Below are 57,671 nucleotides of genomic sequence, written 5' to 3' on the forward strand. Positions count from 1 at the left end.
AGGCTGGGGTTGGGGTGTGAGGCTCGATCGCCCGCTTCACCATCACACAAGCAGGTGGTTGGTGAATCTCAGTTATATAGAATCTATTTGGGCTCTTGGATGAGGAGCTAGAATCGAGGACAAATGCCATACTCCAGCGATTTAACCGACAAAGAGTGGGAAATCATTCAGCCACTCCTGCCCCAAAAGAAAAGCACCAGACCGCCGGGAGCGGACAAAGCGACAAATCCTGAATGGCATCTTGTATCAACGGAAGAACGGTTGCAACTGGGGCGACCTGCCGAAAGACCTGCCGCCCTACTCCACCGTATTCTGACACTACAAGCAGTGGCGGTCAGCCGGAGTTCTGGAGCAAATCAGGGATGCTTTGCAGGCTCAGGTGCGAACACAAGTAAAAAAAACCAAGTGGACAACCTTGCTTCTGATTGACTCGCAAGTTGTGAAAAACACCTGTAATGCTGGGATAGAATCGAAAGGGTTTTGTTTCTACAAATCCACCAACGGCATCAAAAGGCATCTGGCTGTCGATAGTCTAGGATTCCCTTTCTTCATCCACTGCACCAAAGCTAATGTATCGGATGACCAGGGTTTAATTGAGATGCTGGCACACAACCTTGATTACTTCAAGGATAAACCGGACTCCAGTGCCTAAAATCACTATCCTGCTTGACAAAGGCTATCATCCAGTGGTGCTGACCACCGCGATCGAGCAGATATATCCCCCGATCGTGACTAAAATTCAGTTTGAATTAGCGCCCAAGCCCACCAAGTCTCAAAAGGAGGAGCAAGGGAAGACGGAATTTGTCGTCATCCCGACTCGCGATCGTGATTGAACGGTCGAATGCCTGGGTAGAACGGTATAAGAGTTGGGTCAAGAATTTTGAGCGGACGCTGGCTCATGCGACCGCTAAGCTCAATTTGCGTTTCCTCCGACTGATGCTTAAACGGTTGGCGAAGGAGCCTTTGGCGGAGCTATAGATCCCAAATGGGTTCTATATTTGCAAAACTCAGATGCTGCTTTTGAGCGCCGTCGCTCGGCGGTTAAAATAATCTAATTTCCGGTTGCATCGGTATTGTTCAATACTTGAGGCGGTGCGTGAGTGCAAACAGTCTCATCACCTAGATTCAAATATTTATCACTCTCACGCACCCTACAGCTTTTGAGAAATGAAAAAATTACATCCTCTCCAATACCTGAATCCCCAACAACTCCAAACCCAATTTCAGAGTCCTCGCCGTCAAATCGCACAAAATTAGCCGCGAACTCCGCAACGGTTCCTCAGCTTTCAAAACTGGACACTGCTCAAAAAATTGATTGAACTTTTGACTTAATTCAAACAAATACTGACAAATCCGATTCGGCAACAAATCGCAGCCAACAGAATTTATAACTTCATTCAACTGCAATAAATGCTTTGCCAATACCAACTCGGCATCGGATTGCAAAATTACTTTCGCACCAGCATCTAAATTGTCAAAATCAATCTCACCTCTGCGGCGAATTCCCTGCACGCGCGCGTAAGCATACAGCATATATAGAGCAGTATTTCCTTGCAAGGCGAGCATTTTGTCGTAACTAAATACATAGTTGCTGGCGCGGTTTTGACTTAAGTCGGCATACTTAACGGCACTCAAACCAACTGTTCGAGATACGTTAGCAATAAATTCCTCAGTTTCCTGTCTTCCCTCTGCTTTTAATATCCCTTCTAAAACTTGGCGCGCACGGACAATTGCTTCGTCTAACAAATCCTGCAACCGCACTGTTTCCCCAGAACGAGTTTTTAATCTTTTGCCGTCTTCTCCCAATACCAAACCGAAGGGAACGTGCACCATCTCGACATCTTCAGGAATCCAATTGGCTTTTTTCGCTACTGCAAATACTTGGGCGAAATGGTTGGATTGTCCGGAATCTGTGACGTATATTAAGCGCTTTGCATTGTCTTTTTGGATGCGGTAGCGCACTGCGGCTAAGTCGGTGGTGGCGTAGTTGTAGCCGCCGTCGGTTTTCTGGACGATTAGCGGCAGGGGTTCGCCTTCTTTGTTGGTAAAACCGTCTACAAAAACGCATTTCGCGCCGTCACTTTCTACTAGCAAACCTAGATGGGTTAAATCTTCGACTACGGCGGGCAATAATGGATTGTAAAACGATTCGCCGCGTTCGGTTAGTTTGATGTCTAGCAAGTCGTAGATTACTTGGAATGCGCGGCGGGATTGATCGCACAGCAATTTCCAAGCGCGGCGGGTGTCTTCAGCGCCTGCTTGCAGTTTTACTACTTCTTGGCGGGCGGTTTCTTTGAAGGTTTCGTCTGTGTCAAAGCGCTGTTTTGCTTGGCGGTAAAATGCGACTAAATCTCCTAAGTCTAGGGCGTCAGCGGTTGTGAGGGCTTGGGGGTGAACTTCGCGCAAGTATGCGATCAGCATTCCGAATTGGGTGCCCCAGTCGCCGATGTGGTTGATTCTGAGTATGTCGTGGCCTTGAAATTCGAGGATGCGGGCGATCGCATCTCCGATGATTGTCGATCGCAAGTGTCCGACGTGCATTTCTTTGGCTATATTCGGACTCGAAAAGTCGATCGCGATTGTCTGAGGCGTTTTGGCGGGTTCAATCCCCAAACGCGAGTCGGCCGCGATCTCGCTAATTTGCGCTTCCAAATAACTCGGTTTCAGCTTCAAATTGATAAAACCGGGTCCGGCGATTTCTGGGGTTTCGCAGATGTCACTAATATCTAGGTTTTCGATGATTGTCGAGGCGATCGTCCGTGGGGGCTTTCCTAACTTTTTCCCCAAACTCATCGCCGCGTTGCACTGAAAGTCCCCAAAGTTGGGATTGCTGGCGGCGGCTAGCATCGGATCTGCACCTGCATAACTTTCGCCGAATGCAGCGGTGAATGCTTTTTCAAATCTTGCTTTTAACTGGTGGGCGATCGAGTTCATCTTTTATATTTTGATTGGATGTTTATTTTAAACTCTAGATTAAGCACTTTGTGCCAATAATCCTCTAACAACTTAGATAATTTTCCTCTCCCCCTTTCCCTCTCTCCCCCCCTCCCACGATCCCCATCGGACCCTCTTCCGGAACCCCTTGGAAATTTTGTGTACTTAGCTTTTAGCTGCTGATGCGGTCGAAATCACTGGTCGCGTTAACACAGACTACATTTTATCACAGTTGCGATCGCTACACAACTCCAAAAATATCACATCTAGTCAACGATCGCGATCGCTAGATAATTTAGTTAAATCAGTTACATTAAGGTATGTTAATATTTTTTTAATGCTCCCCCAAATTCTACGGAAGGAAGTAGTTATGTTATCTCAACCTGTTTTTGGCGATCGTTCTCTGACCATCGCCTTTTATCAAGCTGTAATCGATCGCTTCGATGACCCTCTGAGTCTTTCGACTCAAGCACTATTACGAGAGTGTACCCTCGGCTTCGCCCCTTGTCCCGATGGAGTCAAAACCTTTTTCATTATCGCGCCGAGTCTGGATGCAGCAGAGCAACTTATTGGCAAAATCGACAGCATTTTAGAGCGAGTTGCCGAACTCATGGCTGGAGTCGGACAAGTTGCCCTGTGCATCGTTCCCCCCGGTAGCGAGGCTGACCAACCTGTCGATCTGCAAGACTTAGAAAAAGTTCCCGCCGATTGTCTCGCTTGCAAATTCTTTACAATTATGTGTGCTGATGCTGCGAGCGATCGCTAAAATTGACACTTAGCAACCAGCAACTCGCTGTGCTTGACTGAACCTGTGCCTCTGCCGGCGCGGGGTAGATTCCCTATTAGTAACAGTCGCTGGAATTAAGAGGGCAAAGCGTGCAGGTAATTCGATCGAAAGCAAGGTTGCACTCGCTATGTAAGAGTGTTAAACAAGCAGGCAAAATTAACGTACCTTCATGCCCGCTTGTCAGTCGATCTGATTTTTACCTGCCGGCTCAAACAGCGGTGCATCTACTTTTTACCTCCCCAATAAAGGCCGCCAAAAAGCCGCATCAACTCTTCTGGGTGTCTCGCTTTAAAAGACAGCAGCAGAAATTAGGCGGTAAGAAGAAGGAAGTTCGGCAACGGATGGTGTAACGGATGTAACGGATGTAACGGATCAGCAGATCCGCAACCGATCGCAATGGTTTTATAAACAAACACAACATTTATTGTGTAGCAATCTTTTGTCAAAATGGTATTATGTTGAGTCAGGTGGATTTACTTATTGCTGCAAAATAGAGTTTTGCTTGATATTCATTAAGTTTGCAGCGAGCAGAAATATGGGGAAAAATAGATAGTTAGTAGGGTGCGTCAGCCTGCAGTTTCGCTCCAGTTAAAACACATTGAAACTGGCACACCACAAAGTTAGGGTGCGTCAGTCCCAAGTTTTGACACAATTTAAACACATTGAAACTGACGCACCCTACGGGGATATATAGTGCGATCGCATCTCAGGCTCATAGAATTTGTTAAAAATTTCAGTTGAAAAATTGAATTATTAAATTTTATGCCTAACATTGGCGATAAAATCTAAGATTGCAATTCTAAAATCTCAAATCAAGCCATCATGGTAAAACTGACACCGAACCCTAGCTTTAGTTTAACGATTCGCGTTGCTCTGCCGAACCAGCCGGGAATGCTCGCTAGCGTCACCAGCGCGATCGGATCTGTGGGCGGCAACTTCGGCCAAATCGACTTGATCGAGCAAACCCGCGCCACTACAGTTCGCGATATCACCGTCGATGCTTCGAGCACTGAGCACAGCGAAGAAATAGTCCAAGCAGTGAAAGCGCTGCCGAATATCAAAGTGATCGACGTGTACGATCGCACTTTCAACTTGCACCGGGGCGGCAAAATCACCGTAGAAAGCAAAATTTCCCTCAAACGCCAGTCGGATTTGGCAATGGCCTACACCCCAGGAGTCGGCCGCATCTGTACTGCGATCGCCAATGACCCCCAACAAGTTTACAACCTGACAATCAAACAAAATACTGTTGCCATTGTTACCGACGGCAGCGCTGTTTTAGGACTGGGAAACCTGGGGCCGGAAGCCGCACTGCCAGTCATGGAAGGCAAAGCCATGCTATTTAAAGAATTTGCCGGAATAGACGCCTTTCCTATCTGTTTGAACACCCAAGATACAGACGAAATTATTCGCACAGTGCAGAATATCGCTCCGGTTTTTGGTGGCGTTAACCTCGAAGATATTTCTTCTCCCCGCTGCTTTGAAATTGAAGCAAGATTGCGGGAAACCTTAAATATTCCGATTTTTCACGACGACCAGCACGGCACTGCGATTGTCAGTTTGGCAGCATTAATTAATGCGTTGAAACTCGTGAAAAAATCAATCGCAGAAGTGTGTATGGTGATTAACGGAGCAGGTGCGGCCGGAGTCGCGATCGCCCGCTTGCTGCGCAAAGCCGGTGCCGAAAACATCATCATGTGCGACTCCAAAGGTGTCCTCTCCAAAGACCGCACGGATATGAACCCAGAAAAACTGGAATTTGCTGTGCCTTCGGGCGGTACTTTGGAAGATGCGATCGCCGGTGCGGATGTATTTTTAGGTGTCAGCGCCCCGGGAGTGCTCACTCGCTCGATGGTGCGTTCCATGGCCGAAAATCCGATTGTTTTTGCCATGGCAAATCCCATTCCCGAAATTCAGCCAGAATTAATTATGGAGGATGCGGCGATTATCGCCACCGGGCGCAGCGATTACCCGAATCAAATTAACAATGTTTTGGCATTTCCGGGGATATTTCGAGGTGCTTTGGACTGCAAAGCTAGCACGATTACCACAAGTATGTATTTGGGTGCAGCTTACGCGATCGCCTCTTTAGTCAGCCCTTCCCAGCTTGACAAAGAACACATTATACCGTCAGTTTTTGACGAAAGAGTTGCCATTGCTGTCGCCGGTGCCGTGCAGTTGGCCGCCCGATCCGAAGGTATCGCCCGCGATTAATAGAAGTTCGGCAACGGATTATTTAACCGATGTAACGGATGTAAAGGATGGAAGGAAGTTCGGCTCTTCCGAACAATGTACGGGATAGAGGGAAGTTCGGCAACGAGGACGAACTTCCTTACTGAGTGAGAAAAATCACAGCAATAAACAAGATAAAAAGATATAATTATATAACCCAAGCCCAGCTAGGTCAGATGCAAAGCCAGTTAGGAGAAGACCGGATCGATCGCTGCAACAGCAAATTGTTAGAAATGTGCCCGCTGGGGCTGGCATTGTGCCGGACAGACGGGACTTTTCTAGATGTAAATCCAGCTTTTGCAAGCATTATCGGCTACACAGTTGCAGAAACTCTCAAGCTCAATTACTGGGAAATTCTGCAAACAGAGTGCGCTGGCCCAGAAAAATATCTAAAAAGTCAAGCTAAAAATAGCTGCACGGGCCCGTGCGAAGCAGCATACAAACATAAAAGCAACCATCTCGTACCCGTGCGAGTTTCCGAAGTGGCAGTTGAAACAGAGGGAGAGTGCGCGATTTGGCTGAGTGCTGAAGAAATTTTTAATACTCGGGACAAAAATCTGGACTCAGCGCCGCCGCACAGCAATTCACAACTAGAAAAATTGCTGGCCAAGCAGACTGCTGAACTGGCAAAAACTCAGGAACTACTCCAAGAAAAAATCGCCGAACTCGAACTTGCAAAATCGCAACTGCAACTACAAAATCAGATAATAGACCAAATTGGCGAAGCCGTAATTTGTACGGATGCGAACGCCTCAATCATTAGTTGGAATAAAGCCGCTCAAAGGTTGTACGGCTACGATGAAAGTGAAGTTATAGGTCAACATATAGGTCTGATTTATCCGCCGCAACAGCGGGAATTAATATTAAAATTAGTGGCTCAACCGTTACAAGAAAAAGGCGAGTGCGAACTAGAAATTACAATGCAGCGCAAGTCAGGGGAAGACTTCGGCTCGCACTTGTCAATTTCTCTGATGAAAGACGTTAAGGGCAAAGTCTTTGGGAGTGTGGGGTGCATCAGGGACATTAGCGATCGCAAAGATTTAGAACAAGAATTAGCACGGAGACAAGCACTATTCGATGCTTTTTTGCAGGAGGCGCCGGCGGGAATTTGCATTTTGGACTCCCAACTGCGGTACGTGCAAATAAATCAATTTCTAGCAGAAATAAATTGCTTTAGTCCAGCCGAGCATATCGGCAAGACTATACGCGAAATATTGCCCGAGAGCGCTCCAATGGTAGAGCCTTTGTACGAAGAAATTTTGAGAACGAAAGCTCCCCTAATTAACATCGAGATGAGCGGTGACAATCCAAGAAAGCCGGGGTTTGTCCAACACCTGACGGGCTCTTATTTTCCCCTGCTCGACAAAGATGGCGAGGCGATCGGCATCGGTGCAGTTGTGATTGACATTAGCGATCGAAAACTTGCAGAAGCAGCACTGCAAAAAAGCGAACAGCTTTACCGCACGATGGCAAGCAACATTCCTAACGGTGCGGTGATGCTGTTCGATCGCGACCTGCGCTTCACCCTGGTAGAAGGTACAGAATTAGCAGCAGTGGGGCTTTCCAAAGAGTTGATGGAAGGCAAGACAATCTGGGAAGTATTCGAGCCGGATTTTTGCGGTGCTGTCGAGCCAAATTATCGGGCGGCACTGGCTGGAGAAACAGTTGTTACAGAATTTACTTACCGCGATCGCATTTACCTCGCTTATACTTTGCCAGTCAGAAACGAACGGCAAGAAATCACCGGCGGATTGCTGATGACTCAAAACATTACGGCTCGCCAATTAGCAGAAGAAGCGCTCAGGGAAAGCGAGGAAAAATACAGGTGTATTGTCGAGACAGCAGACGAAGGAATTTGGATCGTAGATACGGAGGGTAAAACTACTTTTGTCAACCAAAAAATGGCCAATATGCTCGGCTGCACTCCAGAGGAAACGATCGGACAACCGCTATTTGCTTTCATGGATGCAGAAGGCATGGCGATCGCCCAAGCCAATCTCAACCGCCGCAGTCAAGGAATTAGCGAACAGCACGATTTTAAGTTCCGCCGCCGAGACGGCAGCGACTTGTGGGCGATGGTTTCTACTAATCCCTTGCCTGACAAACAGGGACGCTATGCGGGCGCTTTGGCAATGGTGGCCGACATTACCGATCGCAAGCAAACAGAAGCCGCATTGCAGCAGTCGGAAGCCAAATTTCGATCGCTCTACGAATTAACCAGTTTGCCCGTTTTGATGTTATACGACAGTGGCATCTGCGATGCCAACACCGCCACCCTCAAACTATTTGGTTGCACCTCCCCGCAACAGTTGTACGGCAAACACCCCGGCCAGCTTTCGCCTGCTTTCCAACCCAACGGTAGAGATTCTTTGAGCATGGCCCAGGAAATGATGGATCTCGCCTTGAAACGCGGCAATAACCGTTTTGATTGGGTTCACCAGCGCTCAGACGGTACTGATTTTCCCGCAGAAGTCGTGCTGACAGTCATCGAAGTTGGAAATCAAAAAATTATCCAAGCCGTCGTCCAAGATTTAACCGAGCGCAAACTTGCAGAAGAAACATTAGTGCGATCGGAACAAGCCCTCAGACAGCAAGCTCAGAGAGAACAACTGCTCAATCAAATTGCCAACCAAATCCGCAATTCTTTAGATTTAGACACAATTTTAGCAACCGCAGTTCAAGAAATTCGCAATTTAATGCAGCTCGATTGGTGCATCTTCACTTGGTATCGCCCCAACAGCCATCCTCCGGTTTGGGAAATAGTTTATGAAGCCAAAAATGCAGCTTTACCAAGTTTGCTAGGTACTTATGTCGTAGAGGACACATCTAGTGCAGGAGTCAAGCAAATTTTACGCCGAGAAATTCTGCGAATAGATGATGTTAGCACTTTTGAAGATGCAGAATTGCGCGCTGCTTTCCAGGCAATAAAAGTTAAATCAGTGCTGTCGCTGCCAATTCATACTGCTGACGGCGATCTTGGCGCGATTACCTGCTATCAGGCTCTGTCGGCGCGAAATTGGAGCGATTCGGAAGTCGAACTGATGCAAGCGGTGATCGCTCAAATTGCGATCGCGATCGACCACGCCGAACTCTACGATCAAACCCGCACAGCAGCCCGATTAGCTCAAGCTCAAACTCAACAGCTAGAACAAACTTTGCACCAACTCCAACGAACCCAAACTCAATTAATTCAAAGTGAAAAAATGTCAAGTTTGGGACAGTTAGTCGCAGGTGTCGCCCACGAAATTAACAACCCAGTTAATTTTATCTACGGCAATCTCAGCTACACCAGCGAATACACTAAAAATTTGCTCAAACTCCTGCAACTTTACCAGCAGGAATACCCGCAGCCTAGCCCCACAATTTTAGATGCCAGAGAAGCCTTTGAAATTGATTATATTGTTGAAGATTTACCGAAAATTTTAGCATCTATGAAAGTCGGAGCCGATCGCATCCGCGACATAGTTTTGAGCCTGCGGACTTTCTCAAGACTTGACGAAGCCGAAATGAAACAAGTTGACATTCACGATGGCATTGAAAGCACGCTGATGATTTTGCAAAACCGCCTCAAAAATAAACCCGATCGCCCGCCAATCGATCTGATTAAAGAATATGGTAACTTGCCTTTAGTTGAATGTTATCCCGGTCAGTTAAATCAAGTATTTATGAATTTGTTGAGCAATGCGATCGACGCCTTGGAAATGGAGATGAATAAACCCGATCGCACTACCAAAAATCTCGCAATTACGATCCGCACCGAACTAACCGACAATAACTGCGTGGCGATGCGGATAGCTGACACCGGCCCCGGGATGAGCGAAAACGTGAAACGGCGCTTGTTTGACCCATTTTTCACCACAAAACCCATCGGCAAAGGCACAGGCTTAGGATTGGCGATTTCGCACTCTATTGTCGTAGAAAAACACGGCGGCGAGCTTACGTGCAATTCTGTATTGGGAGAAGGTTCCGAATTTGCGATCGAGATTCCTATGCGACAAAAAAGAAATTAAAACCCAATGCAAAATTAAGAGAAACCGGGTTTCTTCCGAGATATTTTGCCACCCAACCGAGATTTTCTCAGAAACCCGGTTTCTTAGACTTTACACTTTGCAAAATCCCCAGAAAACTTCCCAGAAACCGGGTTTCTTCCGAGATATTTTGCCACCAACCGAGATTTTCTCAGAAACCCGGTTTCTTAGACTTTGCTTCTAACCTAGAGATTTTACGTAAACCCGATCGCACCTTGGCGTCTCAACACCCGTTGTCGGCAGATATCCGCTAGTTTCGTACATTTTAACAGCTTCTTTGAGAACGCTAGCAGTTTCGATCCAGATTTCATCAAAGCCGCGAGCGATAATTTTACTTTCCAATTCTTGCAGTAAAAATTTCCCCAAACCTTGTCCCCTTGCTGCGGGCAAAATATACATTTTGCGAATTTCCACAGCATTCTTCCCGCGCTCGATGGGATAGTAAGCGGCTGTACCGACTATTCGATCGTGCTTTTCAACTACCCAAAATTCCCCGCCCTTCTTCTGATAGTGTAGTTCTACATCATAGACATCTCGATCTGCTCCGTGAGGTTCGCATTTTAAACCGTACTCTGCTAAAACATCCTTAATTAAATGGAACGCCTCAGCCCGATCGCGCGTTTCCCAGGAGCGAATTAAAAAATCGAGATGTTGGGTTTTCATCGGTTGTTGTGAAGTATACTTATTTTTTGACTTTAGCAACTGTAAATTTACTGATTTTTGGTATTGTACAGTCTTTAAATGCACCCAACTTTTAACTGTGAATTCTCGGTTCAGGATAAAGAGTTGCCAGCAACTCGCTCTCTACCAATGATAATTCCTCCAGTCGCTCCATCACAAGAGCGCGATCGAAATAAGTTGTGGCCAAAATCCAATATACCCCGTAATGGCGCGCTTCCGAAGCCATCAAACTGCGGTAAAACTTAGCCAATTGGGCGTCGGGGCAGCGCTCGCCCAGCAGACCCAGCCGTTCGTGACTCCGCGCTTCAATCAAACCAGAAACCAACAAAGAATCCAAAAGTCTCTCCGGTTCATGCTTGCGAATTTGGCCCGACAAGCCGGCACCGTAGGGAGGCGCGGCCAAAGGGCCCAAAGCGATGCCGCGCTGTTCTAACCGCTGGTTGACTTGCTCGAAATGCTCTAATTCTTCGCGGGCGATGGCTGTTAGCATCCTCACCAATTTTTCCCGCGCTGGGTAGCGAAACATTAAATTTAACGCTACTCCCGCTGCTTTCCGCTCGCAGTGAGAATGATCTAATAAGATTGTATCTAAATGGGCGATCGCCTGTTCGACCCAAGCTTCCGAAGTCGGCTGTTTCAAAAACTTAATAGTTGGGTGTGTCATGAGTCATTAGTCATGAGTCATTAGTCATTAGTCATTAGTGAGCAGTTAAATAGCCTTCGATCAAACCTATGTACTCGCGGTCGTTCCAGCGGACATCATACTATGTATTCAGATTTTACACAATTTTTCAAACACCGCATACATATCACCAGCAAACTTTTTCGGATTCCACAGCGGCGACAAATTAGCTGCGTCTTTAGACTTCACCAACTGTGATTGAATTGCCTTTCTCAATTCACCATCCTTACCCAACTTTACACCCAAATCCACATATTCCGCCCAAGACCAAGCCGCACCAGTTTCAATTCCCAAAGCCTGTAAAAACGAATAACCCATCCTCGACAAAAACTGCTCTCCGGTGCGAGTCACCACAGGCAAATTAAACCACAAAGCCTCTAAAGTGTGAGTACCTCCATTGTAAGGATAAGAATCTAACAAAACATCTGCCAGCAAATAGACAATTCTGTGCTCTTCCTCCGTAGCATACCTCGGCAAAAACTTAATTCGGTGCCGGCCGACTCCTTCAGCTTCGCAAGCTTGGTGATACGCAGCCTCAAACACCGCAGCATCGCCTAAACCTTTGTGAATTAAGATACTGTTCGGCACTTGTTTTAGAATCGCAATTTGTGCTTTTACTAAGTCGGCATTAAATTTTCTGCCGGGAGCGACGCACAGGTAAACTATCTGATCCAAACCGATCCGATGCGACTTTCTCAATGCCACCGGATCTACTCCATACCTCTGAAAACCTGACACCGCTACAAAAGAATCCGGCATCCTAATTAGCTGCTCGTCATAATATTTTTCGCGCCCGGTTGGGTGCGAGTGCCAGTCTGTAAGAAAGTAATTTTCCGAGGATATGTAAGGCGCATCAAATCCGAGCCAAGAAACACAAACAGGCGCGGGTTTTTGGTAGAGAATGTCAGCGTGAACTGGTACGCTGAGAGAATCTAAATCGACTAAAACGTTCAATTCATCTTGCTGAATTTGGGCGATAATTTCTGCGGAATTAGCAAGTCCGTTCGGGTAAGTTTGCGGAAAAGTCAGTTTTCCCAAACTTTCAAATTGCTGAGTGCGATCGTCCGGCACAATTCTTTCGGAAGCGTACAGATACAAATTGGGTGTGAAGTCGGACAATTCGCGAATGATGTCAGCGCTGCACCAACCTACAGAATGGCGGCTGAAGTGATTGGATAAAAATCCGATTTTTAATTTGCTGGCTGGGGCTTTTGGTTTTAAACTGTAATTTGCAGGTTGAGAAAAATTAGGTTTGATACATTTGTCGATGTACTTTTGGGCAATTAATCTGTAAAGTTGGGAGTTGGCTGCCAAGTCATCTCGCACATAGGGCGTGCTGAATAAGAAGTTTGCATAAAGCGATTTAATTTCCACGGAGCTAGCGGTTTCTAAGTTTTGCTCCAAGTACGATTCTAGTTCTAAAAATCGATCGCCCGCAATTTGATTCAATCCCGAGACTTGATAGGTGCTGACGAAGTAAATCGCCGTCATAATCGGATCGGTTTCGGCACACATTTGGCTGTATGTGTGAACGGCTTGCCGCGCTGCGGCTAAATCGCTAGTATCTCTGAGGATGGCGCACAAATGCTGGTGTGCCGAAATAAAATCGGGTTTAATTTCTAGGGCTTTTTGAAGGTTGGGTATGGCGTCTTTAAATTTGCCCTGGTGGCGCAAAACTCGGCCAATTTGACAGTATGCTTCGGGTAAATCGGGTTTGAAAGCGATCGCCCGCTGCCATGCAGCCACAGCCTCATCTAACTTCCCCTGCCGCGCTAATCGATCGCCTAAATTTATGTGAAAATCTACCTGAGCCAGATGGGGATTGAGTTCGAGAGCTTTTTGCTCGTATGCGGACGCTGCATCCGGTTGCCCCTGCTGCTTCAGTGCCCCTGCCAAATTCCAGTAAGCAGCAGCCAAAGTTGGTTTGAGTTCGATCGCCTTTTGGTAATTAACAATCGCCTCCACGAAATGCCCTTGTTTGTATAGCATACTGCCCAAATTAGCATACGCCTCAGCAAAATCGGGATTCAGGGCGATCGCCTCGGAATAAAAGCGCATCGCTTCCTCAATTTGCCCGCTTGCTTGCTGCACGTTACCCATTGTCACGTAAGCCGCCGCCCAATCCGGTTGCAATTCCAGAGCACGGCGACAAGCAGCGACGGCGGCTGCTAAATTGCCTTCAGAGTAATACATTTCTGCAACGACAGTCAGCGATGCAGCATCTTCTAATTGGGGTGTTTCGGATTGGTTGCGAAAATCGGAATTCATTTGGCGGCCTATCTGTGCTATCAAGTTAAAGGTTGAATCTAGATTAATTTGCAGAGTAGCAGTTTTAGCGGAATTACGGGCGATCGTCACAGAGAATTTATGAGCGACAAGCAAACGACACAGCGCCAACATCACATCAAGTGGAAACCAAACCTCCTGCTGGGGATACTCTTGTTAGCTTTAGCAATCCCCTTGCCCTTTGCCCAAAAGACTCTCGCACAAAAGCAGACAGCCGACTTTCGGCAGCGAGTATTTCAAACAGCGCTTTATTTCACCTTATATTTTGAGGGCGGATTCAGCAATCACCCCGCAGATAAGGGCGGCAGAACTTATCGGGGCATCCTGCAAACGGAATACAACTCCTACCGCTACAGTCGCGGGCTGCCGCCCCTCGACGTGACGCAGATGTCGGAAGCAGAGCTCCTAGAAATTTATAAATATTACTGGGATTCGAGCCTTTCGGACACGATGCAGCCTGCTTTGGCGATCGTCATGTTTGACACTGCTGTTAATTTTGGTATTAACAATTCTATTACATTTTTGCAGCAAGCCTTGGGATTGCCGCAAACTGGTGTTTTTGATGCGCGCACGAGGGATGCGCTGAAAGCTGCCAACAACAAAAATACGGCGCTGCAAATGATTAACGAACGGATTATTTACCGCTACAAACGAGTGCAGGAAGATCCGAGTCAAATGGCTTTTTTCCGGGGTTGGCTGAGCCGCGATTACAGTTTGTGGGGCTACGTGAACAAGATTAAAAATTAAGCGTTTTCTTGATACTCAAAATGCTGTAATTGTCATTGCTCGCTCGCGCAGCAATCTCAAAATCTGCGATCGCACCGATTCGCGGTTGGTTTTTACTGAGATTGCTGTAACTCTCATCGCAACCTGTTAGCGCAGCAATCTCAGAGCCGGCGCTGCGAGTGATTATCGGTTTGTTTTTACTGAGAATGCTGTAATAGTCTTGTTATAGACGCACAGATACCTAGAAACCGCGTTTTTTAACCCCAATATTTGCCCAACACCTTCAATCTCGATCGAAAACCCGGTTTGTGGACGCGGGCGGGTGAATCCTGTTGTCATTACTCGCTCGCTCGCGCAGCAATCCCACAGCGGGCGATCGACACTGCGATCGCTCCTCCCCATCTAATATTTATTTGCAACCACCACTTAAAATCGGTGAATTTGCACTCATATCTCAACCATTTGTCAAGTCAATCAAGTTCATAAAAGTCATAATTTTAGTTTCCTAAAAGTCATATTCATGAAGATATATTTCAATTTTTAAAACCTAGTAAAATTCAACCAAACCGTCTATAACATAAATACAAGAACAAAACCTGTAGTTGCTGGACAAGTAACTTAAGCCCTAAGACTATGACGGTAGAAAAAACTATGACGGTAGAAGAAGCAATCATTTGTTTGGACAATCTGGTATACGAACAAACCCAAAAACGCCTAAAGCCGTTGCAAAAGGCGATAATTCGAGGCGTTGTAGAGGGTTTGACCTACAAAGAAATTAAGGAAAACGATCCGATCGCCCGCTACTACGCAGTGGGCACCCTGGGGCGCGTTGTCGGCTACAACTTGTGGAAAGACCTCACCAAGGTACTGAAGCAAGCAGGAATTATTGAACTAGAAGAAAAAGTAGTCGGAGCAAATCTTTGGGACAGCATGATGAGATTACAAAAAGGCACAGAACCCCCTAAACCTCCTGTCTATCCGCCCTTGGAAAAGCTGCTGCGGATGCGTTACCGAATCCGAGAACACTTGGTGAGCACCGAGTACAGCGATACGTATCTGGCTGAAGATGAAAATTTGCCCGATCGACCTTTGTGCCTCGTCAAGCGCCTGAAAAGCCAATCAGAGAAAACCAGCAAGCTATTCGATATAGAAACGCGGGTGTTATATCGCTTGGGCCAAAACGATCGCATACCAGAATTGTTAGCTCGATTTGAAGAAGATGGATATTTTTATTTAGTCTATCAATTCATCGAAGGGCAACCCATTTATCAAGAACTCATCGAAGGTCAACCCTGGGAAGAACATCAAGTTATTGCCTTGTTGAAAGATATCTTAGAAGTGCTGGTTTTTGTTCACAAACAAAATGTAATTCACCGCGATTTGCACCCTCAAAACTTAATCATGCGCGCATCAGACGGCAAGATTGTATTAATTGACTTTGGGGCTGTTAAAGAAATCAACACCTCGCAAAACAGCAACAGCCAAACCCAATCGCGCGGCGGTGGCACCCAGCAAGAGTACATCCCCCCCGAACAAGCCATCGGTTCGCCGAAATTTTGCAGCGACATCTATTCTGTCGGGATCATCGGGATTCAAGCCTTGACAGGGATGCGCCCGAAACAACTCAAACTCGATAATTTAGGCAATCTCATCTGGCATAAAAATGCAACTGTTACCCCGGAGTTTGCTAGGGTTTTAGACCAGATGGTGCTGTACCATTTCCCCCAGCGTTACCCGTCAGCAACCGAAGCTTTGCAAGCACTTAAAAACTTGGAAGTCAGTAGTCATTAGTCAGTAGTCATTAGTCAGTAGTCATTGGTCATTGGTCATTAGTCATTGGTCATTGGTCATTGGTCATTGGTCATTGGTCATTGGTCATTGGTCATTGGTCATTGGTCATTGGTCATTAGTTGAGGAACTAAACCCAGCACCATTGATTTGAGATTTGATACCAAATCTGGCTTTAATACCCCCTCTTGAGTCTCGCGTTGCGCGGACGAAAGTTTGTGTAGTAGCGGTTGAAACCGCGCCCGTCTTATTTTTTGTGCCGTTACCGGAGCCCGCCCCTACGGGGGCTGCGCCAACGGAGACGATCGCACAATCCGCTACCGTTACCCCTCAAACGATCGAGTACAAACACTCAACCATGCGGATAAATCGGGCGATTCCCTACCCTTCACCGAACCCCGTAGGGGAACCCGATAGCTTCGCCCCGCGCACTCTTTCCCAGCTTGAACGCATCAGGAACAAGCAACAACAAACAAGGAATTTTTTGTTTTAACTAACAATCAAAAAAAAATCTTGAATTCTGACGAATGCCTTCTACATCTCTAGCCTTCTAAATTCTGTTGACGCTCTGTCTCAAGTTAGATACAATAATTAGTATTTTATAGTATGCAGGTTTAACAATATCTTAAGCAGCTTTGTATAGCTGGCAATAATATAAGTACAGTGTTTATTGTTACCTTCGATACGTAGAAACCCACATAATTTGAGAGAGCGAAAAATTGGAATTTTTTCAACGAGCACAACAAGTGCAGCCGCCCTCAACCCCAATTATTGCGCTTCAGTCTTTTTCCAAAAAAGCTGGTATTGCAGTAATCGCGATCGGCTGTACAGTCATTTTAGGTTGGATCTTCGACCTGCAACTATTAAAGAGCATTCTGCCCGGACTCGCGAGCATGAAAGCCAATACAGCAATCTGCTTTATTTTGGGCGGATTCTCTCTGTTGCTCCAACAGCGCAGGCGCGCCGAATTAACAACAATAAAGCATCAAAAAATAGATAAAATTTTAATTTTTAGCGTCTCATATTTAATTATATTAATTAGCCTCCTCACCCTATTTCAATATAGCTTTAATGTAGACTTAGGCATCGACCAATTGCTATTTAAAGACAGTTCCACCTTGACCGCCCTATCAGCACCGGGACGCATGGCGCCGAATACTGCTGCTGCTTTTTTATTGCTGGGTTCTGCCTTGCTGCTGCTGTCAGTACGCCGCCCCAAATACCTGCGGGTTCAAATCTTAAGCTGTTGTGCATTTTTAATTGCATTTCTGGGTTTTATAGGCTACATCTACGGCCAAGCTTTCTTTTACACAATTGGCACTCAGACAGGAATGGCTTTGCACACCGCCGCCGCATTTATGTTGCTGAGCCTCGGCATTTTATTTGCAAATCCAGAGCGAGGATTGATAGCAGTAATTGCGAGCGATCGCGCGGGCGGCATCATGGCGAGGCGCTTGTTGCCGCAGGCAATAATTATCCCGCCTTTAGTCGGTTATTTCATCATGTCTGGAGAGCGGTTGCAAGCCTACGCGCCGGAGGTAGGAATATCGCTGTTAAGCGTATTGAACGTAATTATTTTTACAGTTCTGATTTGGCAGAATGCGAAAACTCTCTGCACCGCAGACCGAAAGCGCTATCGAGCCGAACTGGGGCTAAGAAAAGCTAAATCCGACTTAGAAACTCAAGTCGATCGACGGACTCTCCAACTACAACTGGCCAACGAGCAATTGCAGCAGCAAATTCGCGACTCTCAAGCAACAGAGCAGGCGCTCCAAAAAAACTACAACCTGTTGCTCACAGTCATCAACAGTACGCCGACCGCCCTATTTGTCAAAGATATTCACGGCTGCTACATGATGCTCAACGCTGCGGGAACTACGATAATTGGCAAGTCTTTTGATGAAATTATCGGCAGAGATGACAGCGAGTTATTTCCGCCGGAAATTGCGGCCAATATTACCAAAACCGATCGCGAAATCGTGACAGCCGGAAAAACGCAAGTGATGGAAGAAGAACTTCCGGTTAAAGGAATATTGCGGACATTTCTTTCGACAAAAAACGCTTACCGAGACGGGCAAGGAAATATCAGCGGTATAGTTAGCATCGCGCGGGATATTACCGATCGCAAACAAGCCGAAATCGCCAAAAGCAATCTGGCAGCAATTCTGGAAGCAACGCCGGATTTTGTAGGTATCTGCGACCTCGAAGGACGCCCCATTTACATCAACAAAGCAGGTCGAAAAATGGTGGGTATAGACGAAAACGAAGATATATCCAACCGACAAGTTGCAGAATTCACGGCAGCGTCAGCCCGCAGCACTTTGAATCAAGCGATCGCCACCGCTATTTCCGGTGGCTTTTGGAGCGGAGAAACAGCCTTTGTGTCAAAATCGGGACTCGAAATTCCCGTCAGCCAAGTCATCATCTCCCACTCCGCACCGGACGGCAAACTCGCATACATTTCAACGATCGCCCGCAACATCAGCGATCGCAAACAAACTGAGCAAGCGCTGCAACTGTCTCAAGCTCGCTTCGCCGGCATCGTAGAAATTGCCGACGACGCAATTATTTCGGTAGATGCAAACCAAAAAATTATCATGTTCAACCAAGGTGCAGAACGGATTTTCGGGTGGACTGCTGCGGAGGCGATGGGGCAATCCCTGAGCCTGCTGTTACCCGAAGCTTTTGCCGCCTCTCACAGCCACCTCGTCAGCAATTTCGGCGGAGGCGTTAAACAAGCCCGAAAAATGAGCAACCGCAAAGAAATTTTCGCCCGCCGCCGAGACGGTACGGAATTTCCCGCCGAAGCTTCTATTTCCAAACTCGAAGTTGCAGGCGAAATCATATTCACAGCAATTTTGCGCGACGTGACAGCGAGCCGGCAAGCGGAAGAATTTGTGCGTCTGAGTGAGGAAAGATACCGATCGCTGGCAATCGCCACCGCGCAACTGGTATGGATGACAGACGCCCAGGGAAAGCCGATCGCGCCGATCGACTGGATGGCATATACAGGTCAAAGTTTGGAGGAAGCTACAGACAACTGGGTTTCGGCAATTCACCCAGACGATCGCCCGATAACGGCGCAAGCTTGGATGCGCGCCGTAGAAACAAAAAGTCTCTACGAAGTCGAGCACCGCTTGCGGGCCGCAGACGGCAGCTACAGACACTTCTGGGTGCGTGCCGTCCCCGTTTTGGCAGGCGACGGCAGCGTTCGCGAGTGGGTGGGCGCTCACATCGATATTAGCGATCGAGTGCAAGTTTTGGCAGCGATGGAACAGTCAGCCGCACAGTATCGCCAGCAAGCAGCCCAACTCGAAAAAGCTGTCCGCGAGTTGCACCAAGCTCAAGCTCAACTAATCCAAACCGAAAAAATCTCTTCTCTCGGGCAGCTAGTCGCCGGCGTCGCCCACGAAATTAACAATCCGATTAACTTCATCTACGGCAACATCACCCACGCCAGCCAATACGCCACAGACTTGCTCGGTTTGCTCCACCTTTACCAGGAAAAATACCCAAATCCCGTCCCGGAAATTGTAGAAGCAGCCGAAGATATTGAAATCGATTTTTTAATGGAAGACTTTACGAAGATTTTGGAATCAATGAAAGTAGGAGCCGATCGCATCCGCGACTTAGTTGTATCCTTGCGCAACTTTTCCCGACTCGACGAATCGCAGATGAAGCTCGTTGACATTCACGAAGGAATCGAAAGCACTTTGGTAATTTTGCAGCACAAGCTCAAAGCTAATGCAGTTCGTCCGGCGATCGAGATTATCAAAGAATACGGCAACTTCCCAAAAGTCGAGTGCTATGCAGGTCAGCTCAATCAAGTATTTATGAATCTGTTAGCAAATGCGATCGACGCCCTCGAAGAGTACAACAGCAATCATTCTTCAAATGAAATCTCTTTTCGCCGCAACACAATTCGGATTAGCACCAGTGCGAATTCAGACACATTAACAATTCGGATTGCCGACAACGGGAGGGGAATCAATCAAGAAGTTATTCACAAGTTGTTCGACCCATTTTTTACTACTAAACCCGTCGGCAAAGGAACAGGCTTGGGACTGTCAATCAGCTATCAGATTATAGTTGAAAAACACGGAGGTAAATTGCAGTGTGTTTCCGCGCCCGGGGAAGGTGCAGAGTTTGTCATAGAGATTCCTATTTCCCAGAAAATATCAGCGCTGGCTGCGGAAAACACAAAGGAAATGGTCAGCAGTCATTAGACAGTTGACAGTTGACAGTTGACAGTTGACAGTTGACAGTTGACAGTTGGCAGTTGGCAGTTGATAGTGGGGAGTTAGCAGTTGATAGTGGGCAGTTGATGGTTGATGGTTGTCATTAATCATAAATTTCTCAACGTCTCCCCATCTCCCCGTCTCCCCATCTCCCGTCTCCGTCGCTCGATCGCCCAAAATCGAAATAATTCTTTACAATAGGAGAGTAAATATTCTTACTGACTTAAATAAATCCCTTGAAAATGCCTGTAAACCAACTTTCTCCAACCGCAGCCTCCACGCAAACACCGACACTCGACTTTGACATAGCCATCGTCGGAGGCGGCATAGTCGGGGCCACCTTAGCCAGCGCTTTAAAAGATTCTGGATTGAAAATCGCTATAATTGAAACCCAACTCCCCGCCGCCGTCGCAGCCAAAAAACAAGCCTATGCAATCACCCTGCTATCGGGAATGATCTTAGAAGGTATCGGCGTGTGGCAGCAAATCTTGCCGCAAATCACCACCTTCGAGCAAATTAGCCTCTGCGACGGCGACTATCCAGGCGTCGTCGAATTCCACCGCCCGGATTTGGGAAATACTGGCAAATTGCCCGTACCAAAAGCAGCTTTAGGTTACGTTGGCGAGCACGGAGTCATGCTGTCAGCTTTGCAAGAATCTTTGGCAAAAAACCCGAATTTCAGTTGGGTTTGTCCGGCGGAAGTAGTCGAAGTAAAATATTTAACTAATTGCGCCGAAATAGAAGTTAAACAACACGGCGAAACTCGGACAATTCGCACCAAATTATTAGTCGCCGCCGACGGTTCGCGATCGCGCATCCGCACCGAAGCCAACATCAGCACTCGCGGCTGGAAATACTGGCAATCCTGCGTTGCTATCACCATTAAAGCAGAAAAACCGCACAACGATATCGCTTTTGAGCGCTTTTGGCCGAGCGGCCCGATGGGAGTCTTACCATTACCGGGGAACCGCTGTCAAGTAGTTTGGACAGCACCGCACGCGGAAGCAAAAGCTTTGCAACAAATGGATGAAACAGAGTTTTTGACTTTGTTGGAACAGCGCACGGGCGGGCTTTTGGGGCGTTTGGAATTGGAGAGCGATCGCTTTTTGTTTCCGGTGCAGTTAATGCAGAGCGATCGCTACGTTTTGCCCAGATTAGCACTAATTGGCGACGCCGCCCACTGCTGCCATCCCGTCGGCGGCCAGGGATTAAATATGGGCATTCGAGACGCTGGGGCGATCGCCCAAATCTTGCAGCAAGCGCACCAAAAAGGCGAAGACATCGGCGATTTGCGAGTATTAAAAAGGTATCACAACTGGCGCAAAAAAGAGAATTTAATCGTATTAGGATTTACCGATTTCCTAGACAGATTATTTTCCAATACTTGGCTGCCAATAGTCGCATTTCGCCGCTTTGGATTGTGGTGTTTGCGGACAATTACCCCAGTTAGGTTTTTAGCCTTGCGGCTGATGACAGGCTTGATGGGCCGGCCGCCAGAATTAGCGCAAAATTAGAAGAAGAAACCGGGTTTTTTCCTATGTTGCTTGCACTCTAGGGGTGTTGCCACATCCGCCAGGGGTTTCAACCCCTGGCTAATAGCGAAAGTCGGTTGAAACCGACTGAAAAGCTTAGATAAAAATCAAAAAATCTTTAGTCCTCTTAAGAGGACTTTTGCTATGAGACAGGGGTTTCAACCCCTGGCGGACTATGGGGCTAACCGAGGTTTCTGGCTACTCGCGCACAATCTTTAGAAACCGAGTTTTTTCCCATCTCTTCGCCTGTAACCAAATATTCTCGCAAAAACCCGGTTTCTGGCCACCTACTCGCGCACAATCTTTAGAAACCGGGTTTTTTCCCATCTCTTCGCCTGTAACGAAATATTCTCGAAAAAACCCGGTTTCTGGCCACTCATCGAATGATGGTAAAATAAACATCGGTGTTATTCACAACTCCCCACAATGGAAGAAACCCGCACCCAAGCTTATCAGCAATTGATTGAGACACTCCTGAATTGCCCCAACGGCGAAGAAAATCAAATCTTGAATGCAAACTTGGAATTGGTGGATGCTGAGTTAGTGCAGACGATGGTAGCTGTTGTAGCCCAATTCTCCGAAAATAATCAATAAAATGCCGCTACTTTTTTATTACAAACGGCAACTCAAATCGCTAATTTTTTGGGTACGAACGATGACGGAGAGCGCGATAACTCTGAAATTGAAAATTCACAAGAGTATGAAAACTTTATCCTAGAATTATTGCAAGCCGAACCTAGCAGTAGCAATATTAAAGTAATTTACTCCATTCTCCGTAAACGGCAACATCTCCTCAATGCTAATTTTGCCGAAATTTTACAGGAAGTGGCTGAGAATTTAATTGCCAAACATCCAGAAGCAATTGAGTTAATTCTCCGTGACAGCGGAAATTTAAGTATTCATATTAGTAACTTTCCCGGTGGGAAGAGAACAAATAATATTGAAATAGCAATTACTGGTTATCAAATAGTTTTAAATAATCGGGAACCGGGGAGCGAAAAGTGTGCTCAAACTCAAAATAACCTAGCTGCTGCGTATACTCACAGAATCAAAGGTTCGCGGGCGGATAATCTGGAACGGGCGATCGGCTTCTTTCAGGCTGCTTTAACAGTTCTTACCCGTGAGGATTTCCCTGAAAAATGGGCCGCGACTCAACATAACCTAGCTAATGCGTATAGAGACAGAATCAACGGTTCGCGGGCGGATAATCTGGAACGGGCGATCGAGTTTTATGAGGCTGCTTTAACAGTTTATACCTTTGCGGATTTTCGCGAAAAATGGGCAATGACTCCAAATAATCTAGGTAATGCCTACAGAAACAGAATCAACGGTTCGCGGGCGGATAATCTGGAGCGGGCGATCGGCTTCTTTCAGGCTACTTTAACAGTTTATAACCTGGAGGATTTCCCAGCAGATTGGGCAATAACTCAAAATAACCTAGGTAATGCCTACAGCGACAGAATCAAGGGTTCGCGGGCGGATAATCTGGAGCGGGCGATCGGCTTTTTTGAGGGTGCTTTAACAGTTCGTACCTTTGAGGATTTCCCTGAACAATGGGCCGATACTCAAAATAACTTAGCTATGACCTACAGTGACAGAATCAAGGGTTCGCGGGCGGATAATCTGGAACGGGCGATCGGCTTTTTTGAGGGTGCTTTAACAGTTCGTACCTTTGAGGATTTCCCTGAAAAATGGGCCGATACTCAAAACAACCTAGCTAATGCCTACAGTAACACAATCAAAGGTTCGCGGGCGGATAATCTGGAGAGGGCGATCGAGTTTTATGAGGCTGCTTTAACAGTTCGTACCCGTGAGGATTTCCCCGAAGATTGGGCAATGACTCAAAATAACTTAGCTATGACCTACAGTGACAGAATCAGCGGTTCCGATGCCGAAAATCTGGAACGGGCGATCCTTTGTTACCGAGATGCACTTTCAATTCGTACCCGCGAAGCTTTCCCACAAAATCATGCAAAAACTTTGTTTAATTTAGGTAATCTTTACCGAACCAACCAGCAGTGGCAACTAGCCTATGATACCTATGCCCCAGCGATTGAAACAGTAGAATTTTTACGGGGTGAGATTCAATCTGGGGATGAAACCAAACAGAAATTAGCCGAAGAATGGAATCAACTCTATCTGGGCATGGTAGAAGTTTGCATCGAACTGCAACGCTACACCGAAGCTGTGGAATATGCCGAACGCAGCAAAGCCCGCAACCTTGTAGAACTCTTTGCCAACCGTGACATCAAACCTAAAGGCGATATTCCCGAAACCGTTCTCAACGAACTCTCGCGGCTGCGTCGAGAAATTGAGGCCGAACAGCGACAACTGGAAATCGAACAGATAAACCGTAACAGTAATGGTGGCAGAATATTGGGAGAACGCAGCCTCCAAATCGACAGCCTAACCACTAGCCACGATTCTACTCATCTCACCAAATTGCGTAAACAACTCGATGAATTGATTGCTCATGAAATTACATCAATTGATCCTGATTTTAGCCTAACCCAAAAAGTTAAGCCCATCCTCTACAAAGACATTCAAACTCTGACAGGTGAAAACACCGCTATTGTTGAGTGGTACATCATAGGCGATAAATTTCTAACTTTCATCATCACCCCGCAATCCCCAACACCAATAATCTGGCAATCTTCAACAGCCGACTTTCAAGCCTTGGTAAATTGGGATAACGAGTATCGGAAAGAGTACAAAGAGATCAAACCCCAATGGAAGCAAAAACTAGCCTCCCGCCTCCAAAACCTAGCTGAGATTTTGCATCTTGATGAGATTTTAAAGAATATTCCGAAACCGTGCGATCGACTGATCTTAATTCCCCATCGCTTCCTGCATCTTTTCCCCCTTCATGCGTTGCCAATCTCCCACGAAAGGGATTTTGAAAGCGGATGCACCGATCAAATCGATTCTTCTATCACTGTATCCCTGTCCAAATCCGAATCGTGCCTTCTCGACTTATTCCCTGGTGGAGTCAGCTATGCCCCCAGTTGCCAACTACTGCAACAGGCGAAACAGCGACAACGCCCTAATTTTTCTCACCTATTTGCTATTGCTAATCCTACCAAAGACCGCTACTTACTTGAACTGCAAGCCGCTAACATCCGTGACAAATTCAAATCTAATGATTTCTTGGCAAAAGATGATGCTAATAAGAACGCCATTCTAAACGCGAAACTCAGCTTTGCCAACTGCGCCCATTTCGGTTGTCACGGCAAGTTCGAGCCTGACTCGCCTTTGGAATCATCCCTGGTATTCGCCAATAAAGAACGTTTGACACTGTTGGAAATCTTTAATCTTGACCTAAATCAATGTCGTCTTGTCACTCTCTCCGCCTGCGAAACGGGATTGACAGAATCCAGAACCAGCGATGAATATATTGGCTTACCTTTCGGATTTCTCTTAGCAGGTAGCCCTAGTATGGTCAGTACCCTTTGGAAAGTGGATGAACTCGCCAGCACTTTGTTACTGATTCGGTTCTATGAAAACCTAGAAACTCTATCAACGGTTACTGCTCTCAATGAGGCACAACAATGGCTGCGGAATCTGACCTCAGAGGGGCTTGAAGCATTATTAAAATGCCTCAAACCGCAAATCGATCGAACATTTAAACTGTTGCCCAAAAAAGAACGCACACGCTTTGTTAATGCTCCTCTGGATGGCGCACTGAACCGCAAGCCGTTTCCTTTTGCTGAACCTCATTACTGGGCTGGCTTCACTGCGATCGGCGTTGAGCAATCCTGACAAAAATTGTCCAAATTTTTCGTGCTTATGTAAATAAGTACCAGTGTTAATGGTACTCCTGGGTAAACGCCAGCAGTTATTAGCGAACCCAATGCAACAGCAAAACCTTGACTCAATACGTCTTTAAAGGCTTGCGTACAAATATGAGGACGTAATTTCTCGGCTGATTTTTCTAACCAGCTAGGCTCATTTCGGTCTTTTTCATCTAGCTCGTTTTCTAATTCTCCTGACTTAATTGCTAAGGTTTCGGCTGCATATTCTAACTCGCCTTCACACTCTTCAAGTACATCAAGAGCTTTTAGAGCATCGGGATATTCTTGTAATTGGGAGCGATACTGCTCAATTTCTGCTTGGGTAACGGTAGTCATTGGGATAATTGCGATCGATTAAATGAGTAATTATTATTTTGTCATAAAGTGTATTTGTTTGTGCACACAAGTTTCCCTACTTCCCAAAAAATCGGAAGTTCGATATCGGTAATTGTTTTCGCAGTCATATCCTCGCAACTTACTGATTAGTTAGTTCACTCTTTGACAACTTCCATTAATTCCTCAATCAAAACATCGAGGGTGCGAGCTATTTTTTGAATTGATGTGATATCAACCGTGGCCAGCCCTTCTGAACGAGCATAGTGCCTGACTGTGCTGTACGGAACCTCCGATCGATCGGCAACATCCTTTAGCGTCCATCCTTTTTCGTCAGCAAACTCTCGGATTCGGAACCTAACTAACCCCATTCTACTTGACAAACGATAAGTATCTATCGTTTAATATTTGTAATCACAAAGACGATCGCCCTCAGACCTGATAAATCAAGGGCAATCGCCTCTCTAACCATCCACTTGCGTGGAAAGGATTTTCCTATGATACCAAAAGAACTCACTTATCGCGATCGACTTAAACCTTGGTGTATAATTCGCCCACTCCCAAACTGTCAGCGGTTAACAGTCGCCCGTTTTAGTCGTCGCCCCGATGCCGAATCTTACTTGAATGCACTGCGTCGCTTAATGCCCGCAGTCCCACATACAATTGTTTTCGTAAATGCGCTGTGCGTAAATGAACTCAGCGTGCCCATACAAACACAATTGTCGATCGACAGTTAAACAGTATTTTGTATGGTGCGGAGCTGTCAGAAGTTCGATCGGACTTCAGGATATCTGATGGCGACGCACCCTACGGTACTCGATCGACTTTCTAGAAAAACCACTCAATACAAAACAACTGCCGACAGCCAAAACTGTCAACAGTTGTTTTATATATTCAATGCGGATGGCGAGACTCGAACTCGCAAGGACATAATGCCACACGCACCTCAAGCGTGCGCGTATACCAATTCCGCCACATCCGCTCTTTCTGGCAATTCTCGGGGAGTTTTGGGTTGCGAGTTAAAGATTCACGCCTGTGAAATCTTTGACCTTGAACTTGCGACTGTTCCCTTTTGCACCGCCGATTTACAACGATAGCACAACTACCAGCAAAATGTAAAATAAATTTTTGTGAACAATTTCTGCAAAACGATTATCCAGAACATACCGAAAGGCATTATTGTACAGAATATTGAGTGAATTAAGCAGCGAAGATGGGGTTCTCGAAAATTTTAATCGCTAATCGGGGAGAAATAGCTCTCCGCATACTGCGCACCTGCGAGGAAATGGGGATTGCCACGGTCGCCGTTCACTCCACCGTAGATAAACACGCCCTGCACGTCCAATTGGCAGACGAAGCCGTTTGCATCGGCCCCCCCACCAGCAGCAAAAGCTATTTAAATATCCCCAACATTATCTCGGCTGCCCTGACCCGCAACGCCGCAGCCATTCACCCGGGTTACGGCTTCCTCGCCGAAAACGCCCGATTTGCCGAAATTTGTGCCGACCATCAAATTACCTTCATCGGCCCGTCTCCGGCAGCGATGCGGGCGATGGGCGACAAATCCACTGCCAAAGAAACTATGCAGCGGGTGAAAGTCCCGACAGTTCCCGGTAGCGGCGGATTGCTGGCAGATGAACAGGAGGCTTTGTCAGTAGCGCGCGACATCGGCTATCCCGTGATGATCAAAGCCACCGCCGGCGGCGGAGGCCGCGGCATGAGGCTAGTCAGAGAACCATCGGAACTCCCCAAACTCTTCAGTGCTGCCCAAGGCGAAGCCGATGCAGCCTTCGGCAACCCCGGACTTTACCTCGAAAAATTCATCGAAAGACCCCGCCACATCGAAATCCAAATCCTCGCCGACAACTACGGTAATGTCATCTACCTAGGCGAGAGAGACTGTTCGATTCAGCGCCGGCACCAAAAACTCCTGGAAGAAGCCCCGAGTCCCGCCCTCACGCCCAAACTGCGAGAACAAATGGGTCACGCCGCCGTCGCCGCTGCCAAATCCATCAACTACACCGGTGCGGGCACTGTGGAATTTCTGCTTGACAAATCGGGCAAGTTCTACTTCATGGAAATGAACACCCGGATTCAAGTAGAACATCCCGTGACGGAGATGATTACAGGCCTCGATTTGATTGCCGAACAAATTCGGATCGCCCAAGGTGAAAAACTGCAAATCAAGCAAAATCAAGTAGTTCTCAGCGGCCACGCGATCGAGTGCCGGATCAATGCTGAAGACCCCGATCGCAATTTCCGACCCCACCCCGGCAGAATCAGCGGTTATTTGCCTCCCGGCGGCCCTGGCGTGCGGATGGACTCTCACGTTTACACCGATTACGAAATACCTGCTTACTACGATTCTTTAATCGGTAAGGTAATTGTATGGGGGCGCGATCGACCGACAGCCATCCGCAGGATGAAACGGGCATTGCGAGAATGCGCCATCACCGGCGTCCCCACCACCCTCAGCTTCCACCAAAAAATCCTCGATTCCCCCGAGTTTCTCAGCGGCGAGGTTTACACGAATTTCGTGGAACAGTTCATGAACCAAAATGGTTAGCAGTCATTAGTCAGTAGTCAGTAGGCATGGGGCAATAGGCAGTAGGCAGTTGGTGGCAACTAATCCATGCCCTGCGCGGGCCACGGAGCCCTGCGCAGACCTTCTTCCCCATGCCCGCGGAGCCCCATGCCCTGCGCGGGCCACGGAGCCCTGCGCGGGCCTTCTTCCCGATGCCCACGGAGCCCACGGAGCCCGATGCCCCATGACTTACATCATCATCGTCAGGATGCCTTGCTGGCCCAGAAGCATTTCGCGCAGCAAGCTACAGATGCCGACCCAAATAATCGGCGTAATGTCCACTCCGCCGATCGGCGGTACAATCTTTCTAGTTACGGCTAAAAAAGGTTCCGTCGGCCAAGCAATCAGACTCAACGGCAGCTTGCTCAGATTCACCTGGGGATACCAAGTCAGGACGATCCGAAAAATAAATAGCAAAGTCATCAGCACCAGGACAGAGCCCAGAATCCAACTTGCAACGGTAATACCAGTCATGGGTCTTATCTCGAAATCTTAAGTTTTGTTAAGTCACCTTTTCATAATTTTAACCGTTTCACAGGTGCGATCGAACGTATAAAATTAATAAAAATCAAATTGTTGTAACAAAGGTCTTGAATCTATGACTCCTTCACTCGCGAACTTTTTGTACAGCCTGCTGGTGGGCGTGGCGGTAGTAGTGATTCCAGCAACGATCGCCCTGATCTTCATCAGCCAAAAAGACAAAATCAAGCGCACCTAAAAAGTCTGCGGGGCTTGAAGTCAGGCGCTGCAAGTCAATTGTCGGCTGCACGTCGGGCATTTTCCTGCGAGCGAAACCTCGGCTACCAGCAACTGTGAAGGCAAAACCTTCGGTTGACGGCCAAGCTGAGGTTTTTTCCCGTTAAACTCATTATTATATGGTTCGCGAACCTCTTCTGAAAGCCTGACCGGACGCTGCCCCAGAAAGCACAGTCGGGATAACAGACTTAATGATAGATGTAAAATTTAACTCGCTAACATAGGACAGACATAGGAGATAGGCTAATGGTCAATTTAGGATTGAACTGGAGCAGCCTGTTAGGGATCATCCTAGCAGTGGCAGGGGCAGGACTGTACTTTCTGCGATCGTGGCGTCCCAAACTAGCCCGAGACCACGATATTTTCTTTGCAGCAGTGGGCCTGCTGTGCGGCGGTATTCTGTTATTTCAAGGATGGCGGCTCGATCCGATTCTGGCATTCGGTCAGTTTCTGCTGACCGGTGCAGCCATATTTTTTGCAGCCGAAAGCATTAAGCTGCGGGGAGCAACCACAGCCCAAGCTAAAAGTCGCGCCCAATACGTAGATGAAGAGCGACCCGTCAGCAATGCCTACGCTTACGACGGCTACGATAGCGACATCGACCAGATAGAACCAGAGGAAGACTACCCGCAGCGTCCCCGGATTAGAGGCAGCCAAGACAGCCGTTCCTCGCGGGAAGCCTACGATGATGAGCCCCGCCGCCGTCCTTCGTCGAATCGCAACGGTAGCGCGAACACATCTCGGGAGTCGATCGATCGACCGTCGCCCTCGCGCAAACGTCCCACCCGCCCAGAAGCCCCGCCCGCCCAGGGGTCTGACAACTGGGACGTTTCAGACAACCCCGAAGAAAGACCGACCCGCAGCCGCAACAGCCGCCCCCCAGCTTCGGAAAACCGCAGCTTTGATACGCCGCCGAGAACCAAAAAAACCCGTCCAGCAGAAGCATCGAGGTCTCGCCCCAGCAACCGCGACGTGGAAGCACCGCCGTCAGACTACGTGGAGTATCGACCAGTGGAATACCCGGAAGACCAACCGGATAGTTCCCCCAATTTCGACAAATAGGCAAATATAAGTAGGTGGGTGAAACTAAACATTTCTCGCGCCCGCAAGGCAAAAAATTAAGTTGCGTTGATTGATGCCCATCTACTTATTGTCAGACGTTGTGCGGTAACGCTCCGACAGCATCCGAAAAATTTTCACTTTTCCGATTGACCTCCTCCATGACAATGCGTTGAGTTACTTGCGGTACGGTTTCCCTGCCGTTGAACCGGAGATAAATCAGCCCATGGAAGGCTTTTGAGCAGGGGTCTGACTATTGTGAATTTTAGCAATCCGCTTTTTTCACAAAGATCCTTCGTTATGACCCACAGATTAAGTAAAAACCTGCTGTTTGAGCGTGGTTGTTGAGGGCGGTGGTTTCGACTGCGCGGTAGCGGAAGTTCAGTTACCGCGCGGGCAAAACCAAGCCGAAACCCGATTTCTCGATCGGGAGTGCGTAAATCCTGTTAGCTTAAAAAAGTATGAAATGATTGCTAGGCAATTATTTCAAGATTGCTTGCTAAATTTTAATTAGAGCAAACGTTCAGCTTAACAGGAATATCTTATACCACCAGAGTATTTATCAAGAACCAGATGCAATAAATTTTGCTTGAAACTCTGGGTACCATTGAAGCAGTTCATCCGGAGTTCGTTTGTAAATCTGCTTTAATTGTGAAAAGGCATACAACAAGCCTCTCGTTCGAGAGAAGTGAAAATTCTTCTGTGATAGATCTTTGAGAAAATATATGAGAACTCGTCGCCAGAGAATCTGACGCCACCTGCGATTTACCAACGCAGGATTTGGGCTGTAAAACTGCTGCAAAACAGATGGATTCAGTGCTGCTAACACCATCACCTGAAACTGAGATAACCTTCCTCCAGAGATCTCTAAGTGGCAGAGACGAGCATTAATTGCATTGACAAGAGCTCCATGCCGGGAAACCCTATAGCTAAGATCTTGATCTTCACCTGCCGCATATCGCTGTAGAACCTCACTAAAACGCTCTTTCATGAGAATTGCCTTACGGAAGGTCATCGTATAACCTGCCATTACTTGAATACGCCCTATATTAAGATTATGAAGATGTTCTGGAATTGGTCTATCCGGGTAATCCTCATCATAAGGTAAAAAGTAAGTCTGATCTGTAGCCAGCAAAGATTTGAAAAACTGTCGAAGTTTAGTCTGCTTTGGCTTCACCGCAATCATTCCCTCTTGAACAGCTTGTTTATCTATAAAGTCACTGGCATCTGGAGGATTCGGATCTGACATTGCACTAATGCCCTGAATAGTATTGTCTACATCTGCTTCGTAAATCTTCATTACCTCTTCAGCACAATCTGGGTACATCAAAGAATCATCATCAATCAGAAATAGAATATCTCCACTCGCTAAGTCAATTCCCTGATTGCGTTGAGTTGTCAAAGATGGAAAAGTTGCTTTAACGTAAATTAATGGAATCAGAGGGTAATGGTCGGTAAACTCCTGAATCATAATTTCTCTAGTCTTCTCCCAGCCCGGGCTGGCATCTACTACCACTATTTCTTTAGGAATGCGGGTTTGCTTTGCTGCCAGTTTCAAACAACGAGGCAGAATATGTTCACGTTTATACGTCGCAATTACCAGAGACCAAGTTAGGGGTTTCACAAACATAACTAATCTATTTCTGAGAGGTGAGATATCATACTTGCCATTATACTCGCCGCATATAGCAATACGTATGACACGATCGAAACATTTGTTGAAAAGTTCTGGAACCAATATCAAATGGGGCTGGCTGACGATCTCTTTCTGGATGATTTTGTGGCCGATCCAAGCTCGTACCAATCCCTCCATGGCAGCCTATGCCTTACTCACATCTTTCTTAACAAAACTCATATGGCTGTATCAATAAGGGTTAGAGGGTCGATGGTGAAAAGTGGTATCTTGACAAAATGAACCTCTTCGAGTCGGCTTTAAATTAGGATCGGATCGTCAAGGCGAAGCGAACACTCCCGAGGAACTATGACGGCTCTTCGGGGCTGTAGCAGATAAAATTTGCAAAGCTTGGCGCGAGGCGTCGCCAAAAAAGACTCGTGCCGATGGTCTGTGACGAGTGCCTCACAACCTCGAGCAAGTGTGCCACAAGCATCAGGAGACGCTTGCTGCCACTCTTGCTGCCATAGACGAATGGGCATCTCTACGAATTAAACAGAGGCGATTCGCGATCGCCCACCAAAGAAGTACCGGGGAACGAGTCAAACCACACCCATTGGTAACAAGTTATACCAATTTAAAAAAAGAATGCAACAGTATTCTTGTTCCCCCCGCAATACAGCGGGGGGGCTAGGGGGGGTCGAAGAGTGTTGCACGATTTTAGAAAAATGGTATTAGCAAGGAGTAGCTTTTGTCAATACCTATTTGTAGAGAAATAAATTAACTAATAATGATAATAAAAAAAAGGGTAAGGGTGGAAAAGTCTACATTATGTAGACTATTCCACAGACGGCGATTATCATTATCAACACTGTCGGGCGATCGACACCGTTGCGGGCGATCGACAATATTTACTTGTTTACCAATTGTCAAGGGATCTGTATTGATTGAAGTTGGCGACAGTTTTTCTGCCAACTTAAACCCCAGGAGGTTCGGTTGTTTGAAGGACGATCGGCGAGTGAAGTTTCGGCCCCATCATCTGACGGGGAATAACGTTCCCTAGATTTGGTACTGCCCAGATATAATTGACGAGTAATTGAGCGATTGTGTAGGTCAGTAAATATGGGGAAGAGTCGCATGGGCCAACCGATCCCACGCCAAAAAAACGACTCCTCCGATGGTAAAAGAGGAGACAATCGCCTCACAACTAGAAGCATTACTCACACCAGCTATCACCTCACAAGAAAATTACTACCGCTTGCCTTGGTTTATTCGCTTAGAATTCTCAACTTACCGTTGAGGGTAGCAGCGGTATTAACTTTGCTGTGGCGAGATGTGGCAGGAGTCACAGAACTCACAAAAATGCTAGCAAGATCGGGTTTTTTGTGGTGCAGACCCACGACTGTTACTCAACAAGCCATGTCGAGTGAGATTTTTAATTTTTCCCGCACAATTATTTGAGGGAGTCTTCAAAAATTTATTGCCAAGTTTAAGAGCATCTTGGCACCCGAGAAATCAACGACCTCTGGCAGAAAGCGTTCAATTTGCCTCTGATAAATTTTCACTCGTTTGGATAGTAGATAGCTCAACTCTTGAAGCATTATTTTTAAAACTGAAAAGTCTGGAAGATATACCAACAGGGCAGTTAGCAGGAAAAATGGCAACGCAGTGATAGATTTAATGAATCGGCTAAGAGTCGAAATTTGGTTTTGGGAAAATCAAGCGAGCTTAGTCATGTGAAGCTGGAAGAAAATATCCTGCAATTGGTTGAAGGCAAAACTTGGCTCTTACTGGAATTAGGCTTCTATTATTTGAGCTTTTGGCGGAAATTAATCGAAGGAGATATTCACGCTCATTACTCGCTTAAAAAAAGGAACATCAATTCAAACTTAGCAAGTATTTACCAATAGCTATGCTGTCCGATATCGTCGAATACGTTTGGGTTCGGGAACTGCCAAAACTCCATTTATAACCTTACGTCTGATTGAGGTTCGTTCTGGTAACACCGGGCTTTTTTATTTAACAAGTGTACTCTAAGCTGTTACGCATTTAAATTGGAAATTCGGCCCAGCGTCGAAGCCCGTCCCACTCATGGTTTTATTGATTTTTGACACACAATTTAAATGTAGAACAGCTTATCCTCACGTATGGCCACCCTACGTCGTGGCAGATTTATATCGCAGGCGTTGGCGAATAGAAGAGGCTTTTAATACCGTTAAAAGACTTTTGGGTTTAAGTTATTTGTGGACGGGTTCTCTCCACGGTGTTCAGTTACAAATTTGGGGAACTTGGCTGTTTTATGCTATTTTTGTCGATTTAGGTGATAGCGTTGCCTATCGACTCTCGCTCACCCATAGATGCCATCTCATTAGAAATGATTTACCGCGGTCTTTACCATTTTTACGTAGCTCATCAACAAGGTAAGGCAACTGACCCGCTCTCATATTTCACTTAAGCGAGAAAATCAAGATTTAGGTATTGTTAAACGACAACGAAAACCAAATATTAAGTTAATTATTGCACCTTTTACCGAGCGACAGCGAGGCTCCGATCTCTTTTTCTTTAAGGCTGCTGCTGAAATCCCCTTGACAACTACTATCCAGCCTTAACTTGTTACCAATGGGTTCGATCGCACAAAATACAACCTGCGGAACCAACCAAAAGTACAATAGTCTAAAATCTAAAATCTAAAATCTAACATCAGCAATATGCCATTACTAGAAATAGGAGATCCGGCGCCTTGGTTTTCGATTGCTGCCAGCAATAACCCCTTATTTCATTTCTCGATGGCTGGCGGCCGGCGAGTCGTGCTGTTTTTCTTTGCCAGCGCAGCTTTTGAACAAATCCAAGCTATCCTCAAAAGCTTTCAAGAGCTTTCAGCAGAATTTAAGACTTTGCAAGTACCGCTGTTCGGAGCGAGCATAGATGCAGCAGACAAAGAACAAAACAGAGCGACACTAATTGCTCCGTCATTCATCTTTTTCTGGGACTTCGACAAAAAAGTCAGCCAGCAGTACGGTGTTTGCCGAGATGTCGAACAAAATGGAGTTACCGGAGTTCACTATGCACCCCAAACTTTTGTTCTCAACGAAAACCTTCAGGTAATTAACATTTTACCGATGGGTGAAAGCGACCAACACGCCCAGCAAGTATTGGATTTTATCAAAACTTTGCCCCAAATTGAGGAACCGCGACCAATTACAACTCCTCACGCCCCGGTGTTGGTAATTCCTAACGTTTTGGACAAAGAATTTTGCCGCAGTTTGATCGATATGTACAAGGCTGACGGCGGCAGTCGCTCAGGTTTTATGAGGCAAATAGACGGGAAAACTGTTGGCCTTCACGACGAGAATTTCAAGAAACGTCGAGATTTCTTTATTGAAGACCCGAATTTGCAGCGACAATTGAGTGCGATGATTCTGCGCAGGGTGGTGCCGGAAGTAGAAAAGGCTTTCCAGTTTACAATCACCAGGTTTGAACGGTATTTGATAGCTTGTTACGATGCCGAAAGCGGCGGTTATTTTCAGGCGCACCGCGACAATACGAGCAAAGGTACGCTGCACCGCAGGTTTGCGATGACTTTGAACTTGAATGTGGGGGAGTACAGGGGGGGATTTTTGCGGTTCCCTGAGTACGCGCCGCACGGTTATAAAGGGGATTCTGGCACGGCGATTATTTTTTCGTGTTCTCTGCTGCACGAAGCGACGGCGATGATTAGCGGGCAGCGTTTTGCTTTGCTGTCGTTTTTCTACGGCGATGGGGATGCTTTGGTGCGGCAGGCTAATGTTAAGTATATCGATCGCCCGCAGGATTCTAGAATTGCCGAAACTGCTGGATCGTCGTAGTTTACAAACAAAACTCTGGCGTTCGAGTTCGACTAATTCCCTCAAAACTCAGCCGATCGCTCATCTCGAAGCAATCTCAAGCTTAAATTTTTCATTACCTTTCCGCAAGTCCTAAAATAATTACAGGCCGTAGTTAGCAGTGAGTCCGAAAACCGAACTGCTACCTGCCGACAGTTAAAAAATACTAATTCACGAGCATGAATTTCAAATTTCTAAGTTTAGCGGTATCAGGAATTTTAACAGTTGGGGTTGCAGCCAGCGCTGCTGCGGTTGTTAAGGCGCCTCTGGGACGGCCGGAGGCAAATTTAACGGAATTTAACTCGGTGCGTTCCCCAGGCGCGATCGCCCAAAATGCCGAAGAACAAACGAATATTCGAGTCTACGAAAAAGCCAGTCCGGCGGTTGTTACCGTCGATACAGCTAAATCTAACGGCAGCGGCACAATTATCAGCCCCGACGGCATGGTGTTAACCAACGCCCACGTTGTTTCGGCCGGCGGTACAGTGAATATAATTCTGTCAGACGGCAGAAAACTTGTCGCCGATGTCGTCGGATTCGGCGAAGAAGGTTTAGACTTAGCCGTGGTGAAGATTCGCGGTCAAAACAACTTGCCCACAATTCCTTTAGCCCGTCCCGGTTCGGTGAAAGTCGGACAACAAGCATTTGCGATCGGCAATCCTTTCGGTCGATTTCAAGGTACTTTTACAGTCGGAATCGTCAGCCGCATCGACCAGGAACGGAGCTTAATTCAAACCGACGCCGCCATCAATCCCGGCAATTCAGGAGGCCCGCTGCTCAACAGTTCTGGAGAATTAATCGGTGTCAATACTTCTATTTTTACTCGCGGTCAGGGCGGAGGCAATATCGGTATCGGTTTTGCAATTTCTGTGGACAAAGTGCCCGCTTTCCTGACAGCGGTGCGAGAAGGGCGAGCACCCCGCGTTGCTCAGAGGCGATCGCCCTTTGGCAACAAATCACCTCAAAAAGTTGCGTTAAACGGGCCCGCCGTCACGGGCAAACTCACCGACAAGTCTGGCGTTCTGCCCGCAGACAACAGCTTTTTTGACCTCTACTCCTTTGAGGGAAAAGCGGGCCAGCAAATCACCATAGAAATGAAAAGTCAAGAGATTGACCCTTATTTAATTTTGCTCGGGCCCAACCAGCGCGAAATCGCGCAAGATGATAACGGAGCGGGCAATAAAAACGCCAGAATTACAGTCAGGCTGCCAGCAGATGGCACTTACACGTTGCTGGCAAATTCCAACGAAGCTAGGCAGTCGGGGGCTTATACGTTAGAACTAAAAGCGAGTGCTCCTACCGCGCCTTCTCGGGCGATTTTGCAAGAAGAAGGCGCTTTAGTCGCAGGCGGTCCGGTATTGCCGTCTGATAACAGTCTGTATCGCGAGTATACTTTTGAAGGTCGATCGGGTCAGTCTGTAACAATTTCCCTCGAAAGTACAGATTTCGATCCCTATGTGGCTATCTTTGCCCCTAACGGCCGATTACTGGCAGAAAATGACGATGCGAGCGATTCGACTAAAAATGCGTTTCTGAGCGTTACTTTGCCAGCTACTGGTCGCTACCGCGTGATTGTCAATGCTTATGATGCTTCAGGTCGGGGTCGTTACAGTCTAAATGTCCGTTGAAAATTGGTAATGGGTAATTGGTAATTGGGAATGGTTAATTGGGAATTGGTAATTGGTAATTGGTAATTGGGAATGAATCGATTTTTTTCTTTCTTCTTTACCACAAAGAATTGGTTTAAAGCCTCTCCCTTTTAGGGAGAAATTAAAAGAAGACTATTCATTGCTCCACTCCTCTTCCTTCCAGGTAGAGGTCGCCCTTAACTGTCACAGGTCAACTGTCAACTGAATGAAGATTTATTCTTTCTGATTTCTTATTCCCTATTTCTTCTGTCACAGGTCAACTGTCACAGGTCAACTGTCACAGGTCAACTGTCAACTCTTCCTGCGTTGCAAATCGAGGTAATTCATGCGTCAAGTTAGATTTTGGGCGATCGCGCCAATTGCTCTACTAGCTACTTTTTCTGGCAAGCCGACTCTCTCCGTGCCAGTGTCAAATTCAGGTGCAGTTACTAATAGCAGTTTCACGATCGTTTCTGCAGAATTTCCTCAAAATTCACATGATGCGAGTCATGCTGGCAAGGCTGTTTTAGCTCAAGCAAGCCCCAATCCGTCGCCATCTCCGTCGCCATCTCCAAAGCCCTCGCCAACTCCGACCCCAAATGTACAACCTACGCCGAGTCCTCCTGGGGGTTCATCTAAGGTCATTTTAGAGCAAAACGGAGAACTCACCCCTGCTAAGTCTTCTGTACTGCCCTCGGACAGCAGTTTGTACGACGAGTATACCTTTGAAGGCACTCTGGGTCAGAAAGTGGTTATTACCCTAGAAAGTACCGATTTTGATACTTATCTCGCTATTTTCAACTCCCAGGGCGAGCTACTTGCTGAAAATGATGATGTCACGCAGCAAAATGCCAATTCAGAGCTTACTGTTACCTTGTCTGCGAGCGGTCGCTACCGCGTTATTGTCAATGCTTACGATCCGCCTCCAAAAGGTAGAGGCAAGTACACTTTGACCGTCCGCGAAACAACGGGAAATTAATTGGCTTGAAATTGAGGATCTATGTCAATAATTCCTCAAGCTGCGGGTTGCTTGCCTTGCCTGACAAGTACAGGTTAAATTATCTGCAACAACTTAACTCGATTTCCGCTTGTGACAAGCTGGGATGCTGGTTAAAAATGGATAATTATCTATTTTTTAACCAGATTTTTTTATGAAGAGGATTGATATAGCAGTGGACAGTTGACAGTTGCACAGTACGGAAATCAAACCGTTTATGCTATGGGCTATAGGCTCTATTCATGAGGTTATTTATGTCCTCACCGCGGTGGCGATTGCTATATAATTTGCGGTAAATTACCTGGATCGAGGTGTTTGTAGTGAGGACTTTTGTTTTGATAATCAGAGGACTAAAGTCCTCACTACCAACCAATTTTATTGTGTCGTTTGAGGGGACATGATATTACGCATCAGTGGCTGTACACCGAGTTATTCTGAATTTAACGCAGGCCCAGCCAGGTGAAAAAATCCTGGCGGGTAAAAAATTCTAGCAGCAAAAGTCCCACGAATCCCACCATCGCAAATCGTCCGTTGATTTGTTCGGCGTAGGCATTCCAGCCAAAGGCGGGTTCTGCTGGTGTTGGGGTATTTGGGGTTGTCGGTTTTGGGGATGGAGGAGTTTTAGCAGTCATTTAAAAGTTTTGAGTTGCGAGTTTTGAGTAAGGATTTTGGGGAAGCTTTGCGACGATCGCACAACTTCTAATTTACAAGGAAAATGACAGCCGATCGCTAATCTGCCGACTTTTCTAAACTTTGCACCGATTCGATCAGATTTCGCACGGTTTCGGTACCTTCAGAAGGCTCAAAGAACAGCGGGAATTTGCCGCGAGCGATCATTCTCAAACCCAGCGGGCCCAGACTCAGCAAACCTTTAACGTCGCGGAAGTAATTTCCTACTACTTCGATGCCAAATTTGCGCTCATCTATCCAGCCGCCTTCTTTGACGAGCTCGATTAAGACTTTGCGGTGGCGGATCGATCGACTGGCTTGGTCGTCTTTGCGATCGAGAATCTCCTGTTTAATCTTACCAATTTGATCCATCGGCGCAACTTCCATCGGACAAACCGAGTTGCAGTAGTAACAGCGGGTGCATCCCCAGACGCCTGCGGTGCCTTCGTTGTATTTTTCCAGCCGATTTTCGGTTTCGCTGTCGCGGGAATCGGCGATCGTGCGGTAAGCTTTGGCGAGGGCGTGGGGGCCGACAAATTCCGGGTTGACTTCGCGGGCGTTGCACTCAGAATAGCACGCGCCGCAGAGGATGCAGTTGCCAGTTTGGTCGAGTTTCGATCGCTCTTCGGGAGTTTGCAGAAATTCCCGTTCGGGAATTGCTCGCGAGGCGGTGCTGACATAGGGTTCGACTGCTTCGAGGTTGTCCCAAAAACTGGTCGTATCAACAACCAAATCTTTAATTACCGGCATATTTCCCATGGGGGCGACGGTAATTTCTGGGATGAAACCTGCAGGCTGTTCTGCTAAACTCGAATGGGCTATTTTTTGCAGTCTGCCGAGTTCGCTGCCGACATTTTCTTTGCAAGCTAATGCCGATCGACCGTTAATTCGCATACAACAACTGCCACAAATTGTATTGCGGCAATTTTTGCGAAAAGCTAAAGTGCCGTCGTGTTCCCACTTGATGCTGTTGAGGCAGTCTAGAATGGTATTGCTCTCATCCACGTCTAGGGTGTAAGTATGAACGCGGGGAGCCTCGTTTTGATTTTGGCGGACTACGTTAAAGCGGACTTGCATATTTTGACTGAGGAATTTATCATTTATTTTAAGCTGGATTTTTCGGGTTATATAAAAGACTATTATTTTTTAACAACTACCTAAAGTAAGAGATTTAAGCAGTTTTATTATTGTTTGATAAACAGCAATAATCCTCAAGTTATAAATCCTAAATCCCAACTTTTTTAAGCGGATTTTTGAGGTGATAATTGGAGAGACAAGTAATTGCTCGGTGCAGTTCGCGAGTCGGAGGTGCCTGATGTCCAGCTTGTTTGTTTTAACTTTCATGTTTTCAACGCCAGCGTTTTGTCTGGGTTTGGTAAATCCTCAATGGGTGGGACTGGGAACTCGCAAGCTATCTGTCGCTGTTTACGGCGTCTTGATGGTGGCTTCGTTTGTATTGGTTGGCATCGCAGCACCTAAACCGCCGCAGCCTATTACCTCGGGGCTGCTGGCCTCAACAGAACGGCCAGAATTTAGGGTGCGCCAACTTTTACGCTGAATGTAGCTGCGTATGCACCTCACTTTTCTGGCAGCGTTACGAGAAATTTTACCAGGACTTACGCCCGGTTGGGGCGAGAAACCGAGTTTTTTAAGGAAAATACTTGGTTCTAGTCATTTACTGCCATTAAAAACTCCGGTTTCTCGGGGTCGGAGTGCGATCGCGAACTGTAGGAAAAAATCGTGGGTTTAGTAAGAAGAAATACAATCAGAAACCAGGTTTCCTATCGTCTGGTGTCCAGCGTCCTATTTATTTCGTAAATCATAGGGATTGGTGAGTTGGCCTGCCGCTAAATAAGGAAGTTAAGTTCTCAGGACTTGGGCACAGGAATTAAAGAAACGGGCTTTTTTAATTTTTTTAAACAGATACCCCTCGCCATCCACCTCGTATCTGGGTAAAAAAAACCGTTTCTGCGTCCTGGACTACTTCTATTTTTTACGGGCCAAAGTCGCTATGTTTAATTTTTTCGTCTTAAGCTTTCTATTGTCGATCCCTGCCTTCTTTCTGGGCATTGTTAATCCGAAATGGGTGGCCGCACCAACCCGCAAGCGATCGGCCGCGATGTACGGTGGGTTGATGGCGGCTTCGTTTGTACTTGTTGGCGTCACCGCACCCAATCCGCTAAGCCAAGTTTCGGTGGCGCCTCCTGCCCCGACAGATCGGCTAGTATCATCTCAAACCCCTAAGCCGTCACCGCTTTCGGCAGCGCCGACACCCAAGCCGGAGACTGTGAAAACGCTATTACCAACACCGAAAGCTGCAATTTCTGCGGAGGTACCTCACTTGCTTTCGACAGGGCCCGATCGCAAATTGCCATCTTCAGTCAAATCTGTTGAACGAACCGCAGAGATTGCTCTTGATGCAAAGCAGCCACAGGAAGATACCAAGAAAGCGATCTACGAGTCTTCTAAACCCAAGGTTAAAAGTGTCGATTTTCCGAGTTGCGTTAACTCGGATTGCGACTGTTCAGACTTTGCGACTCAAGCCCTAGCGCAGCGAGTTTTAGAGGCATATCCGGGCGATCCGTTTAAGCTCGATCGAGATCGAGACTCGATCGCTTGCGAAACCCTGCGTTAGATGTGCGATCGCCAACAGCCTCGGTTAATACCTTGGCTTTTTTGGGTGATTGTACTGATTTGAAGATGGAAATCGATCGGCTAACATTATGTAATTGTTGAGCTTGCGGTGCTGGTGCAGCTATGACTTACAGCTTGAGAATTGTCGATTTGCCGACTAGCGAACGGCCGCGGGAGCGGCTGATGGCGGGCGGCCCGAAAAGTTTGGCGACTGCGGAATTGATTGCGATTTTGCTCGGTACCGGTCAGGGAAAGGGCAAACTTTCGGCAGTGGGGTTGGGACAATATATTCTAAATCAGTTGAGCCAGCACCAGCGCGACCCTCTGGCAGTGCTGCGGAATATTAGCGTGCAGGAGTTGACGCAGATTCACGGGATCGGGCCTGCTAAGGCGACTGGGATTTTGGCTGCGGTGGAGTTGGGGAAGCGGGTGTTTCAGTCCCGGCCGCCGGACATGGCGGTGGTTGACTCTCCGCAAGCGGCGGCGGATGCGCTGAGTCAGGATTTGATGTGGCAGTCTCAGGAACGTTTTGCTGTGGTGCTGTTGGATGTGAAAAATCGCCTGCTGGGTACTCAGGTAATTACGATCGGCACAGCTACGGAAACTTTAGCTCACCCGAGGGATATTTTTCGGGAGATCATCCGTCAAGGGGCGACGCGGGCGATTATCTCGCACAATCACCCATCGGGGAGTGTGGAGCCGAGCCCGGAGGATATTGCTTTGACGCGGCAGTTGCTGGCGGGAGCGCAGTTTTTGTCGGTTCCGCTGCTGGATCACTTGATTTTGGGAAATGGCAATTTTCGGAGCTTGCGGCAGACGACGACGCTTTGGGACGAGTATCCCCAGGGCGATTGAACTCTTATACTTAACTAACTCTATTGCTATCATTAGTTATTTGTATCTTTGGGCTGTCCGACGCCTGAATCAGCCGTGACAGCAGGGGAATTTTTCGCCTGGAGTCCCGGGCGACAGCGTGTTTTGGCTGAATGTCGCTGCTGATACTTAGTTTCGATCGCAACTCGGTTAATCTAGTAAAGGTAGGCTGAAGAGGTCGCTAATCCGATTTTTTTTGAGCATACTAAACGTATACTGAACCAGCACCTAAATGCCCAATACTTAAGAAATTATTAAATTGGGTCTAAAATACACGGTGTGGTGATAGGAGGAAAACTGTGTTTCTGAGACTTGCAGAACAACACCGTAAATTCGTCCAAGATTTGGTAATGAACCTCCAAGCTTTGGCGATCGTGCTAGAGCATCGGGGTTATCTGGCATCCTGCTACACTTGCGGGGGTCAGATGAACAGTGCCTCATTTATGGTCAGTTTGACGGACAACCATCTGATTCGATTTTTAGTGTCAGATTACGGTATCACTTGGACTGAGATGCGGGACGACCGCGAACTGATGAAACTAGAAGGTGCAGAAGCTATTAGTCAGTTACAAGAACTGGCAAATCTCGTAAAGTACCAGATCCAACCTTCGGAAGCTACTTTAGCGACGGCGCAGCGAGTTTAGCGATTGCACGGTTCCGAGGAAGGCGACTTTCAGAAAGTCGGTGCTCAGATGCTACAACCGAATCCCCAGCGAGTTAGTTGAGAGGGTTCACGCGTCGTTGCACAGCCCTGGCTGCTCAACAGACAAGGGTGCTTTCAGAGTGCCTTGGGACGCTCAGTTTAGCGCTGAGTCGATCGAAGTGGGCCCTCCTGGGACTGCATACTTTATGCAAGAAGTCTCCAACTTGGAACCTCTAGTTTTTTTCGCAGCAGTTGATTCTCCCTTGAGAGCGATTAGCAAAATGTAGACGTGCGACTGCTCGTCGGCTGCGATGTTAATTTCTCACTAAGGCATTCAAAAGTCAAGGAATTGAAATTAACTTTGAGCAGGCAGGTAGAATTTAACATCCAAAGTGAGGATGAGGCTGTGAAGATTGGGTGAAGCGCAGACCGGGGGCTATGGCCTAGGGGCAATTCAGCAGTCAACTGCAAAGCCGGTAAGGCTTAATTCGAGCCATTAGTCTGTGCTTGATTGAAAACATCTTCATTTGTCTCAAATTCCTTGTTTGGATAGTCGCGAATTCCATGAGAGTGTTGGCGAATCAATACTTTGTTTCCTTGGGGGGGTTTAATAATGAACTGCCAAGATGCCAAGTACGCCAAGAAGGAAGAAGAAAGAGAAAGAAGGATAGAAAAATTAATTGCGGGCAATTACCGGAAATGATCTAACAGGGGTGCGACGAGAGCAAATGTGGGGTGTCACCCTTGACGGATTCGCCAACAGCATCATGACCTTCGCCCGGAGCTTAAATTGACACCAATGCCCTTGTGGTGCCCCACCAAAGTGTTACGCACCCCCTACACTCGTCCTAATTCCGGTTGCATCCGCAGTTGGGCCCCCACCGGGAGATGCTCTGAACCAATTGCCGGTAAAACCTTGGCTGATGTTGCCCCCCAGTGCTGAGAATACCAAACATAGTCAAGCCTCACCAGGGGAAAAGTTAATTTCCAGTTTAACTGTTTAACCAGTAAATTCAGATCCCACCCGTGAGGAAAAGTAAAGCCAAAACCCAGTCCTGCTGTTCGGAAAGCATCTTGCATAACCGCTCTCAAATAATAGTAGTCTTGAGACTGGTCAGTCAGATTAAAGTCTCCGGCGGCAATAGTCGGCAGCGTTTCTTTCTGGAGTCGCCGCACTAAATCTTGAATTTGTGCCGGTCGGTCGCCGTACTCGTAAACTGGGATTTTGAGGAAAGGCAAAATTTTATGCTGGCGAAACCACGGTGGGGTTGTTGAAATGTTATAAAGAACTACATCTTGCTGGTTCATTTCGATAATAGCTCGTTCCTGTGGTTCGTTCCCACCCGCTAGCTGTAAGCTTTGGAAAGAGCGAATGGGGTATCTGCTGAGAATCACATGGTATCCGCGCCCCCGGTGGTGCGGGTATAATGTGGCCAACTTCGAGAATACTTCGTCGGCGTAATCCTCCTTAATTTCTTGCAAACAAATGAGGTCTGGTTTTTCTTCCTGAATTAGGTTAACCAAAGCTTGTGGGGATTTGTGATGCCAGCCGAGGTTGAGAGAAAAAACCTTGAGGGTTGGCTGGGAGTCACTGATGTTCGCCGGCTGGGGAGAAAAGTAGGTGACGTGCAGCCAACCCAGCAGGCAGATGCAAGCCACAGATGAAACAATCGCGAACCAGCGTTTCTTTATGAGAAAAAACCCTAGAATTGGCAGCAGGAAGATTGGCAAGAAAATCCAAGGAACAAAATCCCCCATCAAGGCAATCGGCCACAGCCTGTCCCAAAAGATCGGTCTCACAATCAGATAGCCGACAATCAGTGCTGAGTAGGCGTAGGCGAGCAGTTGAGCAATTCGCTGCAAAAATCGGTAAGGCTTAATCATAGCGCCGTCTGCAATAGCATCCTCTTACTGGTGTGGGGACAAAAAACAGGATACTGCTGAGTTCAAATGAGCTGAAATGGCAGATCCCCTGCTGAGGCTAGGCAATACACTTCTCCTGTGTCCGGCTCTTTTATTTTATACAGTTCTGGCTGGAAACAGCGATTAAAAACAGTTGCCTAATTGACACTCCCCGAGCCTGTGTGATTCCGATCGCAAGGGTGCGTGATAGCCACTCTCACGCACCCTACTCCTAATGTTAAGCCTGTGGACTGGTAGGAGCCGACTCCCCAGAGTGAAGCAGTTCGAGAACATCAGCTTACAACTGGTGAAGTTCTCATCAAGTTTTAGAGAACGGTTTAAACTCTACCTTCTACTTTCTACCTTCCCATGACTCTCCCTTGAGAGTGGCTGCCCAAATGTGGAACTACGAGAGTCGGCCCAATAACGTAAATTGCTGTTAAAGGTATTCAGAAGTCAACAGACTTGAAATTAACTTTGAGTAGGGTAGTAAAATTAAACATCGAGAGTGAGGATGGGGCTGTGAAGATGGGGCAAAGGGCAACCCCAGGGTTTGGCATACGGGTGATTTACGTTGATTTTGCCCTTAGATTTAGCCGAGAAGGCTAACAATTAACTTGAAGTAGCATCACTGCTGTAAAAATCTCACAGTCGGCTAAAACCGGCTAAGTTTGGCGTATATCTAGGCTTCTGGGCAATGTTTGGCCCTCAGGTTAAACGGCTCAAAGAAGTGGGCGAGCGCAGTTGCTACACTAAACATTTTATAATATTTTAATAATTAGTCCAAAAATATTTATCGCCAAGCTTGGAGTCAGCATCAAATGGTAAATTTAAGCGAACTACTAGAACCCATCGCCAGTCAATTTCGCAGTCTGGGAATTCCCGAACCGATTACCCATTGGGGACATCCTGTAATGATGGGGATCGTGGTGGCGGCGATGGGCAGTTTTGTCGGGTATACGGGATGGCAGGGCCGTTTGGCCGCCGATAAGGATGTCGCCCTCAAAAGTCGATCGGATCACCGCAAGCTAGCACCGTGGATGTTTCTGTTTCTAGCTTTAGGCTACACAGGCGGCTTACTGTCGCTGGTAATGCAGCACAAGCCTGTCATGGAAAGCCCGCACTTTTGGACGGGTTCGGGAGTGCTGGTTTTGCTGGCTGTTGGCTGCTTGATTTCGCTGACGGGTTTTGGAGGCAATAAGCTAGCACTGCGCGCGGTTCACGCTTATTTGGGCACGACTGCTTTAGCACTTATGGTGCTGCACGCGGCTTTCGGTTTAAAATTGGGTTTGTCTATTTAACCTAGTACCAGTTTTTTGTCGTTCAGATTAGCTGCGATCCCCCCGGCGCCCCCCGAATCAAGGGGGGAATAAGAGAATCAAAGTATTTCTTAAAAAGGGGGGGACAAGAGAATCAAAGTATCTCTTAAAAGGGGGTGGACAAGAGAGGCAAAGTATCTCTCTCTTGAAAAAAGGGAAGGACTGGAGCGCTCTTGCGTCAACCCTTACTCCCCTTTTGTAGGGGATGCGAGGGGGATGGAGACGAAGAATCAAAGCGAAATTAGTCGGGTTTTAAGCTGAAGTTGTGCCGTTTTGAAAAGTAAAACAAACTATATTTGTGACAGCCAAAAGTGCTAATTTTACAACTACCAAGACGGTGAGGACGTTATTAGTTGCGGGAACCATTGCTTTTCTTCCTTCTGCCTGATGACTCTTGACTGATGACTCTTGACTCTTGACTGATGACTGATGACTCTTGACTCTTGACTGATGACTTATTTCTTCTTCCATACTTGCTAATTAATGAATCAAGCAACGGGTGTCATTTTCTGTCTGGCCTACATTGTAGGATTGATTTCTACAGGGGTTTCCTGGGGTAGATACGGGATACTTGCTTTGGGAATAGCGATCGCAGTCGCCATGCCTAAATTGTTGTTAAAGTATACTAGGAATTCTCTCAAAAAAACTAAGAAAAGACGCAGCAGAACCAAAAAAGATTCTATTGAAGAACCCTTAGAGACGAGGGAAGAATTGAGGTGGTGGGAGAGGCTGCCGAGAGCAAAATGGGTGTGGGCAGTTGCGGGTTTGGTGGCATTTCTAGCTAGCGTTTATTTTGCAGTTCGATCGCCCCAACCGGCAATTAATGACATCAGCAAATTGATTCCCGCTGGCGGAAATACTCAAGAAGTGGCGGTGACAGTTCGCGGTAGACTTGCCAGTACGCCCCGATTGACTCGAAGTGGCCGATCGCAATTTTGGCTAGACACAGATGTAGTTAGCGAAATCAACGGCGGCGAAGGAGGAGTAGTCGTCAACCGCCCAGTATCCGGCAAACTCTACGTTACAGTGCCCCTGCTGCAAGCAACGGGCTTGTACGCCGACAATACGATCGCAGTTGTGGGATCGCTGTACAAACCGCAGCCGCCGTCTAATCCGGGGGCTTTTGATTTTCGAGCATATTTAGCTAGAGAAGGGGCTTTTGCAGGGCTCAAAGGGCGTCAGATTGACTGGAGGAGAGAAAATGCGATCGCGGATGTAAATCGACTTAACAGCAAAACGGCTGCTTTCTGGGAGTCAACCGGGATGCGGCCATCGCAAATTCAAGCGATGCGGATGCGGATCGTGCGATCGCAACTATCGCAGTTGAATGTTCCCTCTGGCCCGCTGATAAGTGCGATCGCTCTGGGCAAACAAGCTGTTGATTTACCTTACAACATCCGCGACTCTTTTGTGCAAGCTGGATTGGCCCACGCGATCGCAGCTTCGGGTACTCAAGTTTCGATGGTTTTGGGTTTAGTTCTAGCTTTAACCAGGCGTTTTTCCAAACAGTTACAATTTTGTTTTGGCGTCGGTGCTTTATTTTTGCTCGTGGGATTAACTGGCTTTGAAGCTTCAGTATGCCGCGCCGCTTTGATGGGATTTGGCACAGTATTTGCTTTGCTGCTAAGTCGCGAAGTTAAGCCGTTGGGATTGCTGTTAATCGCTGCTACTATTTTACTGCTGGTTAACCCTTTGTGGATTTGGGATTTAGGTTTTCAACTGAGTTTTTTGGCGACTTTGGGGTTAGTGGTGACAGCGCCGCCACTGATGGAAAAGTTGGACTGGATGCCGCCCGCGATCGCTTCGATTGTTGTGGTTCCGATCGCCGCTTCAGTTTGGGTGCTGCCGCTGCTACTTTACGTTTTTAGTGTAGTATCACCTTACAGCATTTTAGTCAATATTATTGCGGCTCCTTTGCTGTGGATTTTGAGTATTGGGGGGATGGTTAGCGCTTTAGCGGGATTGATTTTTCCGCCCGCTGGCAGTGTGTTAGCCCAACTGCTAGACTATCCGGCAAAAGGGTTAATTGCGATCGCCCAATATTTCTCGCAATTACCCGGTAATTCGGTAGCTGTCGGTCAAGTATCGGTGTTTCAGCTAATCGCGCTTTATGGTTTAATTTGCTGGGTTTGGCTGGGGGGAAGTTCGGCAACGGATTCTGTAACGGATGTAACGGATGTAACGGATAGAAGGAAAAAGTCCGAGGGAAAAGGGAAACAGGAAGTAGTCCGAGGGAAAAATCAGGGAAAGGGCAGAGGGAAGAAAGGGAAAAGCCGAGTTTTTGCGCTGCGGATTTCTTCGGCTTGGATTTTACCGCTGGCGCTGATGGGGGGAATTGGTATCATAGTTTTACCAGCTTGGCACGTTCAAACATCTTTGTTTCAAGTTACTTTGCTGGCAACATCTGGCGAACCAGTTTTGGTAATTCAAGATCGGGGAAAAGTGGCGCTAATTAATAGCGGTGATGAAAATACTGTGAGGTTTACAGTGTTGCCTTTTTTGCAGCAGCAAGGAGTTAATTCTGTGAATTTTGCGATCGCCACTCACGGTCATTTAGGTTTGAGCGGCGGTTGGGGAAAATTACTAGAACGCTTGCCAATTAAAACGTTTTATGATAATAACGCTCCCAAACAAATTCACCGCGGCAGCGATCGGGAATTTATGACGGCTGTGCAATCTCGCCAAGGCGTTTACTTTCCTTTAGAAACTAACAGCAAAATTGATCTGGGTTCGGCGCGGTTGCAGTTCGTGGATGCGGAAATCCCGGTGGTAGAATTGCTGGTGGGCGATTCCCTACCCTTCGGGAACCCCTACGGGGAACGGGATAGCTTCGCCGCGCGTACTTGGTTGCTTGTCGGTGAAATGACACCGGAAGCGCAAAAAAAATTAGCAGCCACGGGAACATTGAAGCCGGCTCAAGTGCTGTGGTGGTCGGGAAAAACCCTGACAGCCGAGTTATTGGGCGCAGTTGGGCCGCAAGTGGCGATCGCATCTGCTGACGAAATCGACCCTGAAACCGCAGCCCAACTGCGCCAAAGCAAAACCCAGATTTTCTGGACGGGGCGCGACGGGGCCCTCCAGTGGACACCAGCGGGGGGATTTAAGACGACTCTGGAATCTGAAGAAAATCAAACTTCTTTTCTGTAAGGATTTACAATGTGCCGCACTGTGCGGTAAAATACTTTTAGCTCGCATCTCAAGTCAATTGGAGAGGTGGCAGAGCGGTTGAATGCGGTAGACTCGAAATCTACTTTAGGGGTGACTCTAACGTGGGTTCAAATCCCACCCTCTCCGTACATCTAAACGTCAAGTGCACCACAAGCACCTTATTAACCTAGGGTGCTTGTGGCGTATCTAACCCAACTTTCAACTCTAGGTGTCCACTGCGCACCTTATTTATGCTGGGAAAGATCGATCGGCCAACTGCTGTATTTTCACACAGACAGTATTGCGTAAGTAATATATCATGCCCGAAGAGAACGGCAATAAAATTGGTTTTATTAAGGTAATGCAACGGGCATGATATTAGTTATTGAAACTAATCTGCACAAATATGACTTTTATGAATTCAATAATATGAGTTTTATGATTTACTCTAATGAATTTATGAATTGACTTTTAAAAAGCTTTTATTGATAATCAATACATCAACTGATAGCAGCACAGAGCAACTGTCACAAAAGTCGAGCAGCTAATATCCTGCTCCCTCGAAATCAAATATATCTAGATATTTCTACAGATTGCAAGCCGGAGCATTCCCCACCACTCTGGCATTGATTCGACTGTGCTAGGGAATGCTTACCCGAAATAAAAGCATCTAAAGAAAATCGAACTCAGGAGAATCAATCATTATGTATCAAGACCCTAAAAAAAGAAAAGGCCCGCCGCCAATTGTTTTTATGGCATTTGCTTTAATTGCCTTGGGCGCATTCAAGTTTATTCCCAACTTGTTCAAGGGCAAAATTTCCGATACACCTACATCTGGTTCTAGCGAGACTCGCCTCAGCTTGGGAGATAAAATATTGGTGCAATCGCAAACAACAGCAGGAAAACAAGCAGGCGTCAAAGCTTTTGCTGAGGGCGATTACAAAACAGCAGTGAAAAATTTTCAGGCATCGCTGCAACAAAATCGCAACGATCCAGAGACGGTAATTTATTTGAACAATGCCAAAGTAAACAATGACAATCCTCTGAAAATTGCCGTCAGCGTTCCCATTGGCCGCAACCCGAATGTAGCGCAAGAAATTCTCCGAGGAGTAGCCCAAGCTCAAGAGGAAGTTAACGCTAGAGGAGGAATTAATGGTGCGGGTTTGCAAGTTTTGATTGCGAATGATGACAACAGTCCAGATGTTGCAAAAGAAGTTGCAACCGGATTCGCAAATGACCCGAAAATTTTAGCAGTCGTCGGACACAATGCTAGCAATGCTTCTCTAGCTGCTGCTCCTACCTATCAAGAAAAACAACTGGTGATGGTGACGCCAACTAGCTTTGCCAACAATTTATCAGGTTTTGGGAGCTACATTTTTCGGACAGTCCCCGCGATTCAATCGATGGCGGCTCCTTTAGCAGAATATATGGTTAAGAAAGCTGGCAAAACTAATGTTGCTATCTGCTATGACTCTCAAGCTCCCGATAACGTTTCGTTTAAGGATGAATTTGTGGCGTCGTTTTCGGCTTTAGGCGGCAAGTTGGTGCCTGTAGTTTGTGACTTTTCAACGCCGACTTTTAATTCCAGCGCTAGCGTTGCTGATGCTGTTAGCAAAGGTGCACAAGCGTTAATGATAGCGCCCCACATCGATCGCATCGATCGCGCGATCGACCTAGCCCGCGCCAACCAAGGCAAATTAGCGCTCTACGGCAGCACTACGCTGTACACCTTTCAAACGGTAAAAGACGGGCAAAAAGACGTTGACGGGCTGATTTTGACCGTTCCGTGGCATCCTGACACCAATCCCAACAACCCATTTTCTAAGAATGCGAGCCAGCGGTGGGGAGGCATGGTGAATTGGCGCACCGCAACAAGTTTTGATGCGGCTCAAACTGTTATCGCCGGTTTGCTCAAAAGCAATACGCGGTTTGGATTGCAGCAAGCACTGAGGAATCCGAGTTTCTCGGCTATCGGTGCGAGTGATGATGTGAGGTTTTTGCCAACGGGCGATCGATCGGGCAAACCAATTTTAGTACAAGTTCAGCGCCAAGGAAACGATTACAAGTTTGTGGCGCTGCCGTGATTGGGTGACATTGTGCGAGTCTATAGCAATTGTCGCAGTCATCAGTCATCAGTTATATCGTGTCCGATCCATTAACCGCAATTAGATTCGATCGCGCGTGCCCCCTTCAGTCCGCTCCATTTTGCGGACTGAAGGGGGCACGCGCGAACTGTTTTTGTTATGGTAATCGACCGGACATGATATTATTACTTATTGGGACTAATATTTTTTGGAGCGCAGTGCGAGCATCCCGTTGGTGAGGACAGCCCTCGCTAGGGGGACGATCGCACGCTCGACATAATTCCGTAGTTACAGATTTGATATTACCGATTAGCTTTTTCCCGATTAGCTTTTTCCCGATTAGCTTTTTCCCGATTAGCTTTTTCCCGATTAGCCCTTGTTTTTTTTCACTTCTTCCCATACCTGCGCCAGTAAAACAAATTCTCCCATAAATTCTGCAAAAAAGTATTGCTGCGGAAGCGCTGCGACTCCCAAACAGCAGCCGTTTGACCGTTAATTGCGGAAAAACTCGACCAAATATAAGGAAGTTCGGCGATCGCCTCAACCTTCATCCCGCGGGGCACAGCAAAGGCGATCGCGTGAATCAACTCAGCAGCTTGCGGGCCAACAATACTCGCTCCCAAAATCTCCCCGTTGCGGCGCCCAACAATCTTACAAAAACCCGTTGTCTCCCCGCACATTTGAGCTCTTTCAACATTCTTGAAATATTCGCGAGCCACAATCAGATCGTCTCCAAAACGGCGCCTTGCTTGCGCTTCTGTCAAGCCAACCCTCGCCAACTGCGGATCGGAAAAAATCGCCCAAGGAATCCCGCGATAATCAATTTGAAACATCGGCAAAAACAAAGCATTTTTCACAGCCACCGCAGCTTCGCAATTAGCGATGTGAGGGAAGGAATAACCGCCAGCAACATCGCCGATCGCATAAATGCGCGAATTAGTTGTTTGCAGCTTTTCATTTAAACTCAACCCGCGATCGCTAAATTTAACCCCAACCGCTTCGAGATTTAACGATGCAAAATTATGGTGGCGGCCCGCAGCTAGAAAAATCTCCTCAGCTTCGATCGCCCTTGGCCCAGCTTGAATCCACTTTTTACCATCAATCACCCTAGCTTGAGTCACCTCAGTAGCAGTCAGAATCCGCACTCCTTCAGCTTCCATTCCAGCTTGCACCAAACCAGCCGCCTCGCGGTCTTCTTTAGCCAAAATGTGCGAACTTTTCACCGCCAAAGTGACAGCAACCCCCAGCCGAGCAAGAGTTTGAGCCACTTCGACACCGCTGGGATCTGCACCGATTACAGCCAAACTTTTCGGCAACTGTGGAAGTTTTGCTAATTCCCCGACAGTTTCGGAAGTAAAAAAGCCTGCAGACGAAAGTCCTTCAATATTGGGAATTGCAGGCATTGTTGGACAAGCTAGCAAATAACAGCGCGATCGCAATTTCCTGCCGCCCGCCACAAAAGCCAAATCCGGTTTTGCAACAAACTCGCCGCCACCCAAAATAATATCAACCCCGCGAGCAGCCAAAACGCCGAGAGCATCAATTTCTTCTAAATTAGAAACAACACCGTCAGCCCACTTCAGAACCCCATCAAACCGCAATTCGATCGGCACAGACGAATTAGCCGCTCCCCAGCGAACCCCCAATTGCTGGCGGCCGATCTGGTGGGCAAAACGAGCAGCCTCCCTCAAAGTTTGGCTGTATCTCAAACCAAAGTCGATCGACTCTTTCCTCCCAGCCGGCAAATCTTGCGAGTCACTTAGCGGTTCCACCAAAGCAACGCGAGCCGGGAAATTAGTTGCAGTCAAAGCAGCATAACGTCCGGCCGCCGTTCCACCAATAATTACTAAATCGTAGTCAAGCATAAATAGTCAGTTGTCAGTTGTCAGTTGTCAGTAGTCTTTAGTCCTTAGTCCTTAGTCAGCAGTCATAGCAAGTTTAAAAATACCAGCGAACCTTTATATTTGTATTTCTTTATTTTCTTTCTTCTCTTTCTTCTCCTTCTTAGTGACAAGAGCGCTGACGCGCGGCGCAAGCCTAACGCTACGAGAGCGGTTCGTTCAAAAAATCAATCAACAGCGCGAGCGAGAATATATTACTTCCCAATAATTTATAAGAGTGCGAGCATCTCCCTCGCAATGCAAGCAAAATCCTCGCACTCCCAACAACATCAGGCGATTCACAACTGACAACAGACATCCGCAAGTCCAGCAATCAGCCGCAGATTGTCCGCCCTCTCGCGCACGGCCGCTCGAAAATATCGATCGCCCAACTCAGGAAAACTCAAACAATCCCGAATCAAAATCCGGTGTCGTTGCAACAGACTTTTTTGCATAGCAGAAACCGACACCGACGACTCAACCAACAAGAAATTAGCCGCCCCGGCAAAAGGGCGCAAACCCGGTAAATTAGCCAAACCCTCAAACAGCTCTCGGCGAGCCACAGGCAGCCAATCCCAAGTTTGCCGTTCAAAAGCAGCATCTCGCACCGCAGCAGCAGCAGCCGCCGCAGCCAAAGCATTCACAGGCCAAGGATCGCGCAGCAACTGCCAGCGGCGGAGGATATCGGGATGCCCGATCGCGCAGCCCATCCGCAGTCCCGGCAGAGAATAGAATTTGGTGAGCGATCGTAAAATCACCAAATTCGGAAACTCCTCAACCTCCGCGATCGAACTTTGCTGCTCTGCTGGCGGTAGAAAGTCCATAAAGGCCTCATCCACCACCACCAGACCCAAATGCTCCAAATAAGGCCTAATCGCCTCCCTAGCGAACAGCAAACCCGTCGGATTGTGGGGGTTGTTCAGCAGCAAAGCTCGATCGGCACAAGGAGCAAGAGGAACCGGGATATCCAGAGAAGGGGAGACAAGGGAACGGTTAGAAACCGAAAAATCATCCGTTACTAAGTCGCGGACGGGCTCCGCGTCCAGCGATTTGAGATCCAAAGGACATTCCAGCACCTTCGCGCCGAAAGCCTTCAGAGCCCGCCAGTAATCGCCAAAAGCCGGAGTCACCAAATAAGTCGCCGAAAGCTTCGACAAATCCCAAGCCGCCCAAGTCAACAATTCCGCCGAACCATTCCCCGGCAAAATCCAATCCGGGTCAACATTCAAAGCCTCACCCAAAGCAGCCCTGAGCTCTCCATAATCCGGGTCTGGGTAAGCAGTGAGACTGCCCGAGTGAGCTTGAATCGCCGCCAAGGCCGACTCAGGAGGGCCCAAAGGACTGATACTGGCCGAAAAATCGAGAATAGCAGAGGCAGGGCAGCCCGCCAGTGCGGCTGCCCAAGCTAAATTCCCACCGTGTACAGGTCTAATCAAGGCTCAGTTTGCCAGTTATTAGGAGTTTTTCGGCGGTGCAACTCTGTCCTTGAACAACTTACCTGCGGAAAATGCAGGAACTTTAGTTGCCGGGATTTCCATCTTGTCGCCTGTTTTGGGATTGCGACCCTCGCGGGCCTTGCGTTCCCGCGACTCAAACGAGCCAAAACCGACCAGCGTCACCTTGTCGCCGTCGGAGACAGCTTTCATGATTGCTTCCAACGCTGCACTCAAAACGGCATCTGCCTGTTTTTTAGTGACACTAGCATTTTCGGCCACTACATCAACCAATTCACCTTTGTTCATTGCGCACTCCTTCTGGGTTTGCAAAATACGTCAAACAGAGTTCAACTATTAGCTGTGAGTTATCAACTGCATTGGAGTTTGGGTTGGGAGGTTTGGGTCGTTCCCTATTGCTCCAGCCCGCTTCCCCAATTAAGAACTCCTGCTGAATACTAATTACCCTAGGATAATTGGTCAGAAAAGGAATTTTTGTTGCTAATTGCTGAAAACCCCACAGCATCTAATTTTCACTGCATTATTCTAAAGTCTTGCCGACCGTTATGGATCGGTGGAACCTTTAATTTATATGGAACTGGCCAATTTTTAGAATTAATACCCAAATTTAGCTAAAAAAATACCACCTTGGAGAGCAGATTGCTCCCCTCGGTGGATTTGAAACCGGTAAATAAGCACAATTGGAAGGAATAAAATGTCATTTGTCAAGGGTTAAACAAAAGTTTTTTTCCTGATTCCTTGTTGCTTCTGAGAGAAACAAGGTGAAATAAAAGGAATAAAGTCTGAATTGTCAAGGGTCAAAGAAAAATTTCTTTCCCTCGAACCTCTTCTCTCTTCCCAAGGAGTGTCAACAATTGTCTAAAAATCTTTGTATCTCTTGTTTATAGCCGAGTAGAGATCCCTTGCAGCATACCCCCTACTCGACCCCTACTCCCCGAACCAAGGGGAGTAGGGGTTGACGCAAGAGAAGAATCCTGTCCCTCTCCCCGGATAGTCGGGGGACTTGGACGACGCTCTTCTCTCCCGGATAGTCGGGGGACTTGGACGACGCTCTTGTCCCCCCCGAATCGTTGCGGGGGCGCCGGGGGGATCGAGACTCTGCCAATCATCAGACAGCAGACCGGCACTAGGTTTAACCTTAACTTGACACTAATGCCCTCGGACTTCTTCCCTCGGACCTCTTCCTTCTTCCTTCGTCCGAGGCCTACTGTCTCGGCTGGACGGGCTGACTGCGCTGCAACAGTTGGCGCGCGTCGGGACTGATGTTGTTTTGGTAGCCAAAGTTCGATCGATCGCTATCATCCAAAATCTGCGGAGTCAGCAATACAATCAACTCCGCCCGCTGGTTGGCCTTATTGGTACTCCTGAACAGCGAACCGATAATCGGCAAATCTCCCAAAATCGGAATCTTGTTCGCTGTAATCCGTTCTTCGTCGCGGATAATCCCCGAAACAATCAAAGTCTGACCGTCCCGGAGGCGAATTAGCCCCGACTGCAACGCTCGCTCGCCCAGCAGCGTGATAGTATTGGTGCTCGCGCCCGTGGCCAGGTTTTGAGTGGTGCCTGGTGTCCGGATAATCGGGTTCACCCGCAGAGAGACAAAGCCATTATCGTCAACCCGATCGATCGCCACCCCCAACTGCAAACCGGCCCTGTCTTTGACCGCCGTCACCGTTGTGGTACTGGTATTTCCGGTAGTCTGCGTTTGCGACGTGATGTTAGTAATCACCTCATCAGTAATATTCACATTTGCCGTTTCTCCTTCTTGAACCACCAGAGTCGGATCCGTGAGGATTTTGGCATTCCGAGTCTCAATAGTTGCCTGCAACGCTGACAAGAACCTCCTCGGATATTGGAACAGCGGGAACAGGGCGAAAGTCGCACTTCCGGCAGAATTCGGGGTTGTAGGGTCAAACGGCGTGTACTCGCTAATCCCAACTCGCGCGGGGTCATTAGTAATCGGCGCTGTCGGCTGGACGAACAACCCGCCACCATTTCCTGTGAGGGGGACGTTAATTAAATTACCCCTCGGATCGTAGAAAGGAGTCTGGGTTCCTATGGGGTTCGGGACGATCGGCCGAGCGACGACCCCCCCAAGGTCAGTCCCAGTGGGCGGATTGATGCCGCCAAAATTGAGAACTGCCGATCCGCCGTCATTGACAAAGAAATTGTTATTAATTCCGAAAGAGAAACTGCTGCTGCTTCTGTTGTTTCCCAACAAGTTGACATCGATCACCTTGACGTTGACAGCCACTTGACGGCGGCGCAAATCTAGCTGAGTCAAGAAAGCCACGGCAATATCAACTTTGCGCGGGTCGCCCACCAAAGTGATCGAATTGAGCCGCGCATCTGCCAGCACCGACAGTCCCCTCAGCAACAGCGGCCCGTTGCCGTCCCTAGCGCCGATCGCCTTAATGTCCGGTTCCCTAATTTCCACATCCCGCGCCGCATTTCCCTGGCCCACGGTTTGAATAGTCACCCGAGTAATCGGCAGTTGAGTTTCCGCACCTTGAGCGCTCAAAAAGTTTG

The 57,671-nt window shown here is 47.4% G+C and carries 43 protein-coding genes, 2 tRNA genes and 2 pseudogenes (1 of these 47 running past the window's edge); 30 read left to right on the top strand and 17 right to left on the bottom strand.

Annotated elements, in window-relative coordinates:
* Nucleotides 1–123: 123 nt before the first annotated feature.
* Genes QUB63_RS27415 through QUB63_RS27425 form a run of 3 tightly spaced genes read left to right on the top strand, consistent with a single transcriptional unit; the run spans nt 124 to nt 833 of the window.
* A complete protein-coding gene (locus tag QUB63_RS27415) occupies nt 124–429 on the top strand; it encodes a hypothetical protein (RefSeq protein WP_332948523.1) in 306 nt (101 codons plus the stop codon).
* A 10-nt stretch (nt 430–439) separates the two neighbouring features.
* Complete coding sequence (locus tag QUB63_RS27420) at nt 440–652, top strand: transposase (protein ID WP_332948524.1); 213 nt, start codon at nt 440–442, stop codon at nt 650–652.
* The gene (locus QUB63_RS27425; protein WP_332948525.1) at nt 645–833 is read left to right on the top strand and encodes a hypothetical protein; all 189 of its coding nucleotides are present in this window, start codon (nt 645–647) and stop codon (nt 831–833) included. Before QUB63_RS27420 ends, QUB63_RS27425 begins: the two co-directional genes overlap by 8 nt.
* A 343-nt stretch (nt 834–1,176) precedes the next feature.
* Here QUB63_RS27425 and argS read toward each other — a convergent pair whose 3' ends face one another.
* Complete coding sequence (gene argS / locus QUB63_RS27430) at nt 1,177–2,934, bottom strand: arginine--tRNA ligase (RefSeq protein ID WP_332948526.1); 1,758 nt, start codon at nt 2,932–2,934, stop codon at nt 1,177–1,179.
* A gap of 370 nt (nt 2,935–3,304) precedes the next feature.
* Here argS and QUB63_RS27435 point away from each other — a divergent pair, with 370 nt between their 5' ends.
* The 3 genes from QUB63_RS27435 (at nt 3,305) to QUB63_RS27445 (ending at nt 9,963) form a co-directional block, all read left to right on the top strand.
* The gene (locus tag QUB63_RS27435; RefSeq protein WP_332948527.1) at nt 3,305–3,700 is read left to right on the top strand and encodes a hypothetical protein; all 396 of its coding nucleotides are present in this window, start codon (nt 3,305–3,307) and stop codon (nt 3,698–3,700) included.
* An 843-nt stretch (nt 3,701–4,543) separates the two neighbouring features.
* Nucleotides 4,544–5,935, top strand: coding sequence for a malic enzyme-like NAD(P)-binding protein (locus QUB63_RS27440; RefSeq protein WP_332948528.1), 1,392 nt, complete (start codon nt 4,544–4,546; stop codon nt 5,933–5,935).
* Between the two features lie 194 nt (nt 5,936–6,129).
* Nucleotides 6,130–9,963: a PAS domain S-box protein gene (locus QUB63_RS27445; protein ID WP_332948529.1), complete on the top strand. Its 3,834-nt coding sequence runs from the start codon at nt 6,130–6,132 to the stop codon at nt 9,961–9,963.
* Nucleotides 9,964–10,161: 198 nt separating this feature from the next.
* Here QUB63_RS27445 and QUB63_RS27450 read toward each other — a convergent pair whose 3' ends face one another.
* The 3 genes from QUB63_RS27450 to QUB63_RS27460 form a co-directional block, all read right to left on the bottom strand.
* Complete coding sequence (locus QUB63_RS27450; RefSeq protein ID WP_332948530.1) at nt 10,162–10,644, bottom strand: GNAT family N-acetyltransferase; 483 nt, start codon at nt 10,642–10,644, stop codon at nt 10,162–10,164.
* A 91-nt stretch (nt 10,645–10,735) separates the two neighbouring features.
* Nucleotides 10,736–11,326 (bottom strand): tRNA-(ms[2]io[6]A)-hydroxylase, encoded by a 591-nt coding sequence (locus QUB63_RS27455; RefSeq protein ID WP_332948531.1) that lies wholly within the window; start codon nt 11,324–11,326, stop codon nt 10,736–10,738.
* Between the two features lie 108 nt (nt 11,327–11,434).
* Nucleotides 11,435–13,612 (bottom strand): O-linked N-acetylglucosamine transferase, SPINDLY family protein, encoded by a 2,178-nt coding sequence (locus tag QUB63_RS27460; RefSeq protein WP_332948532.1) that lies wholly within the window; start codon nt 13,610–13,612, stop codon nt 11,435–11,437.
* A 99-nt stretch (nt 13,613–13,711) separates the two neighbouring features.
* Between QUB63_RS27460 and QUB63_RS27465 the strand changes: the two genes are divergently transcribed.
* The 7 genes from QUB63_RS27465 to QUB63_RS27495 all read left to right on the top strand — a co-directional run bounded on the left by QUB63_RS27465 (nt 13,712) and on the right by QUB63_RS27495 (nt 25,673).
* On the top strand, nt 13,712–14,377 hold the full coding sequence (locus QUB63_RS27465; RefSeq protein WP_332948533.1) for a glycoside hydrolase family 108 protein: 666 nt from the start codon (nt 13,712–13,714) through the stop codon (nt 14,375–14,377).
* Between the two features lie 249 nt (nt 14,378–14,626).
* Nucleotides 14,627–14,842 carry a hypothetical protein gene (locus QUB63_RS27470; RefSeq protein WP_332948534.1) on the top strand — a complete coding sequence of 72 codons (216 nt, stop codon included), beginning with the start codon at nt 14,627–14,629 and terminating at the stop codon, nt 14,840–14,842.
* A 165-nt stretch (nt 14,843–15,007) separates the two neighbouring features.
* Entirely contained in the window at nt 15,008–16,147 is a 1,140-nt protein-coding gene (locus QUB63_RS27475; RefSeq protein ID WP_332948535.1) for a serine/threonine-protein kinase, read from the top strand.
* Nucleotides 16,148–16,863: 716 nt separating this feature from the next.
* Nucleotides 16,864–20,370, top strand: coding sequence for a PAS domain S-box protein (locus tag QUB63_RS27480; protein WP_332948536.1), 3,507 nt, complete (start codon nt 16,864–16,866; stop codon nt 20,368–20,370).
* 254 nt (nt 20,371–20,624) lie between these two features.
* Complete coding sequence (locus tag QUB63_RS27485) at nt 20,625–21,896, top strand: FAD-dependent hydroxylase (protein WP_332948537.1); 1,272 nt, start codon at nt 20,625–20,627, stop codon at nt 21,894–21,896.
* Between the two features lie 444 nt (nt 21,897–22,340).
* Entirely contained in the window at nt 22,341–22,508 is a 168-nt protein-coding gene (locus tag QUB63_RS27490) for a hypothetical protein (RefSeq protein ID WP_332948538.1), read from the top strand.
* A 48-nt stretch (nt 22,509–22,556) separates the two neighbouring features.
* The gene (locus tag QUB63_RS27495) at nt 22,557–25,673 is read left to right on the top strand and encodes a CHAT domain-containing protein (protein WP_332948539.1); all 3,117 of its coding nucleotides are present in this window, start codon (nt 22,557–22,559) and stop codon (nt 25,671–25,673) included.
* Here the strand turns inward: QUB63_RS27495 and QUB63_RS27500 are convergent.
* Together QUB63_RS27500 and QUB63_RS27505 are read right to left on the bottom strand one after the other, a co-directional pair.
* Nucleotides 25,631–26,041, bottom strand: coding sequence for a hypothetical protein (locus tag QUB63_RS27500; protein ID WP_332948540.1), 411 nt, complete (start codon nt 26,039–26,041; stop codon nt 25,631–25,633). The genes QUB63_RS27495 and QUB63_RS27500 overlap by 43 nt on opposite strands.
* A 155-nt stretch (nt 26,042–26,196) precedes the next feature.
* The gene (locus QUB63_RS27505; RefSeq protein ID WP_293348538.1) at nt 26,197–26,409 is read right to left on the bottom strand and encodes a helix-turn-helix domain-containing protein; all 213 of its coding nucleotides are present in this window, start codon (nt 26,407–26,409) and stop codon (nt 26,197–26,199) included.
* A gap of 126 nt (nt 26,410–26,535) precedes the next feature.
* Here QUB63_RS27505 and QUB63_RS27510 point away from each other — a divergent pair, with 126 nt between their 5' ends.
* Nucleotides 26,536–26,775 carry a hypothetical protein gene (locus QUB63_RS27510; protein WP_332948541.1) on the top strand — a complete coding sequence of 80 codons (240 nt, stop codon included), beginning with the start codon at nt 26,536–26,538 and terminating at the stop codon, nt 26,773–26,775.
* A gap of 161 nt (nt 26,776–26,936) precedes the next feature.
* Here QUB63_RS27510 and QUB63_RS27515 read toward each other — a convergent pair.
* Nucleotides 26,937–27,020, bottom strand: a tRNA-Leu gene (locus QUB63_RS27515).
* 231 nt (nt 27,021–27,251) lie between these two features.
* On the opposite strand from QUB63_RS27515, the gene accC reads away from it, so the two are divergent.
* A complete protein-coding gene (gene accC / locus QUB63_RS27520; RefSeq protein WP_332948542.1) occupies nt 27,252–28,604 on the top strand; it encodes an acetyl-CoA carboxylase biotin carboxylase subunit in 1,353 nt (450 codons plus the stop codon).
* A gap of 207 nt (nt 28,605–28,811) precedes the next feature.
* Here the strand turns inward: accC and QUB63_RS27525 are convergent, their stop codons facing one another.
* Nucleotides 28,812–29,096, bottom strand: a complete 285-nt coding sequence (locus QUB63_RS27525; RefSeq protein ID WP_332948543.1) for a YggT family protein — start codon at nt 29,094–29,096, stop codon at nt 28,812–28,814.
* Between the two features lie 124 nt (nt 29,097–29,220).
* Here QUB63_RS27525 and psbX point away from each other — a divergent pair, with 124 nt between their 5' ends.
* Nucleotides 29,221–29,340 carry a photosystem II reaction center X protein gene (psbX, locus tag QUB63_RS27530; RefSeq protein ID WP_194060269.1) on the top strand — a complete coding sequence of 40 codons (120 nt, stop codon included), beginning with the start codon at nt 29,221–29,223 and terminating at the stop codon, nt 29,338–29,340.
* A gap of 284 nt (nt 29,341–29,624) precedes the next feature.
* Nucleotides 29,625–30,440, top strand: a complete 816-nt coding sequence (locus tag QUB63_RS27535; protein ID WP_332948544.1) for a Ycf66 family protein — start codon at nt 29,625–29,627, stop codon at nt 30,438–30,440.
* A gap of 559 nt (nt 30,441–30,999) precedes the next feature.
* Here the strand turns inward: QUB63_RS27535 and QUB63_RS27540 are convergent.
* A complete protein-coding gene (locus tag QUB63_RS27540; protein ID WP_332948545.1) occupies nt 31,000–32,250 on the bottom strand; it encodes a glycosyltransferase family 2 protein in 1,251 nt (416 codons plus the stop codon).
* A gap of 976 nt (nt 32,251–33,226) precedes the next feature.
* On the opposite strand from QUB63_RS27540, the pseudogene QUB63_RS27545 reads away from it, so the two are divergent.
* The 5 genes and pseudogenes from QUB63_RS27545 to QUB63_RS27565 form a co-directional block, all read left to right on the top strand.
* Nucleotides 33,227–34,083, top strand: a pseudogene (locus QUB63_RS27545) (IS4 family transposase); the annotation flags it as partial.
* Nucleotides 34,084–34,188: 105 nt separating this feature from the next.
* A pseudogene (locus QUB63_RS27550) lies at nt 34,189–34,658 on the top strand (transposase); the annotation flags it as partial.
* Between the two features lie 99 nt (nt 34,659–34,757).
* The gene (locus tag QUB63_RS27555; RefSeq protein ID WP_332948546.1) at nt 34,758–35,894 is read left to right on the top strand and encodes a redoxin domain-containing protein; all 1,137 of its coding nucleotides are present in this window, start codon (nt 34,758–34,760) and stop codon (nt 35,892–35,894) included.
* 197 nt (nt 35,895–36,091) lie between these two features.
* Entirely contained in the window at nt 36,092–37,540 is a 1,449-nt protein-coding gene (locus QUB63_RS27560; protein WP_332948547.1) for a trypsin-like peptidase domain-containing protein, read from the top strand.
* 346 nt (nt 37,541–37,886) lie between these two features.
* Nucleotides 37,887–38,519, top strand: coding sequence for a PPC domain-containing protein (locus tag QUB63_RS27565; RefSeq protein WP_332948548.1), 633 nt, complete (start codon nt 37,887–37,889; stop codon nt 38,517–38,519).
* Nucleotides 38,520–38,977: 458 nt separating this feature from the next.
* Here the strand turns inward: QUB63_RS27565 and QUB63_RS27570 are convergent, their stop codons facing one another.
* Entirely contained in the window at nt 38,978–39,169 is a 192-nt protein-coding gene (locus QUB63_RS27570; RefSeq protein ID WP_332948549.1) for a chlorophyll a/b-binding protein, read from the bottom strand.
* Nucleotides 39,170–39,266: 97 nt separating this feature from the next.
* Nucleotides 39,267–40,283, bottom strand: a complete 1,017-nt coding sequence (locus tag QUB63_RS27575) for a succinate dehydrogenase/fumarate reductase iron-sulfur subunit (RefSeq protein ID WP_332948550.1) — start codon at nt 40,281–40,283, stop codon at nt 39,267–39,269.
* Nucleotides 40,284–40,521: 238 nt separating this feature from the next.
* On the opposite strand from QUB63_RS27575, the gene QUB63_RS27580 reads away from it, so the two are divergent.
* The 4 genes from QUB63_RS27580 (at nt 40,522) to QUB63_RS27595 (ending at nt 43,357) form a co-directional block, all read left to right on the top strand.
* A complete protein-coding gene (locus QUB63_RS27580; protein WP_332948551.1) occupies nt 40,522–40,764 on the top strand; it encodes a hypothetical protein in 243 nt (80 codons plus the stop codon).
* Between the two features lie 528 nt (nt 40,765–41,292).
* Entirely contained in the window at nt 41,293–41,841 is a 549-nt protein-coding gene (locus QUB63_RS27585; RefSeq protein ID WP_332948552.1) for an excalibur calcium-binding domain-containing protein, read from the top strand.
* Between the two features lie 122 nt (nt 41,842–41,963).
* The gene (radC, locus tag QUB63_RS27590) at nt 41,964–42,695 is read left to right on the top strand and encodes a RadC family protein (RefSeq protein ID WP_332948553.1); all 732 of its coding nucleotides are present in this window, start codon (nt 41,964–41,966) and stop codon (nt 42,693–42,695) included.
* 317 nt (nt 42,696–43,012) lie between these two features.
* Nucleotides 43,013–43,357, top strand: a complete 345-nt coding sequence (locus QUB63_RS27595; RefSeq protein WP_332948554.1) for a DUF1815 family protein — start codon at nt 43,013–43,015, stop codon at nt 43,355–43,357.
* Nucleotides 43,358–44,193: 836 nt separating this feature from the next.
* Here QUB63_RS27595 and QUB63_RS27600 read toward each other — a convergent pair.
* Nucleotides 44,194–45,240 carry an endonuclease/exonuclease/phosphatase family protein gene (locus QUB63_RS27600; protein WP_332948555.1) on the bottom strand — a complete coding sequence of 349 codons (1,047 nt, stop codon included), beginning with the start codon at nt 45,238–45,240 and terminating at the stop codon, nt 44,194–44,196.
* Between the two features lie 839 nt (nt 45,241–46,079).
* Between QUB63_RS27600 and QUB63_RS27605 the strand changes: the two genes are divergently transcribed.
* Nucleotides 46,080–46,559, top strand: coding sequence for a DUF4079 domain-containing protein (locus QUB63_RS27605; RefSeq protein ID WP_332948556.1), 480 nt, complete (start codon nt 46,080–46,082; stop codon nt 46,557–46,559).
* 270 nt (nt 46,560–46,829) lie between these two features.
* Here the strand turns inward: QUB63_RS27605 and QUB63_RS27610 are convergent, their stop codons facing one another.
* On the bottom strand, nt 46,830–47,048 hold the full coding sequence (locus QUB63_RS27610; protein WP_332948557.1) for a hypothetical protein: 219 nt from the start codon (nt 47,046–47,048) through the stop codon (nt 46,830–46,832).
* Between the two features lie 12 nt (nt 47,049–47,060).
* Between QUB63_RS27610 and QUB63_RS27615 the strand changes: the two genes are divergently transcribed.
* The 3 genes from QUB63_RS27615 (at nt 47,061) to QUB63_RS27625 (ending at nt 51,808) form a co-directional block, all read left to right on the top strand.
* Nucleotides 47,061–49,724 (top strand): ComEC/Rec2 family competence protein, encoded by a 2,664-nt coding sequence (locus QUB63_RS27615; protein ID WP_332948558.1) that lies wholly within the window; start codon nt 47,061–47,063, stop codon nt 49,722–49,724.
* A gap of 60 nt (nt 49,725–49,784) precedes the next feature.
* Nucleotides 49,785–49,871, top strand: a tRNA-Ser gene (locus QUB63_RS27620).
* 557 nt (nt 49,872–50,428) lie between these two features.
* A complete protein-coding gene (locus QUB63_RS27625) occupies nt 50,429–51,808 on the top strand; it encodes an ABC transporter substrate-binding protein (protein ID WP_332948559.1) in 1,380 nt (459 codons plus the stop codon).
* Nucleotides 51,809–52,194: 386 nt separating this feature from the next.
* On the opposite strand, the gene QUB63_RS27630 is transcribed toward QUB63_RS27625, so the two are convergent.
* The 4 genes from QUB63_RS27630 to QUB63_RS27645 form a co-directional block, all read right to left on the bottom strand.
* Nucleotides 52,195–53,673, bottom strand: coding sequence for a dihydrolipoyl dehydrogenase family protein (locus QUB63_RS27630; protein WP_332948560.1), 1,479 nt, complete (start codon nt 53,671–53,673; stop codon nt 52,195–52,197).
* Nucleotides 53,674–53,987: 314 nt separating this feature from the next.
* Nucleotides 53,988–55,124, bottom strand: a complete 1,137-nt coding sequence (gene cobD, locus QUB63_RS27635; protein ID WP_332948561.1) for a threonine-phosphate decarboxylase CobD — start codon at nt 55,122–55,124, stop codon at nt 53,988–53,990.
* 18 nt (nt 55,125–55,142) lie between these two features.
* Nucleotides 55,143–55,454, bottom strand: coding sequence for an HU family DNA-binding protein (locus tag QUB63_RS27640; RefSeq protein WP_332948562.1), 312 nt, complete (start codon nt 55,452–55,454; stop codon nt 55,143–55,145).
* 892 nt (nt 55,455–56,346) lie between these two features.
* A protein-coding gene (locus QUB63_RS27645; RefSeq protein ID WP_332948563.1) for an AMIN domain-containing protein crosses the window boundary here: on the bottom strand, nt 56,347–57,671 show its 3' portion. The gene runs 1,063 nt beyond the window's last position; only the last 1,325 of its 2,388 coding nucleotides appear in the window; its start codon lies off the right edge, out of view; the stop codon is at nt 56,347–56,349.

The organism is Microcoleus sp. ARI1-B5, assembly GCF_036705795.1.
GTDB lineage: Bacteria > Cyanobacteriota > Cyanobacteriia > Cyanobacteriales > Microcoleaceae > Microcoleus.

Coding starts and splice junctions, on each gene's coding strand:
- QUB63_RS27415 (WP_332948523.1), top strand. CDS start 124: ATGCCATACTCCAGCGATTTAACCGACAAAGAGTGGGAAATCATTCAG.
- argS (WP_332948526.1), bottom strand. CDS start 2,934: ATGAACTCGATCGCCCACCAGTTAAAAGCAAGATTTGAAAAAGCATTC.
- QUB63_RS27435 (WP_332948527.1), top strand. CDS start 3,305: ATGTTATCTCAACCTGTTTTTGGCGATCGTTCTCTGACCATCGCCTTT.
- QUB63_RS27440 (WP_332948528.1), top strand. CDS start 4,544: ATGGTAAAACTGACACCGAACCCTAGCTTTAGTTTAACGATTCGCGTT.
- QUB63_RS27445 (WP_332948529.1), top strand. CDS start 6,130: ATGCAAAGCCAGTTAGGAGAAGACCGGATCGATCGCTGCAACAGCAAA.
- QUB63_RS27450 (WP_332948530.1), bottom strand. CDS start 10,644: ATGAAAACCCAACATCTCGATTTTTTAATTCGCTCCTGGGAAACGCGC.
- QUB63_RS27455 (WP_332948531.1), bottom strand. CDS start 11,326: ATGACACACCCAACTATTAAGTTTTTGAAACAGCCGACTTCGGAAGCT.
- QUB63_RS27460 (WP_332948532.1), bottom strand. CDS start 13,612: ATGAATTCCGATTTTCGCAACCAATCCGAAACACCCCAATTAGAAGAT.
- QUB63_RS27465 (WP_332948533.1), top strand. CDS start 13,712: ATGAGCGACAAGCAAACGACACAGCGCCAACATCACATCAAGTGGAAA.
- QUB63_RS27475 (WP_332948535.1), top strand. CDS start 15,008: ATGACGGTAGAAGAAGCAATCATTTGTTTGGACAATCTGGTATACGAA.
- QUB63_RS27485 (WP_332948537.1), top strand. CDS start 20,625: ATGCCTGTAAACCAACTTTCTCCAACCGCAGCCTCCACGCAAACACCG.
- QUB63_RS27490 (WP_332948538.1), top strand. CDS start 22,341: ATGGAAGAAACCCGCACCCAAGCTTATCAGCAATTGATTGAGACACTC.
- QUB63_RS27500 (WP_332948540.1), bottom strand. CDS start 26,041: ATGACTACCGTTACCCAAGCAGAAATTGAGCAGTATCGCTCCCAATTA.
- QUB63_RS27505 (WP_293348538.1), bottom strand. CDS start 26,409: ATGGGGTTAGTTAGGTTCCGAATCCGAGAGTTTGCTGACGAAAAAGGA.
- QUB63_RS27510 (WP_332948541.1), top strand. CDS start 26,536: ATGATACCAAAAGAACTCACTTATCGCGATCGACTTAAACCTTGGTGT.
- accC (WP_332948542.1), top strand. CDS start 27,252: ATGGGGTTCTCGAAAATTTTAATCGCTAATCGGGGAGAAATAGCTCTC.
- QUB63_RS27525 (WP_332948543.1), bottom strand. CDS start 29,096: ATGACTGGTATTACCGTTGCAAGTTGGATTCTGGGCTCTGTCCTGGTG.
- psbX (WP_194060269.1), top strand. CDS start 29,221: ATGACTCCTTCACTCGCGAACTTTTTGTACAGCCTGCTGGTGGGCGTG.
- QUB63_RS27535 (WP_332948544.1), top strand. CDS start 29,625: ATGGTCAATTTAGGATTGAACTGGAGCAGCCTGTTAGGGATCATCCTA.
- QUB63_RS27540 (WP_332948545.1), bottom strand. CDS start 32,250: ATGGAGGGATTGGTACGAGCTTGGATCGGCCACAAAATCATCCAGAAA.
- QUB63_RS27555 (WP_332948546.1), top strand. CDS start 34,758: ATGCCATTACTAGAAATAGGAGATCCGGCGCCTTGGTTTTCGATTGCT.
- QUB63_RS27560 (WP_332948547.1), top strand. CDS start 36,092: ATGAATTTCAAATTTCTAAGTTTAGCGGTATCAGGAATTTTAACAGTT.
- QUB63_RS27565 (WP_332948548.1), top strand. CDS start 37,887: ATGCGTCAAGTTAGATTTTGGGCGATCGCGCCAATTGCTCTACTAGCT.
- QUB63_RS27570 (WP_332948549.1), bottom strand. CDS start 39,169: ATGACTGCTAAAACTCCTCCATCCCCAAAACCGACAACCCCAAATACC.
- QUB63_RS27575 (WP_332948550.1), bottom strand. CDS start 40,283: ATGCAAGTCCGCTTTAACGTAGTCCGCCAAAATCAAAACGAGGCTCCC.
- QUB63_RS27580 (WP_332948551.1), top strand. CDS start 40,522: ATGTCCAGCTTGTTTGTTTTAACTTTCATGTTTTCAACGCCAGCGTTT.
- radC (WP_332948553.1), top strand. CDS start 41,964: ATGACTTACAGCTTGAGAATTGTCGATTTGCCGACTAGCGAACGGCCG.
- QUB63_RS27600 (WP_332948555.1), bottom strand. CDS start 45,240: ATGATTAAGCCTTACCGATTTTTGCAGCGAATTGCTCAACTGCTCGCC.
- QUB63_RS27605 (WP_332948556.1), top strand. CDS start 46,080: ATGGTAAATTTAAGCGAACTACTAGAACCCATCGCCAGTCAATTTCGC.
- QUB63_RS27610 (WP_332948557.1), bottom strand. CDS start 47,048: ATGGAAGAAGAAATAAGTCATCAGTCAAGAGTCAAGAGTCATCAGTCA.
- QUB63_RS27615 (WP_332948558.1), top strand. CDS start 47,061: ATGAATCAAGCAACGGGTGTCATTTTCTGTCTGGCCTACATTGTAGGA.
- QUB63_RS27625 (WP_332948559.1), top strand. CDS start 50,429: ATGTATCAAGACCCTAAAAAAAGAAAAGGCCCGCCGCCAATTGTTTTT.
- QUB63_RS27630 (WP_332948560.1), bottom strand. CDS start 53,673: ATGCTTGACTACGATTTAGTAATTATTGGTGGAACGGCGGCCGGACGT.